The sequence below is a fragment of the Nitratiruptor tergarcus DSM 16512 genome (assembly GCF_027946175.1).
In the GTDB taxonomy this organism is placed as follows: Bacteria; Campylobacterota; Campylobacteria; order Campylobacterales; family Nitratiruptoraceae; genus Nitratiruptor; species Nitratiruptor tergarcus.
Map to the genome: position 1 here is coordinate 1,784,788 of NZ_AP026671.1, position 57,671 is coordinate 1,842,458.

At 37.3% G+C, this 57,671-nt stretch carries 54 protein-coding genes (2 of these 54 only partly in view); 36 read left to right on the top strand and 18 right to left on the bottom strand.

All coding sequences use genetic code 11. The features are described 5' to 3' along the window. The 7 genes from dxr to NITER_RS09470 all read left to right on the top strand — a co-directional run. A protein-coding gene (dxr, locus tag NITER_RS09440; RefSeq protein ID WP_084276549.1) for a 1-deoxy-D-xylulose-5-phosphate reductoisomerase crosses the window boundary here: on the top strand, positions 1 to 346 show its end. It extends 713 nt beyond the left edge of the window; only the last 346 of its 1,059 coding nucleotides appear in the window; its start codon lies beyond the left edge, outside the window; the stop codon is at positions 344 to 346. Continuing rightward, complete coding sequence (locus tag NITER_RS09445; protein ID WP_084274798.1) at positions 330 to 1,046, top strand: hypothetical protein; 717 nt, start codon at positions 330 to 332, stop codon at positions 1,044 to 1,046. The genes dxr and NITER_RS09445 overlap by 17 nt, the downstream gene beginning before the upstream one ends. After that, entirely contained in the window at positions 1,039 to 1,596 is a 558-nt protein-coding gene (locus NITER_RS09450; RefSeq protein ID WP_084274797.1) for an RBBP9/YdeN family alpha/beta hydrolase, read from the top strand. The genes NITER_RS09445 and NITER_RS09450 overlap by 8 nt, the downstream gene beginning before the upstream one ends. Then, positions 1,593 to 2,582 carry a tRNA (adenosine(37)-N6)-threonylcarbamoyltransferase complex transferase subunit TsaD gene (tsaD, locus tag NITER_RS09455; RefSeq protein WP_084274796.1) on the top strand — a complete coding sequence of 330 codons (990 nt, stop codon included), beginning with the start codon at positions 1,593 to 1,595 and terminating at the stop codon, positions 2,580 to 2,582. The genes NITER_RS09450 and tsaD overlap by 4 nt, the downstream gene beginning before the upstream one ends. Positions 2,583 to 2,706: 124 nt before the next feature. Then, positions 2,707 to 3,222 carry a thiol peroxidase gene (tpx, locus tag NITER_RS09460; RefSeq protein ID WP_084274795.1) on the top strand — a complete coding sequence of 172 codons (516 nt, stop codon included), beginning with the start codon at positions 2,707 to 2,709 and terminating at the stop codon, positions 3,220 to 3,222. A 129-nt stretch (positions 3,223 to 3,351) separates the two neighbouring features. Further along, positions 3,352 to 4,383, top strand: a complete 1,032-nt coding sequence (locus tag NITER_RS09465; protein WP_084274794.1) for an alcohol dehydrogenase catalytic domain-containing protein — start codon at positions 3,352 to 3,354, stop codon at positions 4,381 to 4,383. Then, positions 4,384 to 6,186, top strand: a complete 1,803-nt coding sequence (locus tag NITER_RS09470) for an EAL domain-containing protein (protein ID WP_084274793.1) — start codon at positions 4,384 to 4,386, stop codon at positions 6,184 to 6,186. Here NITER_RS09470 and NITER_RS09475 read toward each other — a convergent pair. Continuing rightward, positions 6,173 to 6,946, bottom strand: a complete 774-nt coding sequence (locus NITER_RS09475) for a UDP-N-acetylmuramate dehydrogenase (protein WP_084274792.1) — start codon at positions 6,944 to 6,946, stop codon at positions 6,173 to 6,175. The two genes, NITER_RS09470 and NITER_RS09475, sit on opposite strands and share 14 nt — an antisense overlap. Then, positions 6,946 to 7,809, bottom strand: coding sequence for a menaquinone biosynthesis family protein (locus tag NITER_RS09480; protein WP_084274791.1), 864 nt, complete (start codon positions 7,807 to 7,809; stop codon positions 6,946 to 6,948). The genes NITER_RS09475 and NITER_RS09480 overlap by 1 nt, the downstream gene beginning before the upstream one ends. A 110-nt stretch (positions 7,810 to 7,919) precedes the next feature. Between NITER_RS09480 and NITER_RS09485 the strand changes: the two genes are divergently transcribed. Next, positions 7,920 to 8,975, top strand: a complete 1,056-nt coding sequence (locus NITER_RS09485) for an acyltransferase family protein (protein ID WP_159445288.1) — start codon at positions 7,920 to 7,922, stop codon at positions 8,973 to 8,975. A 41-nt stretch (positions 8,976 to 9,016) separates the two neighbouring features. On the opposite strand, the gene NITER_RS09490 is transcribed toward NITER_RS09485, so the two are convergent. Beyond that, positions 9,017 to 9,484: a DUF2231 domain-containing protein gene (locus NITER_RS09490; protein WP_084274789.1), complete on the bottom strand. Its 468-nt coding sequence runs from the start codon at positions 9,482 to 9,484 to the stop codon at positions 9,017 to 9,019. Positions 9,485 to 9,717: 233 nt separating this feature from the next. Here NITER_RS09490 and recA point away from each other — a divergent pair, with 233 nt between their 5' ends. Genes recA through NITER_RS09510 form a run of 4 tightly spaced genes read left to right on the top strand, consistent with a single transcriptional unit; the run spans position 9,718 to position 12,898 of the window. After that, the gene (gene recA / locus NITER_RS09495) at positions 9,718 to 10,752 is read left to right on the top strand and encodes a recombinase RecA (protein ID WP_084274788.1); all 1,035 of its coding nucleotides are present in this window, start codon (positions 9,718 to 9,720) and stop codon (positions 10,750 to 10,752) included. Between the two features lie 12 nt (positions 10,753 to 10,764). Further along, a complete protein-coding gene (gene eno, locus NITER_RS09500) occupies positions 10,765 to 12,036 on the top strand; it encodes a phosphopyruvate hydratase (protein ID WP_084274787.1) in 1,272 nt (423 codons plus the stop codon). After that, positions 12,036 to 12,305, top strand: coding sequence for a hypothetical protein (locus tag NITER_RS09505; protein ID WP_084274786.1), 270 nt, complete (start codon positions 12,036 to 12,038; stop codon positions 12,303 to 12,305). The genes eno and NITER_RS09505 overlap by 1 nt, the downstream gene beginning before the upstream one ends. Next, positions 12,302 to 12,898: an AMIN domain-containing protein gene (locus NITER_RS09510; RefSeq protein WP_084274785.1), complete on the top strand. Its 597-nt coding sequence runs from the start codon at positions 12,302 to 12,304 to the stop codon at positions 12,896 to 12,898. The genes NITER_RS09505 and NITER_RS09510 overlap by 4 nt, the downstream gene beginning before the upstream one ends. Here the strand turns inward: NITER_RS09510 and NITER_RS09515 are convergent. Genes NITER_RS09515 through topA form a run of 4 tightly spaced genes read right to left on the bottom strand, consistent with a single transcriptional unit; the run spans position 12,876 to position 17,555 of the window. Continuing rightward, positions 12,876 to 14,030, bottom strand: a complete 1,155-nt coding sequence (locus NITER_RS09515) for a cation:proton antiporter (RefSeq protein WP_084274784.1) — start codon at positions 14,028 to 14,030, stop codon at positions 12,876 to 12,878. The genes NITER_RS09510 and NITER_RS09515 overlap by 23 nt on opposite strands. Then, complete coding sequence (locus NITER_RS09520; RefSeq protein ID WP_231988919.1) at positions 14,023 to 14,862, bottom strand: biotin synthase; 840 nt, start codon at positions 14,860 to 14,862, stop codon at positions 14,023 to 14,025. Before NITER_RS09520 ends, NITER_RS09515 begins: the two co-directional genes overlap by 8 nt. Beyond that, complete coding sequence (locus tag NITER_RS09525; RefSeq protein WP_084274782.1) at positions 14,859 to 15,353, bottom strand: metallophosphoesterase family protein; 495 nt, start codon at positions 15,351 to 15,353, stop codon at positions 14,859 to 14,861. The genes NITER_RS09520 and NITER_RS09525 overlap by 4 nt, the downstream gene beginning before the upstream one ends. Positions 15,354 to 15,356: 3 nt before the next feature. Continuing rightward, positions 15,357 to 17,555, bottom strand: a complete 2,199-nt coding sequence (gene topA / locus NITER_RS09530) for a type I DNA topoisomerase (RefSeq protein WP_084274781.1) — start codon at positions 17,553 to 17,555, stop codon at positions 15,357 to 15,359. A 73-nt stretch (positions 17,556 to 17,628) separates the two neighbouring features. On the opposite strand from topA, the gene NITER_RS09535 reads away from it, so the two are divergent. From NITER_RS09535 to asnB, 4 genes are read left to right on the top strand one after another with little or no spacing between them, the layout of a single operon-like run. Beyond that, positions 17,629 to 18,423 (top strand): DegT/DnrJ/EryC1/StrS family aminotransferase, encoded by a 795-nt coding sequence (locus NITER_RS09535; RefSeq protein ID WP_084274780.1) that lies wholly within the window; start codon positions 17,629 to 17,631, stop codon positions 18,421 to 18,423. Positions 18,424 to 18,432: 9 nt separating this feature from the next. Beyond that, complete coding sequence (locus NITER_RS09540) at positions 18,433 to 19,368, top strand: magnesium transporter CorA family protein (protein ID WP_084274779.1); 936 nt, start codon at positions 18,433 to 18,435, stop codon at positions 19,366 to 19,368. Continuing rightward, positions 19,359 to 19,580: a hypothetical protein gene (locus tag NITER_RS09545; protein ID WP_084274778.1), complete on the top strand. Its 222-nt coding sequence runs from the start codon at positions 19,359 to 19,361 to the stop codon at positions 19,578 to 19,580. Before NITER_RS09540 ends, NITER_RS09545 begins: the two co-directional genes overlap by 10 nt. Then, positions 19,580 to 21,292, top strand: a complete 1,713-nt coding sequence (asnB, locus tag NITER_RS09550) for an asparagine synthase (glutamine-hydrolyzing) (protein ID WP_084274777.1) — start codon at positions 19,580 to 19,582, stop codon at positions 21,290 to 21,292. Before NITER_RS09545 ends, asnB begins: the two co-directional genes overlap by 1 nt. Here asnB and dcd read toward each other — a convergent pair whose 3' ends face one another. Continuing rightward, on the bottom strand, positions 21,293 to 21,850 hold the full coding sequence (dcd, locus tag NITER_RS09555; protein ID WP_084274776.1) for a dCTP deaminase: 558 nt from the start codon (positions 21,848 to 21,850) through the stop codon (positions 21,293 to 21,295). It abuts the gene before it with no gap. Between the two features lie 87 nt (positions 21,851 to 21,937). On the opposite strand from dcd, the gene accB reads away from it, so the two are divergent. Genes accB through NITER_RS09570 form a run of 3 tightly spaced genes read left to right on the top strand, consistent with a single transcriptional unit; the run spans position 21,938 to position 24,389 of the window. Next, entirely contained in the window at positions 21,938 to 22,402 is a 465-nt protein-coding gene (accB, locus tag NITER_RS09560) for an acetyl-CoA carboxylase biotin carboxyl carrier protein (RefSeq protein WP_084274775.1), read from the top strand. After that, positions 22,403 to 23,746, top strand: a complete 1,344-nt coding sequence (locus NITER_RS09565) for an acetyl-CoA carboxylase biotin carboxylase subunit (protein WP_084274774.1) — start codon at positions 22,403 to 22,405, stop codon at positions 23,744 to 23,746. Continuing rightward, positions 23,727 to 24,389, top strand: coding sequence for a hypothetical protein (locus tag NITER_RS09570; protein ID WP_084274773.1), 663 nt, complete (start codon positions 23,727 to 23,729; stop codon positions 24,387 to 24,389). The genes NITER_RS09565 and NITER_RS09570 overlap by 20 nt, the downstream gene beginning before the upstream one ends. A gap of 31 nt (positions 24,390 to 24,420) precedes the next feature. Here the strand turns inward: NITER_RS09570 and NITER_RS09575 are convergent, their stop codons facing one another. From NITER_RS09575 to NITER_RS10270, 3 genes are read right to left on the bottom strand one after another with little or no spacing between them, the layout of a single operon-like run. Continuing rightward, positions 24,421 to 25,596 (bottom strand): tetrahydrodipicolinate N-succinyltransferase N-terminal domain-containing protein, encoded by a 1,176-nt coding sequence (locus NITER_RS09575; RefSeq protein WP_084274772.1) that lies wholly within the window; start codon positions 25,594 to 25,596, stop codon positions 24,421 to 24,423. A gap of 9 nt (positions 25,597 to 25,605) precedes the next feature. After that, the gene (locus NITER_RS09580; protein WP_414858999.1) at positions 25,606 to 26,394 is read right to left on the bottom strand and encodes a peptidyl-prolyl cis-trans isomerase; all 789 of its coding nucleotides are present in this window, start codon (positions 26,392 to 26,394) and stop codon (positions 25,606 to 25,608) included. Next, positions 26,360 to 26,488, bottom strand: coding sequence for a hypothetical protein (locus NITER_RS10270; RefSeq protein ID WP_084276548.1), 129 nt, complete (start codon positions 26,486 to 26,488; stop codon positions 26,360 to 26,362). Before NITER_RS10270 ends, NITER_RS09580 begins: the two co-directional genes overlap by 35 nt. 48 nt (positions 26,489 to 26,536) lie before the next feature. On the opposite strand from NITER_RS10270, the gene gltX reads away from it, so the two are divergent. Both gltX and NITER_RS09590 read left to right on the top strand, forming a co-directional pair. Then, on the top strand, positions 26,537 to 27,919 hold the full coding sequence (gltX, locus tag NITER_RS09585; RefSeq protein ID WP_084274770.1) for a glutamate--tRNA ligase: 1,383 nt from the start codon (positions 26,537 to 26,539) through the stop codon (positions 27,917 to 27,919). Beyond that, a complete protein-coding gene (locus NITER_RS09590) occupies positions 27,916 to 29,166 on the top strand; it encodes a malic enzyme-like NAD(P)-binding protein (protein WP_084274769.1) in 1,251 nt (416 codons plus the stop codon). Before gltX ends, NITER_RS09590 begins: the two co-directional genes overlap by 4 nt. Here the strand turns inward: NITER_RS09590 and NITER_RS09595 are convergent. From NITER_RS09595 to NITER_RS09605, 3 genes are read right to left on the bottom strand one after another with little or no spacing between them, the layout of a single operon-like run. After that, positions 29,163 to 31,217: an EAL domain-containing protein gene (locus tag NITER_RS09595; protein ID WP_084274768.1), complete on the bottom strand. Its 2,055-nt coding sequence runs from the start codon at positions 31,215 to 31,217 to the stop codon at positions 29,163 to 29,165. The two genes, NITER_RS09590 and NITER_RS09595, sit on opposite strands and share 4 nt — an antisense overlap. Further along, positions 31,204 to 32,127: a cytochrome-c peroxidase gene (locus NITER_RS09600; RefSeq protein ID WP_084274767.1), complete on the bottom strand. Its 924-nt coding sequence runs from the start codon at positions 32,125 to 32,127 to the stop codon at positions 31,204 to 31,206. Before NITER_RS09600 ends, NITER_RS09595 begins: the two co-directional genes overlap by 14 nt. 57 nt (positions 32,128 to 32,184) lie before the next feature. Next, positions 32,185 to 32,817, bottom strand: a complete 633-nt coding sequence (locus tag NITER_RS09605) for an MqnA/MqnD/SBP family protein (RefSeq protein WP_084276547.1) — start codon at positions 32,815 to 32,817, stop codon at positions 32,185 to 32,187. A gap of 61 nt (positions 32,818 to 32,878) precedes the next feature. Between NITER_RS09605 and NITER_RS09610 the strand changes: the two genes are divergently transcribed. Next, entirely contained in the window at positions 32,879 to 33,100 is a 222-nt protein-coding gene (locus NITER_RS09610; protein ID WP_084274766.1) for a MoaD/ThiS family protein, read from the top strand. 2 nt (positions 33,101 to 33,102) lie between these two features. After that, entirely contained in the window at positions 33,103 to 33,546 is a 444-nt protein-coding gene (locus NITER_RS09615) for a molybdopterin synthase catalytic subunit (RefSeq protein WP_084274765.1), read from the top strand. Here the strand turns inward: NITER_RS09615 and NITER_RS09620 are convergent. Next, complete coding sequence (locus NITER_RS09620; RefSeq protein ID WP_084274764.1) at positions 33,532 to 36,555, bottom strand: NAD-glutamate dehydrogenase domain-containing protein; 3,024 nt, start codon at positions 36,553 to 36,555, stop codon at positions 33,532 to 33,534. The two genes, NITER_RS09615 and NITER_RS09620, sit on opposite strands and share 15 nt — an antisense overlap. 66 nt (positions 36,556 to 36,621) lie before the next feature. Here NITER_RS09620 and NITER_RS09625 point away from each other — a divergent pair, with 66 nt between their 5' ends. Next, on the top strand, positions 36,622 to 37,827 hold the full coding sequence (locus NITER_RS09625; RefSeq protein WP_084274763.1) for a molybdopterin molybdotransferase MoeA: 1,206 nt from the start codon (positions 36,622 to 36,624) through the stop codon (positions 37,825 to 37,827). Between the two features lie 36 nt (positions 37,828 to 37,863). Beyond that, complete coding sequence (locus tag NITER_RS09630; RefSeq protein ID WP_084274762.1) at positions 37,864 to 38,442, top strand: TlpA family protein disulfide reductase; 579 nt, start codon at positions 37,864 to 37,866, stop codon at positions 38,440 to 38,442. 26 nt (positions 38,443 to 38,468) lie between these two features. Here NITER_RS09630 and NITER_RS09635 read toward each other — a convergent pair whose 3' ends face one another. Beyond that, complete coding sequence (locus NITER_RS09635) at positions 38,469 to 39,794, bottom strand: MFS transporter (protein ID WP_425596376.1); 1,326 nt, start codon at positions 39,792 to 39,794, stop codon at positions 38,469 to 38,471. Between the two features lie 78 nt (positions 39,795 to 39,872). On the opposite strand from NITER_RS09635, the gene rdgB reads away from it, so the two are divergent. The 7 genes from rdgB (at position 39,873) to NITER_RS09670 (ending at position 48,965) form a co-directional block, all read left to right on the top strand. Further along, positions 39,873 to 40,454 carry an RdgB/HAM1 family non-canonical purine NTP pyrophosphatase gene (gene rdgB / locus NITER_RS09640; protein ID WP_084274760.1) on the top strand — a complete coding sequence of 194 codons (582 nt, stop codon included), beginning with the start codon at positions 39,873 to 39,875 and terminating at the stop codon, positions 40,452 to 40,454. Continuing rightward, on the top strand, positions 40,451 to 42,298 hold the full coding sequence (gene ciaB / locus NITER_RS09645; RefSeq protein WP_143779612.1) for an invasion protein CiaB: 1,848 nt from the start codon (positions 40,451 to 40,453) through the stop codon (positions 42,296 to 42,298). The genes rdgB and ciaB overlap by 4 nt, the downstream gene beginning before the upstream one ends. Before the next feature lie 89 nt (positions 42,299 to 42,387). Further along, positions 42,388 to 43,764, top strand: coding sequence for an LVIVD repeat-containing protein (locus NITER_RS09650; protein WP_084274759.1), 1,377 nt, complete (start codon positions 42,388 to 42,390; stop codon positions 43,762 to 43,764). A 200-nt stretch (positions 43,765 to 43,964) separates the two neighbouring features. Beyond that, positions 43,965 to 44,402 (top strand): Hsp20/alpha crystallin family protein, encoded by a 438-nt coding sequence (locus NITER_RS09655; protein WP_084274758.1) that lies wholly within the window; start codon positions 43,965 to 43,967, stop codon positions 44,400 to 44,402. Between the two features lie 396 nt (positions 44,403 to 44,798). Beyond that, on the top strand, positions 44,799 to 46,352 hold the full coding sequence (locus NITER_RS09660; protein ID WP_197685267.1) for a BspA family leucine-rich repeat surface protein: 1,554 nt from the start codon (positions 44,799 to 44,801) through the stop codon (positions 46,350 to 46,352). A 53-nt stretch (positions 46,353 to 46,405) separates the two neighbouring features. After that, positions 46,406 to 47,734 carry a BspA family leucine-rich repeat surface protein gene (locus tag NITER_RS09665; RefSeq protein ID WP_084274757.1) on the top strand — a complete coding sequence of 443 codons (1,329 nt, stop codon included), beginning with the start codon at positions 46,406 to 46,408 and terminating at the stop codon, positions 47,732 to 47,734. A gap of 52 nt (positions 47,735 to 47,786) precedes the next feature. Then, the gene (locus NITER_RS09670; protein WP_084274756.1) at positions 47,787 to 48,965 is read left to right on the top strand and encodes a BspA family leucine-rich repeat surface protein; all 1,179 of its coding nucleotides are present in this window, start codon (positions 47,787 to 47,789) and stop codon (positions 48,963 to 48,965) included. Between the two features lie 38 nt (positions 48,966 to 49,003). On the opposite strand, the gene NITER_RS09675 is transcribed toward NITER_RS09670, so the two are convergent. Further along, the gene (locus tag NITER_RS09675; protein ID WP_159445287.1) at positions 49,004 to 52,102 is read right to left on the bottom strand and encodes a chitobiase/beta-hexosaminidase C-terminal domain-containing protein; all 3,099 of its coding nucleotides are present in this window, start codon (positions 52,100 to 52,102) and stop codon (positions 49,004 to 49,006) included. A 25-nt stretch (positions 52,103 to 52,127) separates the two neighbouring features. Between NITER_RS09675 and NITER_RS09680 the strand changes: the two genes are divergently transcribed. Then, on the top strand, positions 52,128 to 52,277 hold the full coding sequence (locus NITER_RS09680; RefSeq protein WP_159445286.1) for a hypothetical protein: 150 nt from the start codon (positions 52,128 to 52,130) through the stop codon (positions 52,275 to 52,277). A gap of 28 nt (positions 52,278 to 52,305) precedes the next feature. Here NITER_RS09680 and NITER_RS09685 read toward each other — a convergent pair whose 3' ends face one another. Then, the gene (locus tag NITER_RS09685; RefSeq protein ID WP_159445285.1) at positions 52,306 to 53,433 is read right to left on the bottom strand and encodes a CAP domain-containing protein; all 1,128 of its coding nucleotides are present in this window, start codon (positions 53,431 to 53,433) and stop codon (positions 52,306 to 52,308) included. Between the two features lie 105 nt (positions 53,434 to 53,538). Between NITER_RS09685 and NITER_RS09690 the strand changes: the two genes are divergently transcribed. The 3 genes in view from NITER_RS09690 to NITER_RS09700 are tightly spaced (at most 53 nt apart) and all read left to right on the top strand, a layout consistent with a single transcriptional unit that may run on beyond the window. Further along, a complete protein-coding gene (locus NITER_RS09690) occupies positions 53,539 to 55,137 on the top strand; it encodes an outer membrane protein assembly factor BamB family protein (protein ID WP_084274753.1) in 1,599 nt (532 codons plus the stop codon). A 42-nt stretch (positions 55,138 to 55,179) separates the two neighbouring features. After that, on the top strand, positions 55,180 to 56,583 hold the full coding sequence (locus NITER_RS09695) for a BspA family leucine-rich repeat surface protein (RefSeq protein ID WP_197685266.1): 1,404 nt from the start codon (positions 55,180 to 55,182) through the stop codon (positions 56,581 to 56,583). Positions 56,584 to 56,636: 53 nt separating this feature from the next. Further along, on the top strand, positions 56,637 to 57,671 hold the 5' portion of the coding sequence (locus NITER_RS09700; RefSeq protein ID WP_281847726.1) for a BspA family leucine-rich repeat surface protein. 144 nt of this gene lie beyond the right edge of the window; 1,035 of the gene's 1,179 nt are visible here — the first part of the coding sequence; it begins with the start codon at positions 56,637 to 56,639; its stop codon lies beyond the right edge, outside the window.

The following is a 57,671-nucleotide window of genomic DNA, read 5'->3' on the forward strand; positions in this document are numbered from 1 at the left end:
AGACATGAAGCTACCTATCGCTTATGCTCTTGGGATTATGGATGAGCCGATTTTGAGCAATGTAGATCTTTTAGCAATGAATATAGCTTTTAGGGCTATTGATAGTGAGCGCTATCCTGTATGGCAGATAAAAGATGCACTTTTACAACATCCAGATTGTGGAGTTGTTGTGAACGCAGCAAATGAAGCAGCAATTGAGAGATTTTTAAAAGGAAGTTTTACTTTTGGTGATATAGCACAAGCTATTTTACAAGCTTTTGAGCGCTTTGAGGGCAGAGTGGTAAACGATATTGAAGAGATATTTGCTATTGATGAAGAGGTACGTAATTATGTTAAAACTCTTTAATCTGCTTGTTGTTATCATACTTTTTAGTGGTTGTATGGAGAGTACGCAAAAGCTCGATAGAAAAAAGGATGAGCTATTAGAGAGGAAAGCGAGAATTGAAGCGAGATTGCAAAAGGCTAGAGAAGAGGCTGATAAGCAAAAAGAGCTTGCTCTAACGAAGATGCAGCAGCAAATCGAAAAATTAGCTCTAGAGCGCAGCAAAAATGAGGCGCAAAAAGAGATTGCACTCGCTAAAATTAAGGCCAAACAAGCCCTGGAGCTGCAAAAAATAGAGCAAGCTTACAAGCTCAAAGAGCTAGAGCTTAAAAAGCAAAAAGAGCTTTTAGAGCTTGAAAATCAAAAGATAGTTGCGCAAAAAGAGATTGAGCTCAAAAAGCAGTTTCTCTATCTCTCTTTGGCTGCACTAGTATTCATTATCGTAGTTGTATTGATAATTCTCTATTTTTACAAAAAGCGAAAAGACAAACTCATTGCTTACCATGACAATTTAGAAAAATATTTCCGCCTCAAAGAGAACGAAGCAAAGGTTGCTATAGCAAATAAGATAATAGACACTATTGCTGAAGGCAAACTCACTCCTGAGCAGGAGCAAAGACTCCTTGGAGTGTTAAAAGGTGAAACAAAAGAGCTGCCAAAAGAGATAGAGCATAAAGATGAGGAGCCAATAGAGGCTGAGGTGGAGGAGAAAAGGGATGGATAGGTTTTTGCTTTTGCATGGTTGGGGAGGAAGTGACTATCCCCATTGGCAAAGTTGGTTAGCAGGAGAGCTAGCTAAAGAGTATGGGACGGTGAGTTTCCCACTCATTCATCATCCTCATCATCCAAACAAAAAAAAGTGGATGAATCAGTTCAAAAAGCATCTTAAAACATTTCGACCGACTACTGTCATTTGCCACTCTCTTGCTTGTACCGTTTGGTTGGCTTTGTGTGAAGAGGGGGAGATTGATGAAGTAGAGAGGCTTTTGCTTGTAGCACCTCCGAGTCAAAATACAGATATTGAGCTACTCAAGCAGTTTTTCCCTCACTCTCTTCCTCAAAGACTCTATGCAGATGAAGTGCAGCTAGTCGTTTCAACGAATGATCCATACTTGAAGATTGAAGAGGCTCATGATTTACAGCGCCATTTTGATTGTGAGATGCTGATACTAGAAAATGCAGGGCACATAAATGATAAAAGTGGCTATGGCCAGTGGCCATGGGTGCTTGCGTGGGCAAAGAGAGATCCAAGTTTACTATCGGAGCCGTTATGATTTTGAGCATTGAGAGTAGTTGTGATGATAGCTCTATTGCAGTGACACGCATTAGTGATTATAAACTTCTCTTTCACAAAAAAATCTCCCAAGAGCTAGCACATAGTGAATATGGTGGTGTTGTACCAGAGCTTGCAAGCAGGCTGCATGCTGAAGCTTTGCCAAAGATTTTAGAAGAGGCAAAGGAGTTTTTGCCTCATATCAAAGCAGTAGCAGTGACAAATGAGCCAGGGCTCTCTGTGACGCTTATGGAGGGCGTTATGATGGCAAAGGCTTTGCATCTAGCTCTAGGTGTTCCCCTCATTGGTGTTAATCATCTAGTAGGACATATCTACTCCCTCTTTATAGAGCAAGAATCTAGGCTGCCAAAGATGGTATTGCTTGTAAGTGGTGGGCATACAATGATTTTGGATGTAAAGGGTTACAACGATCTCAAAGTCTTAGCTACTACGCTTGATGATAGTTTTGGTGAGAGCTTTGATAAGGTTGCAAAGATGATGGGACTAGGATATCCTGGAGGACCAATTATCGAAAAACTAGCTCGCCAGGGGGATCCAAACCGTTTTTCTTTTCCTATTCCACTCAAAAGCAGCTCCAAGCTTGCTTTTAGTTACTCTGGACTCAAAAATGCAGTGCGCTTGGCTTTGGAAGAAATTGAAAATCTCAGTCGCCAAGATATGGCAGATATTGCAGCCTCTTTTCAAAAAGCTGCAATTACACACCTTTTGCAAAAAACCAAAAAAGCGTGTGAAATCTATACACCTAGTGATTTTGCAATAGTTGGCGGGGCGAGTGCGAATCTTGCCTTGCGTGAAATTTTTGAGAAGGAGTGCGCAAAACGGGGTATCCCTATAGAGTTTGCAAAGCTAGAGTTTTGCAGTGATAATGCAGCAATGATTGGACGGGCTGCTATTGAAGCATATAAAAGGGGTGATTTTATTGCGATGGAGGATCTCAAAGTTTTGCCACGCAGCTGTTTTGTGTAGAAAAGTAACATAGTTTATTATAATTACAGCCCTCATATTAAATAAGATAAAAATTGTCTTATTTAAGCTATAATTTCTTCATGAGCATCTGCTCCAAAATAAAAATATGAAAAAGGAGGTTGCAATGGCAACTGTTACACTAAAAGGAAATCCAGTAAATTTGGAAGGAAATGAAGTAAATGTTGGAGATAAAGCTCCTGAGGCTACTGTAGTAACTACTGATTTGGCAGAGAAAAAAGTAGGTGGTGCACAAGATAAAGTACAAATGATTGTTGTTGTTCCTTCACTTGATACACCAGTGTGTGCAACTGAAACAAGAAAATTTAACGAAGAAGCTTCTAATATTGAAGGTGTAGATGTTACTGTTGTTTCTATGGACCTTCCATTTGCAAGTAAGAGATTTTGCTCTACTGAAGGTGTAGAAAACCTAACAGTTGCAAGTGACTATAGAAACAGAGATTTTGGTGAAAAATATGGTGTTGTAATCGCTGAAGGTCCTCTTAAAGGGATCCTTGCAAGAGCGATTTTTATCATCGATAAAAACGGAAACGTTGTTTATAAGCAACTCGTTCCTGAAATCACAGAAGAGCCTAACTATCAAGAAGCTCTCGAAGCTGCGAAAAAAGCGGCAGCTGCATAAAAACTTCTCAGGGGCTTTGCCCCTTACACTCTTTTTTCTGCTTCCCTACAAATTTTTCAATAGTTTTTAAGTTAATATTTGTAAAATTTTGTATATTACTTAAAAAATTTAATAATATAAAGAATAATTATGCTTGCATTAAGATTCTACGATAGGCGAGATATTAAACTAGAAGAGATTCCAAAGCCGAACCCCAAAAAAGGTGAAGTTCTTATAAAAGTAACTGATGCAGGAATAAGTCAGACACAGATCAATGAGTTTGTAGAAGGCCCCTTTATCATCAATAAGACTCCCCATCCCCTCACGCATAAAGCTACGCCACTTATTCCTTGTCAAGAGTATGGTGGGATTATTGAAGAGGTTGGAGAAGGTGTAGATCAAAGCCTCATAGGCGAGCAAGTAGCTGTTGCACCACTGCTATCATGTGGCGAATGTGAATATTGTAAAATGGGGAAAGAGAACCTTTGTGAAAAAGTGGGATACCTTGGCCTATTAGGGGCAGATGGAGGGTTTTGCGAATATAGTGTTGTCTCTGTAGAAAATATCATTCCGATATCCCAAAAGGAGCTTCTTACATTTATTGAGCCAATTTTGGTGGGGCTCCATGCTGCAAAAACGATTGAGAGTTTTTTAAATTTACAAAATAAAAAGGTTCTCATTTTAGGGGCTGGAGCAGTTGGCATAAGTGTTGCAGCTGTTTTTCGAGACTATTTTGGTGCTAATGTTTTCATAAACGATATATTAGAAGCAAGGTTGAAAAGAGCACAAAAAGGCGGTTTTCTGACGGTAACAAAAGAAGAACTGGCAAAAGAGTATGATTTAGTTATAGATGCAGCAGGAATGGATACACTTGTTGACAAACCGGCAATCGTGGAGGGAGTTTCTTATCTTAAAAAGAGTGCACCACTTCTTAATATTGGAACATATTTTCATCCAGTCTCTTATATCCCTTCTACACTACTATTGGGTGAGCATCCTTTACTTGCTTCTCTTATGTACACTAAGAGAGATTTAATGTTACTGCCAGAAGTTTTAAAGAAGTTATCTGTAGATTTCTCCTCTTTCATCACATCAATCGACTTAGAACATATTATTGAGGATGGCTATTATAAAGCAGAAGTCGATAAAGAGAGTTTTACAAGAATTGTGGTAAGGCCATAGATGATAGCTTTACTCTCACAAATGCTTAGTGAAACGTTAGAAGATGAGGTAGAGATAGTTTCCAAAAAAGAGTTTGCCTATCCAAAAGAGAGAAAGTTTTTTGCAATAGATAGTGAATATGTATTTATCTATAATAAACACCTCATGCCAAAAAAACTGCATATTATCAAAACACTCCTTGCTCAATTTATTCGTTTGTATCAACAAAACGAGGATGAATTAAAAAAATTAAAAATTATCCATAAAGAGGTAGATAATATTCTTCATTCTAATGAACTTTTTTTTGAAAAAAAGGGTGATATTGCCTCTTTTTTCTCTTTTTTGCATAAAGAGGATATTCAATTTGTTTTAATTGAAAACGGTAAGGTGCTATTTAATAATGGGATTGATACATTTACTATTGAAACGACTCTTAAAAAGCTAAAAAAAGCAGCTATTGTCTCTTTGCCTATAGGAGAAGGAGCACTTTTTGCTACGAATAAAGGATTTTATACTATTATATTATTAAAAAAGAGAGGAAGTATTGATCCATTTATTAAAAAGCTTATGAATTCGCGTCTTTTGTGGATAAATGCTCTTTATGAAGCAAGAGTATCTTATGAGGTTGATAGACTTACAGGCCTTTATACACGGAGCAAGTTTCTTACAGATCTTCCAATGCACAAAAAGAGATCATTTATCTTCATCAACATTAAAAATTTCAAAGTTATTAATCAGCTATATAATGATGCTATTGGTGATAGAGTTTTACAAGAGCTTGCAGAGAGATTCCGTCAAGGTTTTGGGCATGAGCATATATATAGGATCTATGGAGATAGATTTGCAATAATTTGTGAAGAAAAAGAACTGCAAAATTTTATAGATATATTGTGGGGTATAGAAACTAAAGCATTTTTAATATATAACGATGAAACAAAAGAGTATATTGAACCACAGCTTAAATTTGGGGTATTTGTTTCTCGAGAATATCACGATGAAATGTTGGAATTAGCCAATATTGCTTTTAAGCAGTGTCAAAAAGCTCTTTGTTACTATAAAGACGATATAAAACCAATGCTACAAGAAGAGATAGAGTATACATATCTTTTAACACGGGCATTGGATGAGGATGGTATTGAGCCATATTTTCAAAAAGTTATTGATAAAAAAAATGGTACAGTTCACTATTATGAAGTTCTCATGCGCATTGTTATAGATGAAAAAGTGTACCCGCCTGTAAAATTTTTGGATATTGCAAAGAAAAAGGGGCTTTATAAAAAACTTAGTACTGTAATGATAGAAAAAGCGATTGCAGCTGCTAAAAAACTTCAACAGAGAGTTTCGATAAACATAGATATTTTTGATATTTTGGAAAAAGATTTTATGGCAAATATTCAAAAACTTTTGCAAAAATATCAAATAGCTTCGCATATGCTACAATTTGAAATTTTAGAAACAGAAGATATATATCAATATAGCAGTGAAGTTAAAGCTTTTATTAGTACTATGCGGTCCCTTGGTATAGGTGTGGCTTTAGATGATTTTGGAAAAGGCTATTCCAATTTCGCGATTATTAAAGATTTTGATCTTGATTTACTCAAAATAGATATGAGTATTGTTCGCCATATTGGGAAGAGTGAAGAGTCTTTTTTGATTCTCAAATCAATTGCAGAGTTTGCCTCTTTGTTACATATTGAGACTACTGCAGAAGGTGTAGGGAGCGAAGAGATCTATCAAAAGGTATTACAGACTCCTATTAACTATCTGCAAGGTTTCTTTATCGATAAGCCAAAACCTCTTGAAGAGATCCTTATACAACAATAATCTCTTCTTCTAAAGGGATTCCATATTTGGCAAAAACTTGCGCTTTTGCTTCATTGATAAGTGTCATTGCTTCTTCAAAAGTGCCTCCGCCAAGATTAACCAAAAAGTTTGCATGGATATGGCTAAAAGCCATATTGCCTACTCTTTTTCCTTTGAGACCTACAGCCTCTATGAGTCTTCCTGCATAATCTCCCGGAGGATTTTTAAATACACTCCCAGCACTTGGTTCTTTTGGCTGATTGGAACGAAGTTGCAGGAGTTTTTGGCGTAGCTCTTCGCTGAATCCAGGCACAATTTTAAAGCCAGCTTCATAGATAATATTTTTGATAGCGCTTTTGCGATACTCTAAGCCAACTTTGTGAGCTGGAATTTTGCCTTGATGAGTGCGAATCCAAAGGAGGCGATCTTTGATCTCATACTCTTTGACACCTGCATTCATTTTCACTGCCCCACCGATGGTTCCAGGGAGTTTGTTCAAAAACTCAAACCCTGCAATATCATGTTTTTTACAAAATGAGACCACTTTGCCTGTTGCAGTTTTTGCACCGATGATAAGTTCATCCCCTTCTATGCGGATAAAATCAAAGTTTTTGCCCAAAATTGCTAGGGGAGGTGGTGAAGGACTTACCAGCAGATTGTTGGCTCCACCGATGAGAAAAAATGCTTCATTTGTAGCTTCAATGCTCTCTATTACTTCTACTTCGATTTTTGGACCTATTTTGATAGAGCTGTAGCGACTAAAATCTATTACTCTCTTCACTACATCTCCCGTAAACACTTATATTCATGGGGAATGAGAAAATCTTTTGCTCTTATAGGACAGTCATAAAAATCATACTCAAAGCCAATTGCAAAGAGTCTGTTGAGAGCTTCGTATTGTAATTCATTCATAGTAATGGAGTGTTCATTTGCATAGAGATCAAGATATCTTTGCAATTGCTCATCCTCTATGCGTACAAGATTACGCTCTAAGAGCATCTTTGAAAGGAGTGTTTTATGGTTGTGTGCAACTGCTACTGTTTTTGTGAGCATCTCTTCTGCTTCGATCGCTTTATTAAGTGGAATCGATCTGCGCAAAGCCATTCCGCCAAGAGGGAGTGGGAGATCACTGCCAGCAAGATCCACCCAGATATCCCACAGTTCTCGTTCTACTTCTAAATTTTCATCAAAATCGAGAATCGATTCATGGATAAGTACGCCCGCATCTACTGTGCCTTCAAGTACTGCCTTTTCAATATCTAAAAAATTCATATAGACTGGTCTTGCATGAGGATAGGCGATGCGAAAGAGGAGGGCGTTTGTCGTGTAGCGCCCACTCAGAGCAGCTTTAAAGTTTGGTTTGAGCTTTTTCCCTCTTTTTTTTATGAGTTTTGGACCATACCCTTCACCAAAGCTCACAGCTGTACGCAAAAGTGCATACTCATTGCGAATTTTTGGATAGAGTGCAAAGCTAATAGCTGTAATATCGTAAAAATTTTCTAAGGCTTTTTCATTGAGAGTTTCAATATCAAGAGCAGTATTGGTAAAGTGAAGATCTTTTGCACTCACCCAGCCAAATTTGATAGCGTAAAACATAAAAATATCATCTGCATCGGGAGAGTGGGCGACTGAATAGGTTGACATTATAAGCCTTTATATGCGATTTTATGAAAGAAATTATATCTTATAGTTGTTATAATTGCAGATCCTAAATTGAAAGAAAGTACAAGAATATATGGAGAGATTTTATTTTATTGATTTTTTTCAGAGGATGTGCTGTTATATTTGTTTCATGGCTGCATATAGCAGAAAATTATAAAAGAATTGCATCTGATGGGTTAGAGTTTTATCAGTTATTTAAAGTATTTGATTTTGGTAGATTTGGTGTTATTCTCTTTTTTATCATAAGTGGTTTTCTACTTATTGGTACTTTAAGAGATGAAAGGCATATTGCTGTAAAAAAGTACTTAATTAAACGATTTTTCAGGCTCTATCCCGCTTTTTTTCTCTCTGTCTTTATAGCATATCCAGTTATGAAAATCTGGGGTTGTCACTTTTCAGTAAAAGATTTACTTATCAATTTAACTATGGTGCCCCAGTTTTTTAATGCTCCTTTGATTCAATGGCTCTATTGGACTTTGGAGGTGCAGTGGATATTTTATCTTTTATTAGCAGTTTTGTATTATCTAGGATATTTAAATAATAAAAAAGTTTTATTTTCCATTTTTTTACTATGTGTGGCTATTTTTACTCTTTCACGACTATTACATTTTCATAGCTCTCATGTTGGATTGGAAGAGTTGCCACATTTTCTTGCGATAATGTTTTGGGCGATTATAGTGCGACGTTTTCATGATAATAGCAATGAGTATCAGCGAGTTTTTTATATTGCAACAATTATTTTGTTCACTATCCAAATTGCTGCAGTGATAAAATATTATATGACGCATAAAATGCAATTTATTCCACTCATGCTTTCGTTTATTGGTGCAGAAGTTTTCTTTTTAATTATTTTCTTTTTTTATCATCAAAATATTCAAGTGAAATTTCCAGTAATAATTCATCATTTCATTCGATTTATAAGAAAGGTAGGAAAGATTAGCTACAGTATGTATCTTTTTCATGCAATTGTTTTACATGGTATGTATTTACTTATTATTCACCATTTTCAAGATTTTAAGAATCTCCATTTAGGCCTGTATGTTGTAGTGAATCTGTCTCTTACAATAGTTGTAGGTTGGATAATGTATCATTTGGTTGAAAAACCGTTTAATACTTTAGGGCATAAATTGGCAAGTAGGGTGAAATAGAGTACAAATTGGCGAAAAACTATTTTTTTGGATGGAATATATTACTTTAGTTTTTCGCATCTCTCTTTTATAATGTGATTGTCAATACCCCCTGAGTATTTATAAACAATTGAGCCACCCATATTGCCTTCATATAAGACTGTTAAAATAGTAAAGATGATGAAAAGGAGTGATAGCTTTTCTAATGTAAACGATTTTTTCATCGTTGCAATCCATTTTATTAATGTAGTGATAAATAAGATTAATAGTGTTAAAAATCCTAAAATTTTATGTTTGGCAATCACAGCTTTACCATATTCTAAAATATAGTTATTATTTAATATAGTATTAGCATCATGTAATCCCCCATAAACAGCAAAGAATGAGATAAGAAGCGAGAGTGCCAAGATTCTTGTAGATGCTTTTGCGTATGTTATATCTTTTGTGCCAAGATACGTAAGTTGTGAAAAGAGTGCAGCTAATGGAAGAGCTACGACAAAATGGACGAATGGAGGATGTATTACATTCATTATGACTCCTTTGTGGAAATGGCACCTTTATCCTGTATGCTTCTAATAATAACATAATTTTTTGTAATATCAAAAAATTGTAAAAATAGGATGGAGAATCAAAAGTGCTGGAAATTTGAAAAAGGATAAGATTTTATAGCAGAGTTCAAGGTGTAAACTGTATTCATTTAATGTTTTATGGATATTTCACTTAAAAAAAGCTAAAATATTAAAAAATTTATGAGAGGGTATTTATGGATCCAAATAAAGAAAAAGCACTTGAACTTGCCATAAAGCAGATTGACAAAGCTTTTGGGAAAGGGGCTTTGGTCAAACTTGGCGAAAAAGAGATTGAACCAATTGCTTCTATTTCAACAGGTTCTCTTGGTTTGGATATGGCTCTTGGCATTGGTGGTGTGCCAAAAGGGCGAATTATTGAGATATATGGACCAGAGAGTTCAGGAAAAACCACACTAGCTCTCCAAATAATTGCTGAAGCGCAAAAGCAAGGAGGTATTGCTGCATTTATTGATGCTGAGCATGCACTCGATGTATTTTATGCAAAAAATTTGGGTGTAGATGTAGAAAATCTCCTCGTCTCCCAGCCAGATTTTGGTGAGCAGGCTCTTGATATTGTAGAGACCATCGCAAGGAGTGGGGCAGTTGATGTTATAGTAATAGACTCAGTCGCTGCTCTTACTCCAAAAGCAGAGATCGAAGGTGAAATGGGTGATGCACATGTTGGATTACAAGCAAGGCTTATGAGTCAAGCCCTGCGTAAACTCACAGGTGTGCTGCATAAGATGAATACTACAGTTATTTTTATCAACCAGATCCGTATGAAGATTGGGGCTATGGGATATGGCACACCAGAGACAACAACAGGAGGAAATGCACTTAAATTCTATGCATCTGTACGTATAGATGTACGACGCATTGCCACACTCAAGCAAGGCGATAGTAATATCGGAAACCGGGTACGTGCAAAAGTAGTGAAAAATAAAGTGGCTCCTCCATTTCGTCAAGCAGAATTTGATATTATGTTTGGTGAAGGAATTAGTAAAGAGGGTGAGCTTATCGATTATGGTGTGAAGCTGGATGTTATCGATAAAAGTGGTAGTTGGTTTAGTTATAAAGATATTAAGTTGGGGCAGGGTAGAGAGAATGCAAAAGCGTATCTCAAAGAGCATCCTGACGTTGCTGCCCAAATTGAAGATGAGATCCGCCAAGCTCTTGGTATGAATGATAGTGTAATGATAGTTCCTGAAAATGAAATGGTAGAAGATTAAGAAGGAGAAAAGATGGTATATATTGACAATATTGTAGCCCAAGAAGTTTTGGATAGCCGTGGTAATCCTACTGTCAAAGCGACTGTAATTTTAAGTGATGGCACAGTTGCTAGTGCAATAGTTCCAAGTGGTGCAAGTACTGGTAAGCGAGAAGCTTTGGAACTAAGAGATGGTGATGAGAGATTTGGTGGCAAAGGCGTTTTGAAAGCATGCGAAAATGTAGAAGTTGCTATTGCAGATGAGCTTGTGGGTTTAAGTCCATATAATCAAGCAGAGATTGATGCAATTATGAAAGAGCTTGACGGGACTCAGAACTACTCAAAGCTGGGTGCAAATGCGGTACTTGGAGTCTCTATGGCTGTGGCAAGAGCTGCTGCAAAGAGTTTGCATTTACCACTCTATCGCTACCTTGGAGGATCTAATGGAGTAATTGTACCAACACCGATGCTCAACATCATCAATGGTGGTGCGCATGCTGATAATGATGTGGACTTGCAAGAGTATATGATCATGCCGACAGGATTTGATAGTTTCAAAGAGGCTCTTCGTGCTAGTAGTGAAATCTATCACACGCTCAAAAAACTGTTGGCTGAAGATGGTCATCCAACAGCTCTTGGAGATGAGGGTGGGTTTGCACCAAACTTTAAAAACAATGAAGAGCCTATTGAATATATTTTAAAAGCTATTGAAAAAGCTGGGTATAAGCCAGGCGATGAGGTAAGTATTGCACTTGATGCAGCAAGTAGCGAGTTTTATAAAGATGGAAAATATGAGCTCAAAGGTGATGGAAAAGTATTAAGCGCTGAAGAGCTAGCTGATTTTTATGCCAACTTAGTTGCAAAGTATCCTATTGTCTCTCTTGAAGATGGTATGGCTGAAGATGATTGGGAAGGATGGAAGATCCTTACTGAAAAACTTGGAGATAAGATTCAACTAGTGGGTGATGATCTCTTTGTAACAAATAAAGAGATTTTAGCAGAAGGTATAGAAAAAGGAGTAGCAAACGCAATCCTTATCAAGCCAAACCAGATAGGAAGTGTGAGTGAGACTATGGAAACTGTGCGTTTAGCACAAAGAAATGGATATAATTGTGTTATGAGCCATAGAAGTGGAGAGAGTGAAGATGCTTTTATAGCTGATTTTGCAGTAGCACTCAATACTGCACAAATCAAAACAGGAGCGCCTGCGCGAGGTGAGAGGACAGCAAAATATAATCGTCTCTTAGAGATTGAGCGAGATCTTTTGTATCCTGAATATATAGGTAAAGAGCTTTTTAGACGTTAATGGATAAGAGGCCACAAGAGCTTGCTGACTCCTTAAAAAAAAGGAGTTGGCTAGCTGAAGCTTTCCGCTATAGTATGATGGCTTTAGTTGTTATACTTATGGCTATCTATATTGGGGCGTTACTTTTTGGTACCAATTCGGTAGAAGTTCTCTATCAGCTCAATGTAGTAGAAAAAAACCTCAAAAGAAGTATTAATTTTCTCAAAAAAGAGAATGCAAGATTGCAAAAAGAGTATTTTGAATTAAAAGAGCTGGAGCCCAAAGAATGAGAATAATTTTTTTTCACATTGCCACTGTAACTTTTTTATTGGCACGTATTAATCCTTTCTATTTTCCAGGAGAGGTGCCAAATTTACAACATAGCTCTGCCCACATAAAGCAGAGTATCTCCTCACAGGCAGATGAGGAGAATTTGTCTACTTCAGCGCACAGTATCAGCGCAAATGCATCATCTGTTATAAAAGATAATAATACCTCTTCGATTTCTTCACATACTTTACAGACCTCTTCGCATGCAGCTGTAAGTCAATCTTCACAACAAAATAGACCATCTTTAGAGACTCCTTTTACTACGTTACAACTCGGATTTGCTACTATTGCTTTTTATAAAGATAAAATAAGGATCCGTACGCAAGATAGATTAAAAAAAGAGTTTTTACTCGATTCTCCTCCAAAGATTGTTATCGATTTTGCAGCAAAGAGGAAATTTCAAAGCAAAAAGCAGCAACTAAAAACTCCACTTTTTAAAGATATTGCAATTGGTGCTCATAAAAACTTCTATCGTATAGCAATTAGTCTGGGTGGAGAGTGCCGTAATCGCATAAAAAAAGAAACTGACACTATCTGGATATATTGCCACTAAAACGTATTATCAATCGTATTGTTATCATTGTAAAAAGTACTTCAATGATACTTGCAAGGATAAAAGCCATATATTCACTCTCATCAATAAATTTCGTATGCAAAGCGATTGTGGCAATTGCTACAAGGAGTGTTAGAGGCATGGAGTGAGAAAGTGCAAAGAGAATTTGCTCTTTGAGTTTCATAATATCATAAAAAACAAATGCTGCGATAATGCGTATACAGATCATAATTGCAGCAATGAGTAAGGCGCTATAAGATATATCACTTACAAGGAGCGATGCAATCTTAAAGCTGCTTCCTGTATAGATGAAAAATATAGGTACTAAAAATCCAAACCCAAAAGAGGAGAGCTTATGGGGCAGGCTTCTTTTGTGTTCAAAAAATGTTGCAATAAAAATACCGGCAATGAAAGCACCAAAGGCTACCTCAAGATGCAAGTAGAGCATGAGAGAGATAAAGAGAAAAAAGAGTGCCATTGAGAGACGAATATCTTGCTCTTCATTATCAATCTTTGGCATAAGGGTAGTTTTGATTTCTGGATACCACCAAAAAAGAACCTGTAAAAGCTTAAAAGCTCCAAGCACCAAAAGAAGAAAAAGTGATAAAATAAAGATCTTTTTGTAAAACTCTGTACCAAAACCAAACTCAAGACCTGTGCTAATTATTGTGAGAATTGCAATGGAGACAACTTCTCCAAGACTTCCAATTGCAATTGAGAGATTGAGCCAAGTATAGTTTTTACCATACTCTTTGCGCAGAGCCGCTATCAATCCTACGGATATGAGAGGAAAAATAGCGATAAATATATTTTCAAATCCAAGATTTTTTACCAATAAGAATGAGAGGAGATATAAAGCTCCAATGTATAAAAAGCCTTTTTTGAGTGTCTTTTTATCAATGGCAAGGATTTTTTTGAGATCAACTTCAAGACCTGCTAAAAACATAAGATATAAAAATCCAAATTCTGCTACCAGCTCAAAGAGAGGTACATGGTGCAAAAATCCCCAAGTACCAAAGAGGGTACCGAGGGCGATCTCTATGACAGATGTGGGAAGTTTAGTAAATTTTGCCAAAAATGGCGATGAAAAGATTATTAAAGAGATAGTGGTAATAATCGCTATTTCATTCATGGCAACTTGTTGCTATTTCATATCCAAGATTTTGAAGTGTTAGAAGATCTCTATCTGGTTTTTCGCCTTTGGTAGTGAGATAGTCTCCTATAACAATGGCGTTTGCCCCAGCTTCTAAAATTGCTGGCCATCTTTTGCCAAAAACAAGCTCTCTACCACCTGCAACCATAATCAATGCTTTGGGGAGTTTTTTTCGTGTTTGACGAATAAGAGCAAGTGCGGTGCTCGGATCTACAGTTTTTTGTTCGAGAGGTAAAGCTGGATTTGGATGAAAAAAATTAAGCGGTACACTCATCGGCTCAAGTGAGGCGATTTGCTCTATGAGCTCATCTTGCTGTGCTTTACTCTCTCCAAGACCAAAAATCCCTCCAGTGCACAGATTTAGTCCTGCTTCTTTTGCATTGAGACATGTTTGGTAGCGCTCTTCCCATGAATGAGTTGAGCAGATTTGCGGATAGAAGCTTTTTGCGCTTTCCAAATTGTGGTTGTAGTTATCGATTCCAGCATGTTTGAGCTCTTTTAACTGTTCTAGCGTTGCAGTACCATTGCAGCCAATAAGTGAAATATCTGGGACCTCTTTTTTTACTGCATATGCTGCTTTGGTGACAAAATCGAGAATTTTATCATCAATTCCGCGCCCAGCTGTTACTAAACAAAATCCAATTGCTTTAGCTGCTTTTGCTTTTTTTGCCTCTTGCACAATTGTCTCAATCGGTTTATATTTATAACGTGGAATATCTGCGTGATATTTGGTACTTTGGGTGCAAAACTTGCAATCTTCAGCGCATACTCCGCTGCTGATATTGCTAATAGCGCAGAGATAGACCTTCATATACAGCTCCTCATTTCTTGCCATCTGTTTGTATCTACATCTTTGTATATATAGCAAACCTCTTTTGTGGGTATCTCTAATAAAGTTCCTTCAATGCGGGGCTTTTTCCTTGCACATACCTCTCCAGGATTGAGGTAGAGAGCCTCTTTTTTTTCACAGCTAAACGTGTGAAGATGACCAAAAATAACAATATCGCTATCGGGCGAGAGATAGTAGGGCTGATGCATGAGTTTGAAGTTTGTATCACCAATACGAAAGTAGTAGGGAGGCTTTTGCAAAATGACTTGAGAAGAACTATTGTGCAGTCCTGTATCTGTGTTTCCATACACAGCAATGGTTTTTATAGGTAGGGTAGCAAGATAGTCTAAAACCTTTTGTCCAATGTCTCCTGCATGGATGAGGTAGGCTATATCGTGTTGTAAAAGTTTTGTGACTATCTCTTCTGTATTGGCAAGATGGTTGTGTGTATCAGATATGACACCTATTTGCATGGACTACTCTCTTGGCTCTTTGTGTTTACACTTAATGCATTCGTAAATATCTTTATTTCTATAGGTTCTTTGCGCCATCATGTAGCCACACTCACTACACTTTTTATCTACAGGCTCAAATTTAGAAATAAAGGTGCATTTTGGATAGTTGGAGCATCCATAAAATTTTCCTCTTTTACTAAACCGCTCTAAGATATCTCCGCCGCACTCAGGGCACTTTACATCGAGCTTTTTGGGCTCACTTTTAGCAAGAGGTTTTGTGTTTTTACACTCTGGATAAGCGCTACAAGCAAGAAACTCTCCCCTTGGCCCTCGCTTAACAACCATAGGGCTGCCGCATTTTTCACACTTTTCATCACTTACTTGCTCTTGGGTTTTTTGTGTTTCAATCTGCTCAGTATATTTGCACTTTGGAAAGGCACTACAGGCAATAAACTCACCATACCTGCCTTTTCTTTTGACAAGCTCTGCGCCGCACTCTGGGCAGCTTCTGCCAATAGGCTCTGCGATTTTTTGGCTTTTTATCTCTTTTTTGCCCTTTTCTATGAGACTGATAAAAGGATCATAAAACTCTTTGAGTACCTTTTGCCAATCTTTTTTTGCATTGGCTATCTCATCGAGCTCCTCTTCCATTTTGGCTGTAAATGAGCTATCGACAATTTCAGGAAAGTGCTTTTCTAATACCTCAATAACGGTAAATGCGGTATCTGTGGGTACGAGCTGCTTTTTTTGCAGCTGCACATAGTCTCTTGCTTGCAAGAGAGCTATTGTTGGTGCGTAGGTTGATGGTCTGCCAATGCCTAGCTGCTCTAATGTTTTAATGAGGCTAGCTTCAGAGTAGCGGCTAGGAGGCTCGGTGAAGTGTTGCTGTGCCTCAATTTTTGTGAGTTCTACTTTTTCATTCTCTTTGAGTTCAGGAAGGATTTTATCTTTATCTTGGTTGCCAAGTACCTTATAAAATCCATCGAAAAGCAGTCTTCTGCCAGAGGCTTTAAATGTGGTGCTAGGGCTTTTGAAGTAGAGGGTTTGGGTCTCAAAAATTGCATCTTCCATCTGTGAAGCCAAGAAACGGTTATAGATGAGTGTATAGAGTTTGAGCTCATCAGCACTGAGGTACTCCTTTGCAACTTGTGGGGTAAAATCAAGCATTGTAGGACGTATTGCTTCATGAGCCTCTTGGGCACCTTTTGCTTTGCTTGCATAGACTTTAGGGGTTTTTGGAAGATACTCTTGGCCAAACTTTTGTGCGATAAGCTCGCGTGCAGCCTCTTGCGCCTCTTTGGCGATATTGAGACTATCGGTACGCATATACGTAATTACTCCCGTTACTCCATGAGGAGTTTGGACGCCTTCATAGAGTTTTTGTGCGATCATCATCGTCTTTTTTGGACTAAATCCTAGTTGGCTTGAGGCAGCTTGCTGGAGTGTTGATGTCATAAAAGGTGCTGGAGATTTTGTTATGCGCTTTTTCTTCTCAATCTTTGCAATGACAAACTCTTCGTTTTGAGCCTTTTGGACAATTTCTTGGGCTTGCTCTTTTGTTTTGATATCGAGTTTATCTAGTTTTTTCCCCAGATATTCATATATAGTTGCTGGTATTGTCTTGTTAAAAACAGCCTCTATACTCCAATACTCTTGCGGTTGAAAAGCTTTAATTTCTCGCTCGCGATCGACTACCAGTTTGAGTGCAGCACTTTGTACCCTCCCGGCACTAAGACCTCGCTGAATTTTGGAAGCAAGAAGGGGGCTGAGCTTATATCCCACGATTCTATCAAGAAGGCGTCTTGCTTGTTGGGCATTGACGCGGTTCATATCGATTGTGCGAGGATTTTCAAGCGCTTTTTTAATGGCGTTTTTTGTTATCTCGTGAAAGACTATGCGGGGAAGCTCTTCAGGATTTTTCCCAATAGCGTGCGCAATGTGGTATCCGATCGCTTCACCCTCTCTATCTTCATCTGTTGCTATGTAGACAGTTTGCGCTTTTTTTGCAAGCTCTTTGAGTTTTTTCGTAATCTCGCTATGATCTTTATCTACACGGTATTGGGGAATAAACTTATCCTCTTCAATCTTTATTCCGAAACTACTTTTTGGAAGATCCCTAATATGTCCTTTCGAAGCGATTACCTCATACTCTTTACCAAGAAAATTTTTAATAGTTCTCGCTTTTGCCGGAGATTCAACGATTATTAGATTCTTACCCATTCTTCACCTATAGAGTTTTTTGTGCTATTCTAACATAAAAGTTTCCCCCTTTTTAATTCATGGAGTTTGTGATATGCAATTGTATGTTTCCAATATTCAGATTTTATATATGGCTATTTTACACGCTTTGGGGCGTAAAGAGGTGCGTCTCAATCCTATTTCTCCTACTTTTTTTGCAAATGTAGCAAAAATGTTGGGAATAGATATTATCTATACTGATGGAAAACTCGATTTTAGTAGTGATGCAGATATCGTACATAATTTCTATGAGAGTTTTACGCCGCAAGCTCTCGTTGTGTTTCAAAACCATGGAGAAAATATAGGGAGTGCGAAAGTTTTTGTGAAAAAAAATGGTCCTTGTGTTGTGGCAGAATTTTTTGACGAAGAGCTTTATGTAAAATGTAAGCTTTTTTTAGAAGGGGGCATTAAAAGAGGGAGACTATGGAATTATGATGTTATTGCTCTTGGTATCAAAGAGCATGCTCAGCCATGCAAGATAGAAGAGCTTGAAGGGAAGATCCAAAAGTCTAATGAAACGCTAGCGTACCTTCACAAAAGTTTTGCTGGTAATCCCTACTTTGATATGGTGCCAATGGGTAGTAAAACACTCAAAGAGGAGTTTCCTATTCTTCTCAAACCCTCTTTATATTGTCCCAAAGAGGATATTTATCAGGAGTTGCAAGAAAGAGGAGTAGAAGTAAAGGTGCGCTTTAAACCTCTCTATCGCCTTACTCTTTTCAAAAGCGAGCCACTTGCAGTAAGTGAAGAGATTTATAAAGCATTGCTTACTTTACCTTTGCGTACAAATATAGCAAAACCTTTAATGGAGGTACTGGAGAAATATCGTTATAGAGGGTGCAGTTTTTAGGAGTATATAATGTATATTGTAAGTGATGAGATTCAAAAAAGTGAAGAGATAGAGATTCACGAAGATGTTAAAGAGATTATTTTTAGCTCTCCATATAAAGAGGAGATTATAGCTTGGCTTTTAAAGCATGGCTTTCATGAAAGTTTTATAGAAGATATTCAAAACGAAGAGCAAAGTATTGTATATGAAGAGAGTGAAAGTTTTAAATTGCTGGTTTTTAAATATTTCAAACGCAGCAGCGAGCACCCTTTATACTTTATTGATACAAATATCATCATGATAATTACTGAAAAGAAACTCTTTTTCCTCTGTGAAGAAAAAGATGTTATACAGCGTATTGTTGCACGTTTTCGTAGACGCTATAAAAAAGGAGACTCTATTCCTTATGTAACGTATACGCTTATAGATATTTTAATAGATGCAACGATGGGTATGGTGGATCTTGTGGATGACAAATTAGAAATTATCGAAGATACGATTTTTGCTGAGGAGTTTGATGAAGAGGAGACCCAAAAGAGTCTCTACTTTGCTAGGCGCTCACTCAATAGAATTTCAAAAGTGAGTGTGCAAGAAAATGATGTGATAAATAAACTCTATAATCACTACCCCTCAACAGTACGTAAAAAACTCAAATTTGAATTTATTGACCTCAAAGAGCACCTCTCGTTTTTGATTAATGAGTCAAAAGCATATTTAGAGCGTACAGGATATTTGCAAAATCTCATTATGGGATATATGTCTAATCGGATGAATCAGACGATGCAGCGTCTTACAGGTATTACTCTTATATTTTTACCTCTTAGTTTCATTGTAGGCAATTATGGTATGAATTTTAAGTATATGCCAGAGTTGGAGTGGAAGTATGGCTATTTTGCTGTGTGGATACTCAATATTATTATTGCTCTAGGTCTCTATCTTTGGTTGAGGAAAAAGCGATGGATCTAGCAAAGATTAATGCATTGCATCAAAAATGTAAAGAGCGAGGCTGCGATCTCTACAGTTTTTTAGAAGAGGAGTTTCCAGATATTGCTATTGAAGATCGCCTCAAAATCATGGCTACAATTCTCAATGATTATCTCGAAGAGTATACCTATAATCAAACAGACAAAATCAAAAGAGAAGATTACTCTATTACGAAGTTTTTCCCTAAACGCTAATGTGTGCAATTTTTGGTGTTATTGGAAAAATAGATAGAGAAAAAGCACTCAACGCTTTTTCTTTACTCTCTCACAGGGGCGAAGATGAGAGTGGAGTGTATGAAAGAGAGGGCGTTTTCTTAGCTCATCACAGGCTCTATATCCTCAATAAAGATGCAAAACAGCCATTTGTGCAAAATAGCAAAGTACTTCTTTTTAATGGAGAGATTTACAACTATGAAGATTTCCATACAAGTGAAGCAGCAGCGATTTTAGAAGTTGCCCCCGATTTTTCAAAGCTTGATGGTATGTTTGCGTTAGCACTTCTTGATAAAGAAAAACTCTATCTTGCTCGGGATCTTTTTGGGAAAAAACCTCTTTATTATGCTTTTTGGCAAGATAGTTTCATTTTTGCTTCCGAAATCAAAGCTATTCTTGCTTATACAAATGAGCAAAAGATTAATGCAAGGGCACTGAGCAGTTATCTCTCTTTTGGAGCAGTTGTTGGGAGAGAGACCTTCTATGAGGGAATTTATAAGTTAGATGGTGGGGAGATTTTAGAACTTGATATAAAGAGGCTTTATTATGCGTGTAAGAGATTTACGACGCTACTACAAAAAAGATCTGGGGATCTCAAGAGGCTATTAGTTGCAGCAGTGAAGAAGCGTTTGCAAGGAGATTTTCCTGCTGTTGCACTTTTGAGTGGTGGCGTTGATAGCTCATTTGTCAGTGCAATAGCCAAGAGGCTGCAAGGCTCATTAGCGACGTATAGTATCGGCTATGAAGAGGGAAGATATAGTGAGCTGCCCTACGCACAGGAAGTAGCACAATATATCGGCAGTGATCATCATGAGATAATATTTACAAAAGATGATTTTTTTGCAACACTTGAGAGAGCGAGCATTTTTTTTGATGAGCCTATTGGTGATAGTGCTTCATTGCCACTTTTTTATTTGATGGAGCGTATCAAAAAGGATGGCGCAAAAGTGGTGCTTAGTGGGGAAGGGGGTGATGAGATCTTTTTGGGCTATAGGCAATATTTTGAGTTTTTCGATCTCTACAAAGCCAGAGATCTCAAATATAAAAACTGGCTCAAAAACTACTTTCGATCCAATTTTAGCCCCAATAAGGAGTGGGAGTGGTATAAGCGAGTATTTAGTGATGAGGTAATTTTTCGATCAAGCTGTGAAGTCTTTACCGATTTGCAAAAAAATCTTTTCCTGCGTCAAAATGTAAAAGATAATGAGTCTTTGCAGGTTCTCCAACCCTATCTAGAGGAGTGGGAAAGAAGCGGATGGAAAGATGGGGCAGCTTTTTTTACTTATATTGATATTAAGGTGCGTTTGCAGTCTTTGTATCTTGCAAAACTTGATACCACCTCTATGGCATATACTATTGAAGCAAGAACACCACTTTTAGATAGCAGTGTACTCTATAGCGCATTTGCTGATCCTCAGCGCTCCAAAGCACCAAAATATCTTCTCAAAAAGATTGCATCAAAGTATATTCCTCAATCAATAATTGAGAGAAAAAAGAGAGGATTTTCCTATCCAGCGCTAGAGTGGCTCCAAAGTAGTGGGAGCGATCAAAAATTAAGAGAGGCTAATAAGAGATTTCATCTGTTTAAGCAAGAACAGTTGGAGTTTCTCATCGAAAATGCAAAAAGAAACAGATTTACACGCCATTATTGGCTAGTTTACGCTCTTTTGGACTGGATGGAGAGAAAGTTTTAATTAGAGAATTTTTGGAAGAGTGATACCTCTTTGTTTTTGATATTTACCCTTTTTGTCTTTATAGCTTACCATACAATCTTCATCTCCTTCAAAAAAGAGTACCTGCGCAATCCCTTCATTAGCATAGATCTTTGCTGGAAGAGGTGTAGTATTAGAGATCTCTATTGTTATATGCCCTTCAAACTCTGGCTCAAAAGGGGTGACATTGACAATAATACCACATCGTGCGTAAGTACTTTTACCCAGACAGATGGCAAGTACATTGCGGGGTATGCGAAAATACTCTACAGTGCGTGCAAGAGCAAAGGAGTTTGGTGGTACAATGCATACATCTCCTTTGAAATCGACCACATTGCGCTCATCAAACTGCTTAGGATCTACTACTTCTGCATTGACATTGGTAAAAATTTTAAACTCATCGCTCACACGAATATCGTATCCATAGCTGCTTAGCCCGTAACTTACTACCCCTTTGCCTACTTGCTCTTCACAAAAAGGTTCAATCATTTTCTCTTTTATAGCTTTTTCTCTTATCCAGCAATCAGCTTTTAAGCCCATGCAAAACCTTTATGAAAATAAAAAAATATTTACGAAATTTATGATATTATAGCAAATAATTACAATCCCAAAAAAAGGTTACTCCAGATGGATTTTAAAGAGATAAAAGAGCTTATAAAGATTTTTGATAAAAGTGGTTTAAGTAGATTTAAACTTAAAAAAGCAGATTTTGAAATATCTTTGCAAAAAGGATTTGAAGGAGCTTCAATGCAGAGTGCTCCAGCTCCTGCATCGCAGCCAGCACCTTCGCAGCAGCCAATACCTACAACTACAGAAGAGAAGAGTGCAGATCTTGAAGCTGCCAAGAAAAAGGGTGAATATATTACCTCTCCTATGGTAGGAACTTTCTATCGTGCTCCAAGTCCTGATAGTCCCCCTTTTGTCAAAGTTGGTGATACGGTAACGAAAGGACAGACAATAGGTATTATTGAAGCGATGAAGATATTCAATGAGATAGAGGCTGAGTTTGATTGTAAAATTTTAGAAATCTTAGTAGAAGATGGGCAGCCTGTTGAGTATGATATGCCCCTGTTTTTGGTAGAAAGGCTCTAAATGGCAAAACTTGAGAGAATCCTCATAGCCAACAGAGGCGAGATTGCCCTGCGTGCGATTCGTACTATCAAAGAGATGGGTAAAAAAGCGATAGCTGTCTACTCAACTGCAGATAAAGATGCACACTACTTACAGCTTGCGGATGCAGCTATTTGCATTGGTGGAGAAAAGGGGAGTGAGAGCTATCTCAATATCCCAGCAATAATTAGTGCTGCTGAAATTGCAGAGGCTGATGCAATCTTTCCAGGATACGGTTTTTTGAGTGAAAATCAGCAGTTTGTAGAGATCTGCAATCTCCACGGTATAAAATTCATTGGCCCTTCACTTGAAGTAATGCAGCTTATGAGTGATAAGAGCAAAGCAAAAGAGGTGATGAAAAATGCAGGTGTACCTGTAGTGCCAGGAAGTGAAGGGGCCATAAAAAATGTAGAAGAGGCCAAAAGAGTTGCAAAAGAGATTGGCTATCCTGTGATCTTAAAAGCTGCAAGTGGTGGTGGTGGAAAAGGAATGCGTGTTGTAGAGGATGAGAGTTACATAGAAAACGCATTTTTAGCAGCAGAGAGCGAAGCAATAAGTGCTTTTGGCGATGGAACTATTTATATGGAAAAATTTATAAAAAATCCTCGCCATATTGAGGTGCAGTTGCTAGGTGACAGCCACGGTAATGTAGTGCATATTGGTGAGAGAGACTGCTCGTTGCAGCGTCGTCACCAAAAGATGGTGGAAGAGTCTCCAGCTGTGATTTTAGATGAAGTTACAAGAACAAAGCTCCATGAAGCAGCTGTAAAAGCTGCAAAAGCCATAGGGTATGAAAACGCTGGCACAATTGAGTTTTTGGTAGATGCAGACAAAAACTTCTACTTTATGGAGATGAATACAAGACTCCAAGTTGAGCATCCTGTGAGTGAAATGGTGAGTGGAATAGATATTGTTGAGTGGATGATACGTATAGCAGAGGGCGAAAAGCTTTTTAGTCAAGATGAAGTGAAGCTACAAGGGCATGCGATTGAGTGCCGTATAAATGCAGAAGATCCAGTAAAGTTTATCCCAAGCCCTGGAAAAATCAAAAGCTGGATTCAGCCAGGTGGCAAAGATGTGCGTATGGATACCCATGTATATTGTGGTTATATTGTACCTCCTTATTATGATTCGATGATAGCAAAGCTTATAGTGTGGGGTGAAGATAGGGCAAAAGCTATTGCAAAGATGAAAAGAGCTCTAGAAGAGTTTGAAGTAAGTGGCATAAAGACCACGATCGATTTTCATAAAAAGATGATGGAAAACCCAGACTTTCTTTCAAATAATTTTGATACAAAATATATAGATGAAAAGTATCTCAAATAGTTTACACAAATTTTTCTCTATCTTTTTGCTTCTTCTCCTATCACTGATAGGGGGAGGATGCAGCACAAAAGAGTGTGGGATAGATAAAGAGATATTTCAAACTTTTTCTCCTACTAAACAAGAGGCTATTTGTGAGAAGTATCTGCAGCAGCGTACATTGCTGCGCCAACTAGCAGAAAAACGCAGACTCATTGAAGCAAAAAATCGCCAAAAAGAGCTCGAAATAGAAAAACTTCGCTTACAGATCCTCTACAAAAATCTCCAGACATATCCTGCAAATCTCTTGGAGCTTGAAGTATACGGATTTATTGGAAGAAAAAAGAGAACGTATAGGATATATCCTAGATTTGTAGATATTGTGCGAGGGGAAGCCAAAAGAGTATGCCTCAAAAGTGAAAAAATTGGAGGATGTTTTTGGATGGCTTACATTGGTAATAGGATCTTAATACATCCACGTATTCCTCGACGCTGTAAACTTTTGGGACGCTGTGTTTTACCAGAGAGTGAGAATTTACAAGGTAGTAACACTCTAAGCATCCCTCTTGATGAGCTCGATTTTACACCTGTGAGTTTTATGCATAATGGAAAATATTACTCGTTACGTATAAAGCGAAGCAGATTCAGAAGAAACTGTAATAAGTGATAAGTAAAGGGATAAGGCCCCATAAAGGGACTTAGTGGAGCTCTTCGTTGAGCTTCACCTCTTTGTTTGAGCGAAATACCTTCATCTGCCCTGTGGTGCTGTCTTGCCTAAAGTGAAGTCCATTGAGCCCAGCAAGTTCTCGCCCTTTGAAGATCTCTTTGTATGAGGCTTGCCACTCGGGGTTTGCCTCTTTGATTTTGCCAAAATCTTCTTGTGTGACGAAAAATTTGGTTCCCTCTAATACCGCTATACCAGCATCGACAATACAGCCGTCTCCAAGAGGAATACCAGTAACAGAGTTTGCTCCGAGTAAGCAGTTTTCCCCAATGCTTATAGGATTACCACTTGTACCACTAAGAACGCCAAGGATACTAGCCCCTCCACCGATATCGCTTCCTTTGCCGACAACAGCGCTCGAGCTAATGCGCCCCTCTACCATGACTGGTCCAAGAGTTCCAGCATTAAAGTTGATGTAACTTGCTCCTGGCATAACAGTAGTGCCTGCGGCAAGTTGTGCCCCCATGCGTACTTTGCTTGCATCCAAAATGCGCGTGTTATCTGCTGGGATAATGTGCTGCAAAAATCTTGGAAACTTATCAACCACATCGATAACAGGATATTGCCCTGTCATTTTGAGTTCAAGCTCATTTTCTCGAAGCCAATCAAGCTCAATAGGAGTATTACCACTCCAAGCTACGTTTGGAAGAACACCAAAAGCACCATTAAGATTTACGCTGCGTAGTGGTGCCTTGCCAGTAGAGAGGGCATAAAGCTTGAGATAGACGCTCTCTACACTCTTTGGTGCTGCATCTTCAAAGAGGAAAACAACTCTAAAATCTGCAAGCTCCTCCTCATCGAGTTTGGAGAGAAATTTAATCATCTGTACATTTTTGTGAGCTTCTCCTACTGCCTCTTCAAGCCATGGACTGCACATAGCTATGGCGCTGTCTACAAATGCTCTTGTAACTTCATAAACTGCTTCACTCTCTTGTGAAATAGTCTGGCCAGCTTCTGCGAGTGCTTTTTGAAAAATAGCTGCACTGCCAAAATTCTCTTGCCAATTTATGAAAGCGTATGTAGCTTGTAAAATTTTGTCTGGGTCTTTTTGACCTCTATCTATTTTTGCAATTGCAAATGCCAAAGGCTCTCGATAGTAGTCGCTTGATTGAATCTGATTTACAAGTGTGAAAAAATCCTCTTTAGTCATAGAACTCCTTTATTGTGGTAATCTTAAGATTTTTATATTTGCTGAAGCCTTGAGTCTATCAAAATACTCTTTAACGCTTTTGGTACCTTTTTGATTAGCAAGTTTGTTTAATATAAAGTTTCTTGCCTCTTCAAAAGGTATATACTCTTTCCCCTCTTTTTGTTTGACGTAGAGAAGCAAAAACTTATCTCCTACCGGGAGAATTTGACTAAACTCACCCTCATTGAGTGAATTGATCATAGCTGCAAATTGAGGATTGACTTTATCAAGCTCTATAAGCTCCTCTCCTTTACTCAACAGTATCGGATTTTGAGGCTCATAGAGTGGATTTTGCCGAATTCGCTCGAGAATCTCTTTGGATGGTGATATATATTTTCTTACAAGTGCCTTTTTGGCTACACTAAACTCCTCTTTATGTGTATTATAATACTCTTTGAGTTTGCTCTCACTAATATTTTTTGCATGCATTTGGGATATTTTTTGGTAGAGTTTTTTGCGAAGGAGTTGCTCTTTGAAGCGCTTTTTATACTCTTCCCAATTGATACCTTTTGACTCAATTGCTTGACGCAAAGAGAAAATATCCATACCTTGCTTGCGTGCAAAATTATCAAGTGCATCTTCTACTTCAAAATCACTTACTTCAATTCCTAACTCTTTGATTTGGGCATCTTCTAGTTTTTTTCTAATGAGAATATCGATAGCTTGTCTTGGAGTAAGGCCAAGTTTTTGGGCAGTTGACTCGATTTCATAGAGCGTAATAGGCTCATTGTTGACAAGAATTGCAATACCATCGATCATCTTTGCTAGCAAGAAAGAACCCAAAAGAGTTACGACAAGCAGTTTTTTCATTACAAACCTTTGCAGCTATAGTCTTAATAAGAGATTTTACCAGCTTTTAACTAATATTGAAGTAAAATCATTATTAAAAAAAAGGGATACAATGGTTGTAACGAGATTCGCTCCTAGCCCTACAGGATATCTCCATATTGGAGGACTGCGTACTGCACTTTTTAACTGGCTTTGGGCGCGTCACAATAATGGAAAATTTATCTTGCGTATAGAAGATACAGATTTAGCACGCAATAGCGAAGAGGCTACCAAAGCGATTTTAGAAGCATTTGATTGGGTAGGTCTTGATTATGATGGTGAGGTTGCTTACCAATCCAAGCGTTTTGATATCTACAAACGCTACATCCAAAAGCTCCTTGATGAAGGCAAGGCATACTACTGCTATATGACAAAAGAGGAGCTTGATAAACTCAGAGAAGAGCAGATGCAGCGTGGTGAGCGCCCTCGTTATGATAGACGCTATCGTGATTTTACTGGTACACTGCCAGAAGGCGTGCAGCCGGTAGTGCGTATCAAAGCGCCTTTAGAGGGTGATATTATATTTGAAGATGGAATCAAAGGTACAATTACTATTAAATCCGAAGAGTTGGATGATTTTATTATTGCTCGCAGTGATGGTACACCTACATACAATTTTGTTGTAGCAATAGATGATGCTTTGATGGGGGTGACAGATGTGATTCGTGGAGATGATCACCTCTACAATACTCCTAAGCAAATCATTGTTTATGAAGCTTTGGGGCTAAAAATTCCAAAGTTCTATCATGTGCCTATGATTTTGAATGAGCAGGGGAAAAAGCTCAGTAAGCGTGATGGGGCAATGGATGTGATGGAGTATAAGAGAATGGGATATTTGCCTGAAGCGCTTCTTAATTTCCTCGTGCGCCTTGGATGGAGCCATGGGGATCAAGAGATTTTTAGCTTAGAAGAGATGATAGAGCTTTTTGATCCAAAAGATATTAATAAGTCTGCTTCGGCTTATAATCTTTCTAAACTGCAGTGGCTCAATGCTCACTATATAAAAAACACTCCTAATGAAAAGCTTGTAACACTTCTGGAAGATTTTGGAATCTTTTTAGCAGATCATGACAAAAAAGAGATACTTCTTGATGCGCTCAAAGAGAGAGCAAAAACGCTGCAAGAGCTAGCAGACATGGCAAAGGAGATCCTTGAAGAGCCTGAAGAGTACGATGCTAAAGGCATGAAAAAAGCTCTCAGAGGAGAGTGGCGAGAGATCTTAGAGCTTTTTGTACAAAAGCTCGAGCAAAAAGATGTCCACTTACCTGTTGATTTTCATACTATTATTGAAGAGGTTGTAAAGGAAAAAGAGATAGGTTTTGGTAAAATCGGCCAACCTCTTCGTCTTGCGCTTCTTGGAAAAATGGCAGGACCAGATTTAGCAGATGTTATGGCGATAATAGGTAAAGACCAGACAATAAAAAGAGTAAAAAAATTATTAGAAAGCTATAAATGAAAATAACAAAAGAGGAAGTACTCTCTTATCACAAAGAAGATAAACCGGGGAAAAAAGAGATTGCGATTACAAAATCTTTTGAGACACAAAAAGATCTCTCAATAGCATATACTCCTGGTGTTGCATATGTGTGTGAAGAGATTGCAAAAAATCCAGAAGCAGCTTATGACTATACTACAAAAGGTAATTTTGTAGCTGTTGTCACAAACGGGACTGCCGTTTTGGGATTAGGCGACATAGGGCCATTGGCTGCAAAGCCTGTGATGGAAGGCAAAGCGATACTCTTTAAAAAATTTGCCGGCATTAATGCAGTAGGGATCTTGGTAGACGAAAAGGATCCTGAAAAGTTTATAGAGATCGTACGAGCAATATCTCCTACATTTGGTGGAATTAATCTTGAAGATATAAAAGCACCAGAATGCTTTTATATCGAAGAAAAACTCAAAAAAATCACTGATATTCCTGTTATGCATGATGATCAGCATGGAACTGCAATTGTGACCACTGCAGCGATGATTAATGCATGTAAGCTAACAAATAGAGATATAGCTTCTTTAAAAGTTGTGATAGTAGGAAGTGGTGCTGCAGCAATTGCAAGTGCAAGGATGTATAGGCATCTTGGAGTAAAAGAGATAATTCTCATAGATTCAAAAGGTGTAGTACATGCTGGACGCACAGATCGCAACCCTTACAAAAAAGAGTTTGCTCTTCCTCATTCTATGAGACGAGAAGAGGCATTTAATGATGCAGACATGGTACTTGGACTCTCTATTCCAGGTGCAGTGCAAGAGGAAGATATTGCGAGGATGAAAGATGAGCCTTTTGTTTTTGTCTGCTCCAATCCTACTCCAGAAATTATGCCAGATGTAGTGCGCTCCATCAAACCGCAGGCAATTATTGCAACGGGAAGAAGCGATTTTCCCAATCAAGTAAATAATGTCTTAGGATTTCCATTTCTTTTCCGTGGAGCACTTGATACAAGAAGTAGTGCTATCAATTACGAGATGATGTTAGCTGCTGCAAATGCTTTAGCTGCATTGGCACGAAAAGATGTTCCCGAAGAGGTAAAAAAGATATATAATAAAGATCTCTTCTTCTCAAAAGAGTATATTATCCCTACTCCTTTTGATAAAAGACTACTAGTAGAGGTTTCTGCAGCAGTTGCCAAGGCTGCAATGGAAAGTGGCGTAGCAAGAAAAGTTATCAACATTGAAGAGTACAAACAGAGGGTGGCAACGTTTATCTAAAATGTAGATGAAGGTTCAGCAATGTAATAACCTTGAGAGTAGTCTATTCCCAATTTTTTTACTGCTTCGAAAATCTCTTTTGAATGAACAAACTCTGCAATAGTAGCTATCTTGGCCTTTTTGGCCAAAAAAACGATTGCTGCTACTATCTGTCTAGCGCTTTCGTCTTTATCAAGGTTTTGGATAAGGGAACCATCTATTTTGATGTAATCGATTTCGAGGTTAAATATGTGGGAGAAGTTGGAGTAACCACTCCCAAAATCATCAATTGCTACTTGCGATCCTTGTGAACGAATGATTGAAAAGAAGTTTTTGACTGCTTCATAATCTTTAAGTGTTTCACTCTCAAGGATCTCAAATGTTATATACTTAGCAATATCTGGATATTTTGCAAACATTTTTCCAAAAAACTTGAGCATATCTGGATTTTCAATATCTTTCATAGAGATATTTACTGATATGGATTTGTGTTGTTTGGCAGCTTCTGCAAAACTTTTTTCTATAATTGAGTGGGTAATATATTCATAAAGTTTTGCTTCTTTAGCAATTTCAAGATAGGGAAAAATGGACTCATAAAATCCTTTATCGTTTTTAAGTCTGGCGAGTGCTTCATATTTGACGATTTTTCCTGTTTTATTGTCAATGATTGGTTGAAAAAAAGGAATAATGAGGTCTTTGTCGATCGCTTCTTTGAGAATTTTACTCTTTTTGAGATTCTCTTTGATGCGTTGGAAAAAGCCAAGACTATCATCGTATATGCAGTAGTGTAATGAGCTATGCTGCTTTACATATTTAAGGGCCATATCTGCAGTCTCAATAAGAGGCCTTTTGCGTGTGATACCGATACTGACAGCAAGATAAATTTCTACACTTTTAAAAGTAATTTTGTGTTTATCAAAATACTCAATTATCGTTTTAGCTAAATTGGCATCATCTATAGGAATCTTTTCATCTATCAAGATTCCAAAGTCGTCTCCTCCAATGCGATAAAATTTTGCATTGTAGTGGTGAGGGGTGATCTTTTTGAGGATTTTAGCTACTTCACGTAAAATGTGATCTCCTGTGGCATTGCCATAAAAGTCGTTGTAGTGTTTAAAACTGTTTATATTCACTAGTGCGAAAAAAGGTTGTTTTATTTTTCTTACATCCTTTTTAAAAGCTTTTCTGTTGTAGAGTTTTGTTAAATCATCGTGGAGTGTCTGGTCTTCAAGACTTTTTTGCAGCTGTTTGAGAGCTCTATTGTCTTTTTCTAATTTATATAGCAGTAGTAAAATAAAAATTAATGCGATAATGTAAAAGGCGATAATTGCGAAAAATATAGAGTTGAGTTTTTGTGCTTCATTGAAATACTTTTCCTCTAGATGGTTTTTGATTTTTTCTAATGTTTTTTGAGGAGTATTATCAAGGATTTCTAGTAAGATATGTTTATATTTTGAAAAATTTTGCAAAAATATTTTTATATGAGCATGAAAAACAGTGAAAAATTTAGTTTTTGCAACTTGCTGTGCTTGCAGTTTTTCTAGTTTTTCAGCAATTCCATGTAAAAAATCTTCATCTAAAGAGTTTTTTATAAGGAATATATCTGCTATGATGGAGATAATAGTATTGCGATTGTGAGAAGATATCTTTGCTGGTATCTTTTGTAGGAGTGTTGCAAGGTACATCGTAGAGTTTTTTATTGCTGCATTGAGTGTTTTAAATCTCTCTATAAGATCATTTTTATGCTCAATTTGGAGTTTATAGGTTTGTAAAAGATCTGCAATATCTTCATCCTCTTTTTGTAACATTGTTTGAAACTTTTTAAGGATATTATCCATCTCTTTTTGCAATTTTGCAATTTCGTCATAATCTTCATAGAGGAAAAAGGAAGCTTTCAAAATATTGTAATTGAGTTGGAGTTCTTTGTCGCGCAGTTCATTGTAGTAGAAGAAAGCGCGATTTTTTTTATCAAAGAAATTATATGTGTAGTTTTGAAAGAAGATGAGAAAAGAGATAGCTACTATACTGAAGAGTAAAAAGATAGATATTTTGATTTTACTATTTTTCGTCATTACTCAAAATCTTTGGTTTTTTTCCTGTAAGTGTTTTGAGGAAAGCTACGATCTTGTTTTGCTCGTCTTGTGTAAGTGAAAAGCCAAGATTGTGGTATGCCATTTTATTCACAGCTTGTTGTAGTGTTTGCACACTACCATCGTGGAAGTAGGGAGCGGTAAGGGCGATATTGCGCAGTGTGGGAACTTTATAGACATATCTATCTTCTTGCTTTTTTGTCAGTTCATAGCGATCGTCAACCGGAGCTTTTGGATAGGCGATAACTGTACCAAGTTTTTGAAAAGAGTTGCCTCCTATATTGATGCCATTATGGCAGGTAATACAGCCAATTCTTTTAAAAAGCAAATAACCCTCTTTCTCTTCGGGAAGAAGTTGTACTTCCCCTCGCAAATATCTGTCAAATTTGGCATCAGGTGTAATAAGAGCCTTTTCAAACTCAACAATTGCTTCTTTTACCATAGCATACTCTATTTTGTCTGTTTTGTAAACTTTTTTGAAAAGCTTTCTATAAAAAGGAGAGCTATTAAGGCGTTTTTCAATCTCTTGATTACTCATATCCATTTCTACTGGGTTATGTAAAGGTCCATCGATCTGTTCGTAGAGATCTTGTGCTCTTCCATTCCAAAACTGCATCATATTAAAAATGGAGTTATACACTGTAGGGGAGTTGACTTGCCCTTTTCTCCCTTTTACTCCAATTGAGACAGGGCGAGGGTCTGCTCCTCCATGATCAAAATCGTGGCAACTGACGCAGGCTACAGTTTTGTCTTTTGAAAGAATCGGATCGAAAAAAAGAAGTTTACCCAAATGTGCTTTTTGAAGATCGTATGGAATGTTATGCGGAATAGGGGTTATTGGCTCTTTTGCGTAGAGCAGTAGTGAGAGGAAAAAAATAGTTGCTTTTCTCATATTTTGCCTCAAGTAAAAGATATATATTTGTATTATTATCGGTAAATGAGAGTGAAATTATCGCTGCAATTGGAAAAATTTTTTCAAAGATTGCTTCTCTTTTCTACCAATTTTGTAATCGATAAGTTGCAGATAGTTTTTGATCTCTTTATGAGAAAGTCCACTGCGCTTTGTGTAGCGGGAAAGAATGTAGTGGGGGATTTTTGTATGTGAATGGAGAAACTTTTTTGCAAGAGCTTTATAGGCTTTTGGATTTTTTTTGTAACAAAACCGAGCAAAAACAAAAGGGAGTCTATATCGCTCATACCACTTTTGTGCTAAGTCGATGCATCCATCGGTTTTAAGAAGTGCTTTATCTCCAATAATAACTTCGCCTTTGATGCCAAGTACTTTTGCTAAAACGTTGGATGTATTAGACTCTTCATCCTCTTTATTTTCTCCTGGGCAGACAATGACGCTTTTGACTCTTTTATGTGCAACGATGCCAAAATCGGTGCAAGCATATTTTTTACTTACCACACTTGATATCATTGCTGCTTCTACTCTCCCTTTTATAAAAAGGCGATTGATGTGGCTAGGAACTCCCTTATAATAGGTAAGTGCAGCTTTGTCCGCACTATGCTTGAGCTCTTTTTTTAAAAATATATAGAATGGTAAAAGATTGATATAGTCTATTTTTCCAATTATCATGGCGTAATTATATTGAAATTTTTTGATAAAATTAGCAAAATCCATCAAGAGGATAGAAAATATGGTTACAGTTGAGTTTTTGGGGCCTATTGCTAAAGAGCCCCTGCAGGTAGAAGCGAAAAATTTGCGTGAAGTTGCACAAATTTTGCAAAAAGATAGTGAAATAAAGAAGTGGCTGGGTGAATGTGCAGTTGCGGTGAATGATAAGATTGTCAAAACCCTTGATATCGAGCTTAAAGATGGGGACAAGGTTTCATTGCTACCCCCAGTTTGTGGAGGATAAATATGCTTGAACTCTATCCCGGTGAGTTAAATGTTGATAAAATCTTCAGTAAATGGCGCAGGTGGGGCGAAGATAAAAACTATGGTGCTTTTATCACTTTCGTAGGGACTGTAAGAGAAGAAAATGGCATTGAGGCTTTGAGCTTTGATGTATATAAGCCGATATTGCAGCGTTGGTTTGAAGCGTGGCAGCAAAGAGCACAGCAAAGAGGCGCTTATCTTAAAATGGCCCACTCCATTGGTAATGTCCCTATCCATACATCCAGTTATATGGCTGCGGTTTTTAGTCCCAAAAGGCGTGTTGCATTAGAGCTTATAGAAGAGTTTGTAGAAGATTTCAAAGCTAATGCTCCTATTTGGAAATATGATGTAAAAAACGGTGAGAGAATCTATGCGCGAGACCGCAGCCACAAAATTGAAGGAAGCGGTCTTTTAGATAGCCTCTAGAAGGAGCTTGTGTACTACATTGGAGATCTTCATCAGATCTTGTGGTGTTTGTGCAAGCTCTTGGATCTTTTGAGCAAAGAAGCTAGTATCTATCATCTTTTCTTGAATATAATTCATGAGTCCATCATGGAGTGATTCTTTACTTCTTGTATAAAAGACTACATCTTTTGCGGTAGCTACTACAAAGTACTCCACTAGCTCCATGAGTTGCATTTTAAGCTCTTTGCCAATATTATCTTTTGGAGAGAAGTTATAGATAATTTGCAAGAGAGCATCGATATTGAAAAGAGAGAGTATTTCACTAAGTAAAGAGAGTACTTCATTGAGTGGATACTCTTTGAGCTCTTTAATATAGATTGCAGGCATTACAAACTTAATAAGATCGATATAGCGAAAAAAGTCACTATGTATACTCTCTTTAAAGTCAAGAAATTGTGCGATTTCATTTTTATAGTTGAGGATATGAAACGGTTCACTATTAAACTCTTGATAGTTGCGTACTATCCATTTGACACTAAATTCTACAGCATCTTCGATCTCTAGTAGTTGCATATAAATTGAAGTTTTATTAGCACTCTCTTTTTTATAAAGCTCTTTTTTGGCCTTTGCAATCCAAAGAAGAGCATAGAGCAAGAGATATGATTTTATTTTTATAAGAAATTTTTCACTGCCAAGTTCATCAAAATCAGCAATAAAGCGAATACCGGCATTATCGATGATGATATTTGCTGCAACCGTTGCGATAATCTCTCGTGCGAGGGGGTGTGTAAGTACCTCTTTTTCAAAAAGAGGATAGAGAGATTTTGGAAAGTATTTATAAAGATAGTGCTCAAAAAAGGGCTCTTGTGTTAAATTGCTTTGGAGTATGAAGCGTTTGAGAAAGATTTTTGAAAATGAGAGTACAATACCAAGCACAGGCCTCACTATAGCTCCATCGGCATCTATAACAGTATCGAACTCTTTTATTTTTGGTATATCAAAATCTTTTTTATTGAAAAACTCCAACTCTCTCTCAAGAAGTTCAATAGCTTTAATGAAATCCTCCTTATCATTACGTGAACGTAAGGCATCGAGGGTAATTGCAAGAGGTTGCATGAAGTTTTCTTGAAAAACCTTTTCAAGAACCTCTTGTGTGAGCTCTTTGAGAATTGAATGTTTTTGATTTTCATCTATCTTTTGCTCTTTTAACGCTTTATTAAGAACAATTTTGAGATTGACTTCATAATCGCTTGTATTGACACCTGCTGAGTTATCTATACTATCAAGATTGATTCTTCCGCCATTTTTAGCATATTCGATACGAGCCTTTTGTGTAAGTCCAAGATTGCCTCCTTCACATACTGCAAAAGCTTGCAGTGCAGAGGCATCTACTCGCACAGGCTCATTATACTTATCTGCAATGTAGATATTAAACTCTTCACTCGATTTCACGTACGTACCGATACCTCCAATATAGAGCATATCTACTTGTGCACACAGCAGATATTTTGCAAGCTCTTCAGCACTGAGAATATCCTCTTTGATGTTAAGTACCTTTTTTATTTGAGGAGAGAGTTTAATCTCTTTTTGTGTGCGCAAAAATACTCCTCCACCTTTGCTAATGAGAGTTTGGTTGTAATCACTCCAGCTCTTTTGCTCTTCAAAGAGTCGTTTGCGCTCTTTAAAAGCTATTGCAGGATCGGGATTGGGATCAATGAAGATCTCATGCGAACTTATGGCACCTATGAGTTTGATTTGGGGATTAATGAGCATGCCGTTGCCAAATACATCTCCTCGCATAGAGCCGGTTCCAACTACAGTAATAGGATCTTTAAAAATATCGATTTTTCTGTCGATAAAATGCCTCGCAGCACAGATCCATGCACCATGAGCAGTCACACCCAGTTTTTTATGATTGTACCCATGGCTTCCGCCACTTGCAAAAGCATCTTTGAGCCAATATCCTCTTTTTATAGCGATTGCATTGGCCACGTCACTCATATCAGCAGTACCTTTGTCTGCTGCTACAACAAAATAGAAGTCTCCTCTCTCTTTTGGCTCTTTATCGATGAGATCTAGCATTGCATCGATGTAGAGCTCATAGTAGTGGCGAAACTCCTTTTTTGTTATAGGTTTTTCTATGTAGAGACCTCCCTTTCCTCCAGAAGGGATAATGATGGCATTTTTTGCCTCTTGTGTAATCATAAGATCGCGAATCTCTTGGCGAAAATCTTCTCGATCACTCCAGCGGATTCCTCCGCGACTTACAGGACTGATACGCAGATGTACACCTAAAAAATCCTTATGATAGACGAAGATCTCAATATTTGGTTGGAGTGAAGGAAGAAGTTTTTTAAATTTAGTTAAATCAAATTTATAAGACTTGCACTCTTTGCCTGCAAAAAAATTGGTTTTTTTGATACTACAAATTGCATAGTAGCAGATACGTAGCAGTTTATCCTCTTCATAATTTTGCACTGTTTTAAAAGAGGAGTGAATTTTCTCTTCAATCTTTTCTCTTTCCATAAAATCTTGTTTGAAAAAGTATTTGATGAAATAGTTAATGAGATGAGGATAGTTCAAAAATATTTTTATGATGGATTGCTCTTTTTTTTCTGGAAGGAGTTGAACGAGATATTTGACAAGTGAGCGCAAGAATATTACTTGTTCTAAAGAGATATTTTTTTCTAATACAAAACGATAGAGTGCGCATCGTTCTAATGTTTCTCCTCGAAGAGCCTGCTCAATAATTGTTGCGACTTTTTCTTTTGCTTGTTGTAAGGCTGTAATATTTGTATCTATAAAAATTTGGCTAATTTGCACGTCATTCAGGGAGTAGAAAATCTCTTTTTTTGCTGTGATACCAAAATCTTTGAGCAAAAGAACAATTTGTGAAAGAGAAACAGGCTTTTTTGCATAAATTTTAATAGAAGGCTCATGTGCAAGATCAATAATAACTTTGTAGTCATCAAGGTTTTTGACTATTTCTCTATCTTCTTGTGTTATAGCCTCTTTGCAAGGATTTGTCATACTTTTTCCTTCACAGTTTACTCACTTTTATATTGTATAATAGCACAAACATTCAAAAGGGCTGCAATGATAAGTTTTGAAGAGTCGATGCGACTTTTACACTCTTTAGATGTGACTCCTTGTGGAGTGGAAAAGCTCTTTTTAACACAAACTCTTGGAAGGTTTTTGGCGCAAGACATTATCGCAACCACCAACAGTCCGGAACTTCCTACTGCAGCTATGGATGGGTATGCAGTACGTTATGAGGATATGGATAAAAAGAGGCTCAAAGTCCTTGCAGATAATCCTGCTGGAAATGAAGTTACAATGCCAGTTGAACCAGGATTTGCTATCAAAACCTTTACAGGCTCTTTGATGCCAGAGGGTGCAGATACACTTATCCCTATTGAAAATGTGAATCTCATAGGAGAAGAGATTGAGATAGTGGAACTGGTAAAAAAAGGCTTTAGCGTGCGCCCAGTAGGGGAGAATTATAAGCAGGGCGAAACACTTATAGCAAAAGGTTCTCGCATAGGCTTTGCCGAAATTGGCGTCATGGGAAGCCTCAATATTGTGATGCCAAAAGTGTATCAAAAGCCAAAAGTTGCAGTATTAGCTACAGGGAGTGAGGTGTTAGAGATTGGAGAGCAGCAAACAAATGCTGCACAAATTCGCAGCTCCAATAACTATACTCTTGAAGCCCTTATCAAGCAACATGGGGGAGAGTGTGTGCAGCTAGGGGCTGTGAAGGATGATAAGGCAACTATTACACAAAATATGCATGAAGCGCTGCATAGTGCAGACATAGTTGTGAGCACTGGTGGGGTGAGTGTAGGTGATTACGATTTTGTTAAAGATGTGGTGCGTAATGAGCTAGGCGCTGAGGTGGTTTTCAAAGGTGTTGTGATAAAACCTGGTCAACATGTGATGATTGCGCAAAAGGGGCAAAAATTTATTGTAGCACTTCCAGGGTTCGCATACTCAAGTACTGTAACCTTTATGCTCTATGTCCTTCCACTCATTTACCGCATGCAAGGAAGTGAGTATAAGCCTACAATGGTATATGCAACTCTTAAAGAGCCATTTGTTAAAAAGAGCAAGAAAACAGAGTTTACTCCATGCCGTATTCTTATAGAGGATGGGGAGTTTTTTGTCGATTTTGCAGGTAATCGAGAGGGAAGCAGCGCTATTTTGACAAATATGTTGGGTCCCAACAGAGCTTTAGCTGTAACAACGCCGCAAGAAGGCAACAAAGAAGCAGGCGAGCGTATACTTGTGTGGCTGCTTTCATAAGATTGTTTATACTGTGATAATTAAAAAGGAGAAGTAATGTTAAAAAAACTGTTGTTTGTAATGATGTTTGTAGGTGTGCTTTTTGGAGCACAAAGAGAAGTGGATAAAGGCTTTGTCCTTACTACTGTGGATAATCAAAAGATTCATATTCATATCAAAAAAAATGGTATTGAGGTCAAAGAGTATCCTGGTAAAGTGATTATTCTTGATTTTTTTGGTAAACGTTGTCCTCCATGTAGAATGGAGATGCCAATACTTGGCGATTTACAAACAAAACTCAAAGATAAAATGCAAATTATAGGACTCCATGTCCAAGAGCCTTTAAGTAAAAGAGATCTCCAAGAGCTCTATAAAAGAGGAATCAACTATCCAATAGTTGACTATCTTCCAAACAAGGAGAATCAAGCTTTTGTAGGATTCATTGGACAGCTGACAGGATGGAGTGGAAGTATTCCTTATATGCTCTTTTTTGATCCAAAAGGCACGTATCAAGGCTATCATATTGGTATGGCAAACGAAGAATCACTAAAAAAATTTATTGAAAAACTCTACAACACTTCTAAAAAATCTACTCCAAAAACAGAGAGTAATACTACTAAAAAAGCTTCTAAGTAATATTTCTCCCCGAAAAGGGGAGAAAATCAAGACTCTTTACGTAAAAAATCTTTGATTGTGTCTTCATCAAGTTTTTCAGAGTCGTATTTGACAACAATAATCTCTTCTGTTTCATTGACATAAAAGTCTGTAACACCTTCCATTACCTTAAGGCCGGGGAGTTTCTCTTTATCATATAGATCAAAATCTAAAAAGAGATTTGCCCGTACTCCAGGATTGCGCATTCCCACAATCCAGTAGATCCACACAACACAGACAAGCAGTACAAATATGGCTACGGCTTTTTCGTGTCCATACTGGTAGAGTAGACCACCAATCGCACCACCAAGGAAGATGCCAATATAAGCAAAAGTGTTTGCCACGCCAAGTGCTGCACCTTTTTGGTGTACTTTTGCAAATTTGGATACGAAGCTTTGCAAGAGTGGCTCAAACATATTAAAGCCAATAAAGAAAAAGACTGCTCCTACACTAAAGAGCAAAAAGGAGTTGCTAAAGCCCATGAGTGCGAAAGAAGCTGCAATAAATAGGATAGAAACTATAAAGACCTCTTTTCCTCTATGGTATTTTTCGCCAAAAACTGCAGCTGGCCCCATAGAGAGAATTCCAAAAATAACAGCTGGCAAATAGACCTTCCAGTAGTGCTCTGGTCCCATATTAAATTTTTGTTTCATGAGAATGGGAATTAAAAAGAAAGCTATAGCCATGGTTGAAGAGTGAAAGAGAAATGTAATATACATACGCACAAGATCTTTATCTTTGAAAACATGCTTTATCTTTGCTTCCTCTTCGCTGTAGTGATGGACGATTTTTGGAGGCTCTGGGACCGCGGTAAAGAGAATGCCAAGAGCAAGAAGAGCGAGAATTGCTGTAAGCCAAAAGAGTGCCTTGACACTGTAAAGACCTCCAATAATTGGTCCAATAATCATTGCAGCTGCAAAACTAAGAGCTATGACCATACCCATAACTGCCATAGCATGAGCGCGCTCATCCTCTCTTACATAGTCTGCAATCATTGCTGTAACAACGCTGCCAATAGCTCCAGCACCCTGTAAAAATCTTCCAAGGAGCAATACATAGATATTATCAGCTACTGCACAGATAACGGAACCTGCTGCAAAGACGAGGAGGCCGATGAGGATCGTTTTTTTGCGTCCAATCTTATCACTGAGTACCCCATAAGGTACTTGGAGCACGGCTTGTGTAAAAGCGTATCCACCGACAGCCACACCAGCTAAAAATGCAGTTCCTCCAGGAAGTTGCAGTGCGTACTGACTTAGTACCGCCAAAACGATAAATAGCCCAAAGAAGCGTAGGGCGACAATGAGACTTAAAGGCAGAACCTTTTTGACAATCTCTTTCAATAGGTATCCTTTATGATAAAATTTTGTCAACCTTATTGTAAAACTACTTTGTAAATAAAAGGTAGAAAAATGAAAATTATTTTAGCTTCTTCAAATAGAGGCAAGATAAAAGAGATCCAAGAGTTGCTTCAAGCTGAAGTGGTTCCCTATAAAGATATTTTGGGTGATATAACGATTATAGAAAATGGAAAGAGTTTTCAAGAAAATGCCATGATAAAAGCCAAGGCTATTTTTGAGAGAGTACCACAGAGTATTGTGCTAGCAGATGATAGTGGAATTAGCGTTCCAGCACTTGGTGGAGAGCCAGGAATCTATAGTGCGCGTTATGCAGGAGAGGGCGCTACAGATAAAGAGAATCTGCAAAAACTCATTTCCAAATTGCAAGAAAAAAATATCAAAAAGACTCCAGCATTCTATACAGCTGCAATTGCAATTGCTTCACCAAAAGGGATCTTTACTACACATGGCTGGATGTGGGGAGAAGTAATTGATGAAGCTAGAGGTGATAGAGGCTTTGGATACGATCCCATGTTTATACCTGAGGGCTATGAGAAGACTCTTGGGGAGTTGGATGAAGAGGTAAAAAAACGTATCAGCCATAGGGCAAAAGCGCTGCGTTTAGCAAAAATTGTTTTAGAAAGAATGGTATGAGAGAGAAATTTTTTGAGGATTTAAGAAAAATCTATACACTCCTTGAAGCTGAGCAGAAGGAGCTGCAGCGTTTTTATGAAATTTTACAACCACATAGAAGTTTAGTAGATGTAAAGGTTGCAGAGTATGAGGATCTGATATATGATTTTTTGCAGTTTATAGGTTTAGAGGTATCGAGCGAGACAAAACTTGCAGCAATTAACCGTATCGTAAATCTGCGTGAAGATATGCTCTTACAAGTGATAAGTGACAAAGAAGAAGAGGAGCAAATTAAAGTAAAAGAGAGAGCTTTTGTTTGGGTGAGCCAGTTTTATCTCGCGCGCTTTGAACAGCTTTTGCAAACAATTGAAGCACAGGAACTTCTTTCTCCCTTTTATCGCACACTTGTGCGCCATGCACATCTTATTGGTGAGGCTTTTAGCTCCTGGCAAAGTAGTTGGATGGCAGCCATTATTTATGGCATCAATAAAGAATTATTTCGCATATTCAATGGAGACGAAGAGAAAATTTTTGAGATGCTCAATGCCAAAAAGCTGCTTGATAGAGGGCATGGTGGTGAAGTAGGAGATAGGAGCTACTCTGTATTGGTTATGGAAGAAGATGGGAGTTTCAAAAGAGTTGCGTATGCTGAGGCTTTTAGCAAAGAGGTAGAGCAGGTGTGTAAAAGAATCGATAATGCACTCCAAGCGCTAGCAAAATATGAAGATGAGGTTTTTCATAAAAAAGAGGAGTGGCTTGTATATTTTGTAAAAATCAAAGAGGCACTTTTAGAAAAGGATCCAGATAGACTCATACCTGCTTGGGCTGATGTGGATAGAGCTTGGATGCGCATTGATACACCTTTACAGTTAGGGCATCCTCTTGAATACTATGAAGATCGCTACCGCAAGGCAGTAGCACTAGAGTGGGATGTAAGGATAGTAGATCCCAACTACAAAGCGGGTGAGCGAGTTAAAAAGATAGAGCTTGCTTTTCGTAAACTCTATGATGAAATTGGCATAGAGAAGCCTTCAATTTATCGTCAAACTTTGCAGAGTTTGCAAAAAGTACAACTCTATGTGGGCAGACCTCTTCTTTTTTATGGGAGTGAGTTTAATGGGCTTTTTAGTGCACAAGTAGTACCAAACGATGAGGTTGTGAGTAAAGAGATGGGTAAAAAGATTTTTGCATATCCCGATATGATACTCCAAACCAAAAAGGCTAAGCCAAAGATGCGTCTAACGTATGAAATATATGGAAAAGAGGGAGCACAAAAAATTTATAGCCTTTTGGAAAATGAAGAGGCTTGGTATGCGGTGTATGATATCACTACTATTGGTCATGAGTATGGGCATATTTTGTGGATGGATGAAGAGAGCGAAGCGGTGATGAATAGAAGTGGAATGTTTAAGCTTGCTGAAGAGTTTAAAGCAACCACCGGTGGACTTGTGGCATATTTTATGTTTGAAGAGGAACGCTACTGGGAAGAGTTGCTACTTGATCATATCCAGCGAAGTGTCTCACTAATTGGCTGGATGGAGGTAGAAGAGGTACTTCCTTATTATGTAGAGGGCCTTTTGCATCTGCATGGACTTTTTGAAACTGGTGTTTTAACGTTTGATACAAAATTGCAGATGCATATTACAAAGCAAAATTTTGCCAAGCTCAAAAGATGGTATCTTCAAGTTTATAAAGATTTGGCAAAAGTTTATCTGCTTAAAGAAAATGTAAAGAATTTTTTAGATAAATTTATAGTAAAGGGGAAAAATGTATATTTGCCTCTTGATGAAAAAGTTGGTTCTTTTGTCCAATTTTATTATGAGCTTTATACAAAGATTGGCCGAGAAATAGTAACATCAGAGTAGATGCAATATCCCTATGAACATGAGGCGGTGTAATCTTTATAATAGATTATAAGTGTGGTGCATACAGGATAGTGAGGAAAGGGGCAAAGATGAAAAGAGTAGTAGCGATAATGGCACTGCTGCAAATAGTTGTTTTTGGAGCAGATTATGTGAAAGAACTTAAAGCCTACTTGACTGCAAAGGATTTTGGTGTTGATGGCATTATGTATACCTACGATTTCAATCATGATGGATATATAGGATACAATGAATGGATATATGTAAGTACCAGAACTAATAATAAATACAGACTGCTAGGTACAGAACCTACTCCAAATAATGCTTTCGGTTTCAAAAAAGTCAATATTCAACTGCAAAATGCTTCACCAATGGGCTATTTTATTTTTATAGATTTTCCACTTGACAGTGATAAAAGATTTTCTTGGATCTATCTCTCTGCTACAAGTGGAAAAATATTTAAACTTATAGGTGCAACATCTGATCATAGGTTTGAATATCTTTATAATAACATGTACCAATCTCCTCTGTCGGATTTAGAATATGTATTGGAAGATAACCAAGTGAGTTTTGTTTATAAAAGTATGGAAGATTTTCCATACATTGTAAGTGCATATGATACAAGAGGATTTAGTTGGAAAGTAGTTCCAAGGGATCAGAGGGTATATATTGCAGATGGGAGTAATGGTCTGGTAGTGCTTGATATGAGCTATATAAATTTCTACAATCCGCAACTCAGTATAAAAAAGATTTATGGACAGACTTATGATATAGCGGAAGATTTTCAACATCATAAAATATATATTGCTTTAGGCAAAAAGGGCATTAAAATGCTTGATAGTGAGAATCTTGATGAAATTACATCAGTTAAAGTTCCTAAAAAAAGGGTGAGTTTTGAAAATATTTGGCTCTCACCTGATAAAAAAGCACTTTATGCACTTGATGGTAAAGGAGTGTTTGCTATTTATGGAGATCTTGAAAAAAACTCCATGAACTATTGTGATACCATAGCTGGTGATTTTGCTGATATAGTTATTAGTGGTGACTATCTTTATTTAATAGATCGTAGTGAAGGTGTGAAGAGATACTCTTTGGCTACGCCTACCGCTCCAAGATTTGAAGTAGCTATAAGTGTTAAGGGGCTTGAAGATGGCGTAGTGATGGATGGCTATGTTTACGGTGTCTACGACCAAAAGACAAAAATGGTGGTTATTACACCAGAGTGCAAAATAGCAAAAAATTTAGATACTCCTCATACAATATTTAAGCTTGTTGCAGATCCAGAGCATAAAAAACTATATGCTCTCAACAACGTTGCATCTATTGATGTATTTGATGTAAGTAATCCGTTAGATCCACAATTTGAAAAAACGATATATTTGCCGTATCCTGCTATGGATCTAAAAATCAAAGGAAATTTTGGATATATTGCAAATGGTGGAAATGGCCTCATAGTTATACAATTATAATCTCTCACTTTATATATGCCGGGATATCCCGGCATTTTGAAATCTCTCTTATATTCCTCCTGTATTTAATAAAACAATTATTGTGTATCAAAAATCAAGTTTAATATGTTTTTATATTTTATTTGATATATTCAAGTAATATAACTTGACATAGAATGACTAAGATGATATAATTACGAAAAACTAAAAGGAGGTGAGTGATGATTCCTGTGGTTATCGATCCATTTAAAGAGTTAAGAGATATTGAAAGAAAAATCTCTTCTATGCTCGAATTTGAAAATAAGATGGCACCAAGTACACAAGTAGAAAATATCTGGATGCCAGCGGTGAATGAAAAAGAGGATGAAAAAGCTTACTATGTAGAAGTTGATCTACCTGGAGTGAAAAAAGAGGATATCAACCTTGAAGTGAAAGATAATGTTCTCACTATTAGTGGTGAGAGAAAATTCAAAAAAGAGGAAGAGGATAAGGGGTATAAAAGAGTTGAAAGCTTCTTTGGTAAGTTTGAACGCAGCTTTACTCTTCCAGCTGACGCAGATGCAGAAAAAATTGAAGCAAAAGCTGAAGATGGCGTACTTCATATCACTATTCCAAAAGTAGAGCAAAAAGAGAATATCAAAAAAATCGAAGTCAAATAAACAACCCTCTCCAAGCTCCTTGGGCTGATTGCAAAGTCCAAGGGGCTTTTCTTCTCAACCATGTTCAAGCTACGAGCATATTTTTTCTTACTTACCTTATTATGAATATGCTTCTATAGGCTACATCCAAAAATAGCTGCTAATAAAATTAAAAATACCATTGAATATAAAATTCCAAGTAGTTATATTTAATAATAATTTAAGTAGACAAAAGTGATAATAGTTATAAGAATATATTAAATGAATTAGAAGAAAGTACGGTTTCCTCCTTGCTTTCCACGCTCTTTGGTGTTATAAGTGGAATATAGGAGTTGAGCTGTATTCCAAAAAGCATGAAATAGAGAGTATGTAAAGAGTATGTAAAATTAATACTCAACACCACAAAAAGGATATACCATGAAACGCCTTGCACTTTCCTCCCTCCTCCTGGCTTCCATTCTCTTCGGTGCTTCCAGTGAAGATGTAGTGGGTCAAGTAGGTAAAAAAGCTAACTATCCAATAGATGGCTACTTCGTTCACTATGGCTCGGGAGCATATGACTGGATATATAATCCAAGAGGGACTAATGGCCTCTATAAATTAGAAGGGCTCGATGAAAACGGTTACTTTAGGTGGACAAACCTCTCTACAACTTTTAAAGCATCTGTAAGTGATCATACACTTCATCTAAGCTCTACCCAGCCACAAACTATATTAGTGATAACTACTCCAAATCAAGAGGTAAATGTCAATCTTGCAACTATAAAGACAATTAAATGTAATTCCCTCTCTCCAGGAGATACATTTAAAATCAATGGCGTCACATATAAAGTAGTAGATAATACAATGCTTGAAAATATGGATCCCAAGAGTGATGATTATGAGCATATCTGCACATCCAAAGTAACAAATATGAGTGATCTTTTTCGTGATGCTGTAAATTTCAATCAACCAATAGGCAAATGGGACACGTCCAGTGTGACAAATATGAGTAATATGTTTTGGAATGCTGTGAACTTTAATCAGCCAATAGGAAATTGGGATACATCCAATGTGATGAGAATGCGTCAAATGTTTTATTTTGCTGTGAAATTTAATCAGCCAATTGGAGACTGGGATACATCCAAAGTTACAGATATGTATGGTATGTTTGAATATGCTACAAGCTTCAATCAGCCCATAGGCAAATGGGATACATCGAAAGTAACGAGTATGGGTTATATGTTCTTTTATGCAATTCGGTTCAATCAAAATATTCAAAATTGGGATACATCGAGTGTAGTAAATATGAGTAATATGTTTGAATATGCTAAAAACTTTAATCAGCCAATCGGGGATTGGGATATATCCAAAGTTACAGATACGTCTCATATGTTTCGCCATGCCGAAAGCTTTAACCAATTCATAGGTAACTGGGATACATCGAAAGTGACGAATATGAATAGTATGTTTGAAGATGCGTATAGTTTTAATCAGCCAATCGGCAACTGGGATACATCCAAAGTGACAAGTATGGGTAGTATGTTTTGGGGTGCTGCAAGCTTTAATCAGCCAATAGGAAACTGGGATACGTCCAATGTGACAAGTATGAATAGTATGTTTGCATATGCCAAGAGCTTCAATCAGCCAATAGGGAACTGGGATACATCGAAAGTGACAAATATGGGTAAAATGTTTAAATATGCTACAAGCTTCAATCAGCCGATTGGCAATTGGAATACATCAAAAGTGACAAATATGTATGGTATGTTTTGGGGTGCCACAAGCTTCAATCAGCCAATTGGCAACTGGAATACATCCAATGTTACGAATATGAATTATATGTTTTACAATGCTACAAGCTTCAACCAAAATATCCATAACTGGTGCGTGAGTAAAATCCCTCAAAAACCAACCCTGTTCGATACCGGCGCAGCATTTGAAGGCAGAGATGATCTGCAACCAGTATGGGGTACATGCCCCAGCCAGTGAGCCTTTTGGCTTGCTGGGCTTTTTGATTATTTTTCACCCAAAAAGGATACACCATGAAACGCCTTGCACTTTCTTCTCTCCTCCTGGCTTCCATTCTCTTCGGTGCTCCAAGTGAAGATATAATAAACCAAGTAGGTAAAAAAGCTAACTATCCAATAGATGGTTACTTCGTTCACTATGGCTCGGGAGCATATGACTGGATATATAATCCAAGAGGGACTAATGGCCTCTATAAATTAGAAGGGCTCGATCAAAACGGTTACTTTAGATGGACAAACCTCTCTTCATCTTTTAAAGCATCTGTAAGTGATCATACACTTCATCTAAGCTCTACCCAGCCACAAACTATATTAGTGATAACTACTCCAAATCAAGAGGTAAATGTCAATCTTGCAACTATAAAGACAATTAAATGTACTCAACTCTCTCCAGGAGATACATTTAAAATCAATGGCGTCACATATAAAGTAGTAGATAATACAATGCTTTACAACATGGATCCCAAGAGTGATGATTATGAGCATATCTGCACATCCAAAGTAACGAATATGAACAATCTTTTCTCTAATGCTGTGGATTTTAACCAGCCAATTGGTAAATGGGATACATCGAATGTGACACGTATGCACTCTATGTTTAATGGTGCTGTGAATTTCAACCAGCCAATAGGAGACTGGGATACATCCAAAGTGACTAATATGTATGGCATGTTTTCTTATGCCACAAGCTTCAATCAGCCAATAGGCAATTGGGATACATCCAAAGTGACAGATATGGGTTATATGTTTTACAATGCTGTGAAATTCAATCAGCCAATTGGCAAATGGGATACATCCAATGTGATGAGTATGGATCAAATGTTTTATTATGCTATAAGTTTCAACCAGCCAATAGGAGATTGGGATACATCCAATGTGAAGTATATGGGTTCTATGTTTTACCATGCCACAAGCTTCAACCAGCCAATCGGAGACTGGAATACATCGAAAGTAATGTATATGTATGGGATGTTTAGAAATGCCACAAGCTTCAACCAGCCAATAGGAGATTGGAATACATCCAATGTTACGAGTATGAGTGAGATGTTTAGGCAAGCCACAAGCTTCAACCAGCCAATCGGCAATTGGGATACATCCAATGTTACGAGTATGAAGTATATGTTTTGGAATGCCACAAGCTTCAATCAGCCAATTGGCAACTGGGATACATCCAATGTTAAGTATATGAATAGTATGTTTTACTATGCCAAAAGCTTCAACCAAAATATCCATAACTGGTGCGTAAGCAAAATCCCTCAAAAACCTGCTGGTTTCGATACCGGCGCAGCATTTGAAGGCAGAGATGATCTGCAACCAGTATGGGGTACATGCCCCAGCCAGTGAGCCTCTGGCTTGCTGGGCTTTTTGATTATTTTTCACACAAAAAGGATACACCATGAAACGCCTTGCACTTTCCTCTCTTCTCCTGGCTTCTACACTTTTTGGCGCTCCAAGTGAAGATATAATAAACCAAGTAGGTAAAAAAGCTAACTATCCAATAGATGGCTACTTCGTTCACTATGGCTCGGGAGCATATGACTGGATATATAATCCAAGAGGGACTAATGGCCTCTATAAATTAGAAGGGCTCGATCAAAACGGTTACTTTAGATGGACAAACCTCTCTGCATCTTTTAAAGCATCTGTAAGTGATCATACACTTCATCTAAGCTCTACCCAGCCACAAACTATCTTGGAGATAACTACTCCAAATCAAGAGGTAAATGTTAATCTTGCAACTATTAAGACAATTAAATGTAATTCCCTCTCTCCAGGAGATACATTTAAAATCAATGGCGTTAGATATAAAGTAGTAGATAATACAATGCTAAAAAACATGGATCCCAAGAGTGATGATTATGAGCATATCTGTACATCCAAAGTAACGAATATGAGCAATCTTTTTCGTGATGCAGTCAATTTCAATCAACCAATAGGCAACTGGGATACATCCAATGTGACGGATATGAGTAGTATGTTTTGGAGTGCTGTGAAATTCAACCAGCCAATTGGAGATTGGAATACATCCAATGTTACATATATGGGTTCTATGTTTCATAATGCTGTGAAATTCAATCAGCCAATTGGCGACTGGGATACATCGAATGTTAGAGGTATGGGCTATATGTTTGATCATGCCACAAGTTTCAATCAGCCAATTGGCAATTGGGATACATCAAATGTGAGATATATGGCTGGTATGTTTGAAGATGCCACAAGCTTCAATCAGCCAATAGGAGATTGGAATACATCCAATGTGACGAATATGAGTTGGATGTTTTACAATGCTACAAGTTTCAATCAGCCAATTGGAAAATGGGATACATCAAATGTGAGATATATGGCTGGTATGTTTGAAGATGCCACAAGCTTCAATCAGCCAATAGGCAAATGGAATACATCCAATGTAACGAATATGGATTATATGTTTTATCAAGCCACAAGCTTCAACCAAAATATCCGTAATTGGTGCGTAAGCAAAATTGCACAAAAACCTACGTATTTCGATACTGGTGCAGCATTTGAAGGCAGAGATGATCTCCAGCCGGTATGGGGCACATGCCCTGGCCAGTGAGCCTTTTGGCTTGCTGAAATTTCATTAGAAAAAGAACTTTAGAATCCAGGAGTGCAAATTTCGTGAAGTTGTCCACTCCAAAAACTACAACTAAGTATAGATCCATCCTCATTAAAATAAATTTCGTATCCTTGTCTATTTCCTTCATAATAGCTTGTATATACGCTTATTTTTCCTGAAGGACAAAATTTTTGTATTGTTATTCCATGTTGTATAAATTTATTATCTTGAAAAAGATAATCTGCTTTCCATTCATATTCTGGAAATTGTTCTTCACAGTATAGTACTTCTACCATTTTCTCATCAAAATAATGTTGGGATATTTGAACTATATATTCTTCTCCACACTTATGCTTAAACCATTTCCAATATCCAATAGGTTTTCCATTTTTCCTCAATTGCTCTGAATAGAGTTTATATGCCGAACAAGGTTGTTCATTTCCGTGCTGATCGTAAGGCGGATTATATTGACAAGTAATATCCACTCCATCTTCTCTATGTTGTACTTTTGTGCACAAAGAGCTTCTATTTTCACCAAAGTCACAATCGTCTGGAGCATGCAAAGAGCAGTACTCTGGTGCAGGGAATCCTTCCCAACGAGTCACCTCTTCTCCCAATGGGAGGCATTGGCCATTAAATGGGAGACATTGAGTGTTTCCACTCGCTTTTTCGTACTGCTGTATCACAGTTTTCGATTTATAATATGTACCCTCTTTGTAGAGTAGTGCATAGGCATACACTTTTGAAGACTCATGCAGCGTAAAAGGACCTGTATATCGGATAAAATCTCCGCTTTCTCCTATTCTGTAATAGATTGTTGCTCCCTGTGATTGCGTGAGAGTGATGGTGATGGAGTCTTCAAAAGTGGTAGATGCAGGAGAAAATTGCGGTTTTTCCACATCGAAAAGGAAAAAAACTTGTTGCATAGATACAGAGCTTCCCCATGTCCACTTGCCCGAAGAGATATCTGCATTGCGAAGAAAAGCTCGTACTTTCAAAGCAGTATTTTTTGGCAAATAGAGGGGGCTATCACCTCTTTTCCAAACCTGTGGGCAGTTTTGGATATCTTCAATAGAGATATCCTCCGTCTCCTCTACCGAAGAGCCTGTATTGTAACAGTATTTTATGTAATCTTGAAGATCGGTATTTTTGTTAAAAAACTCCACTGCATATTGTGTATTGTTTTGCCCCTTTGTTCTGAGTTGAGGAGGAAGCAAAAGTTTGCTATGCCAATCAAGAAGGGAATACTTTGTGGTTTTGTAGATATTTATATAATCTGTCTCATAGATATCATTGATCTTTTTGCCTTTTATATCGGTTTCAAGATCCAATTTACCTCTCACTAGACCGTAAATATTGCTCGTAAGCTGAGCTTCAGTGGCAAAAGCATTTTCATCATCCAATGGTTGGGCGATAAATTCTTTACTGATTTTTCCCACCATTACATTATCAAGCGTAATACCGCTTTGCAATATGCCAATTTTCAGCCTAGCAATATCACTCACCAACTTCACATAGGGAATAAAAGAGACATTTGGAAAGAGATAGGCTTTGCCTGTTGCACTTAAGGAGACATTGAGATTTGATTGCGTAACCTCTTGAGACCTTTCACTACAATTTCCATCTATATTTATCCCATTGAAGCTGTCATAACGAAGCTTTGCATATCCTTCTCTTCCAAAATCGTACTTATATACAATTTGCCCATCGATTTTGCCTTCGATTCCTACTGTAATCGTAGGTACTACTCCTATCTCTAACCGTGCAAGTTTTCCACCTCCAGCTTGATCTAAAGGGATAGGGATACGAAACTCCCCCAATGAGATATCTTTTTCAAAATGCAAATCATCACCCAATGCGATTTTTGTGAGATCTCCTTTTATACTAAATTCCAAATGTGCATCAAAATACATATCCTGTGTATATTCAATATAGCGCAAACCACTCCATCCAAGATCGCCCTGTGTAAAAAAAGCCAAACCTATATCTATAAAACTTCCTTGTGTAGAAAATTCAAGATATACCTGGCGCTCATCCGGAAAAGATATGAAAAAATCGAGAGGAACTTTCGCCTCTTTTTCACCTGAGAGGGAGATATTTCTTCTTGTCAATTCACACCGGCTCACATCGAAATGACACTCTATATCCTTTAAAGAAAGTGGTATTTTGTATCCTTTTGGAATCTCGATACGCATCACCGGTCGAGATACACCTCCATCTCTTGTCACTCCTCCCTTGTAATATATGGTATATCTAAGGGGATCTTTGTTGTATGCATCATATTTGCTTTTGAGTATTCCTGAACGAAGAGTTCTTTGAAAATTTGTTTCTCTACTTTTTACTTTAAATGAAAGTTCTTTGATAACATCTTCCAATTTTTGAGGATCCTTAAGGGTTGCTATGCAATATGCTCCTCTCTCATCTATAGATTCGATCATGCCTATGAAATTTTCCCCCACAAAAAGAGGCTTATTTATGGCACTATTATCGAGTGAAGCAAAAATTTTGTAGTGAGTATCGTCTATTTTTTCTGATTTATCGAGAGCCAATTCTATACTACCATCTGCCTTTTGCAGTGAAAAACTTTCTATTTCATGTTCTACATTTAGAGTTGTACTTGGAGGATTGTTTATAAAATCATCTATATTCACTCCAGGCAGGAGAGATTCTATATTCATGCTTCCTGACATACATGCAGGATAGCTACCATCACAATAGATGATGAGATTCTTCCCCTCTTTTTTGACTCTTATACCCAAAAGTTCGTCAGGAATATTGTTACCATCTATATCTAAATAGTAAAATGTATTTTGTGAAGTCGCTCCCATCAGCTTATAGACAGCGCCATCTTTTGTAACATATATCCATGAAAATCTTTGATCGCTATCCTCGTTAAATGCTATGTAGGAGAAATATCCTTGCAGATCCCGGTTTTTATCCAAATCCGCAGGGATATGAGATAATTTTTGCCAGCCGAATGCATTGTTTTCGGAAGGCTTCACACCCAAAAGTCGATAATAATCACTGGCCGATGCTTCAAATATCCAGTCGCTTTTATCAATAGTGCCATCATGGTTGAAATCATATATATAAAATTTCCCATAAATTTTAAATTTTTTGGATACAAGATATTGCAAAAGCTTATTTAGATATGGATTAGCTGTGCTGCTTGAAGAGCCGCTTGGTACACTGCTACTGGATATACTTGAAAAACTGCTTAATGAACTGTATGAGGAACTACTACTTGACATGAGTGAAGAACTACTTGAAGAACTTGATAAAGAGGAAGCTTGCTGTCTTAGATGCAAATAGACAACTTTACCATTGCCAAATTGCAACTTCACATACACCCGGATGTTCCACGCATCTTAAACCATATAGTATTCCTATCCAAAAATCCAGCTTCAATATTTTCAACTCCATATCGATTCCAATACACACTTTTTAATTTATCCTTGCAATCTTTTGGTTCCACATAGAGTGCGTATATTTCATCAGATGTGATGTTGTAAATATGCTTATTGTCCTCATTTTTATAGACTATAAACATAGGATAAGGGGGATCTTCCGTATAAAAATTCCAAGATTTTGTAAAAGTGCTGTCACCAACACTATATTCCACTTCTACCCTATATCTTCTATTCCATAAAAGTCTATTTATCGGAATAAAAGCATATTTGTAATCAGAAACTTTGCATTTTTGCAAAGTAACAGGTTCTCCTGCCTGATTTTTCAATGAAAAGGAGAGAATAGTAGGGATTTCATCTATTTTATATTGATTGAACTCCATTGTAATGGGATATCCCGCAAAGTAACAATCCATTCTTCCCTCTAGATCAAAAAGAGCAGGATAGACTTTTTTGGATTCTGTAGGCCATACCACAATAGCAGGATTGCCCAAAGCGACTCGCTTTTTTTCATTGAGATATAGATCGTGATCAATTTTTTTATCTGTGTCCGCACAAACATTGTAATAATAACGTCCGCTAGAATAGGTATCACTCCTTCTACATAAGCTATCCAGATAGCTATTGCCAATATCAAAGGTATAATAATTATATTCGCTTCTTTTTGCTTCTCCTATACCTACTATATTCATGTAAGGATTGAGAAAAATGAATCTGTTATCTACTTCTGCCATGAGTTCATCGATAGCTTGTTTTATATCTTTTTTTGTCTTTTTGACATTTTCTATAACCCATCTGCTCTGAAATCCGGCATCTATAGCCCTATCTTTTGCTCTATATCCTGTATATCCTGTTTTCGAACTATCCTCATATGTAGAAACTATCTCATGCAATGCCATATAGTCACTATGTTTTTGTGCTGCAATATCGAGATACCTGTTTTTGGTAAAACTATTGAGGGTTGCTGCACTGCGTAATGATGAGAGATAACTATATGCTTCGTTTTTATCACCCCATGCAAAAATAATCAAACAAAATAGAACAATAATGACTTTTTGCAATTTTCTATCTCCATTTAATATTTATTAAGGCAGCATACATTAAAATTTACAATAATACTTTTAATAAAAAGATTAATTGTATCACTTAATATTAAGAGGTGTAAGATGAAAAAATTGATTTTTTTATGCAGTCTAATAATTTTTGTATATGCGGAGAATGTGGGTAATATTCTTTGGAAAGTTCAACTTCCAAAAAAAGTTTACGATATTCATATAGTAGGAGCACCTACAATTGACCAAGACGGAGTCATCTACTTTGGTGCAGATGAATATCTCTTTGCATACTATCCAAATGGAATACTAAAATGGAAAGTAAAACTAGAAGAATCTAGACAAAAATATTCTCCTGTTATAGGAAAAGATGGCACTATTTATATCAATTCGCATTTTGACTATATTTATGCTATATCTAAAAAAGGCGATATTTTATGGAAATTGAAAGTGAATGAATTTCCCGATATGCAAATGTCCATGGGAATAGGAAATGATGGGACTTTATACATTGGAACAAGTAATATAATACATAATTTATATGCCATAAATCCCAATGGAACCATTAAATGGATTTTCCCTTTTGATGATGCTACTAGGCATTCTTCTCCAGCTATTGCTCAAGATGGAACTATATACATTGGATGTAATGATAAAAAGCTTTATGCCATCAATTCTGATGGAACATTAAAATGGCAATACAAAACAGCAGATAAGATTTGGTCATCTCCAGCGATTGGAAAAGATGGAACTATTTACATAGGTAGCATGGATACCTATCTCTATGCTATTAATCCCGATGGAAGTTTGAAATGGAAATACAAAACAAATGGCCCTATCTATGAAACCTCTCCAGTAATTGCGCAAGATGGAACAATTTATATTGGTTCAGAAGATGGATATCTGTATGCTATCGATATAGAAGGGAGGTTGCGCTGGAAATTTAAAACAGATAACTGGATTTTATCAACACCAGTAATTGGGAAAAATGGAATAATTTATGTTCCTTCTTGGGATAATTATCTTTATGCCATAAATCCAAATGGAAGTATGAAATGGAAAAAATTTTTAAAAGAGTTTTCGTTTTCCCACTCTTCACCAACCATTGATAAAAACAAAATACTTTATATAGGAACCGCATATGGAACATTTTATGCAATTCAAGTAGAGAGCACTTTAGCCCACACTCCATGGCCAAAGTTTAAACATGATGTCTACAATACAGGTTTTGTAAAGACTTTGGCATATTTGGATAAATTGGCAAACAGAAGCTTTCCACTGCAAGGCTATTTCATCCATTATGGCCCAGGAGCATATGACTGGCTCTATATTACTGCAAACAAGAGCCTTGTAGCAAAACTAGAAGGGCTTGATGCTCAAGGATATTTTCAATGGAGCATACTATCAAGATATATCACAAATGTAAGTGTGACACAAAGAGCAAATAATGATGTGAGAATACAGCTGCAGGTAAAAGCAGGATCTCCTGGGTATCTCCAACAGATGCATGCAAAAGAGTATAGAGTAGATGGGTTCTTTTTCAATTTTGGCTCAGGTGCATATGATTGGGTCTATCTTGCAAATAATATGCACACTTTGGTCAAACTTGAAGGGATTGATACCACAGGCTATTTCATGTGGGAAAATATTGGCGACTATTTTACCGGGTTTGATTATCACAATGCCCAGTTTCATATAAGAAGCTTGAAATAGAGTATAAAAGAATAATACTCAACACCACAAAAAGGATACATCATGAAACGCCTTACACTTTCCTCCCTCCTCCTTGCTTCCATTCTTTTTGGTGCTCCAAGTGAAGATATAATAAACCAAGTAGGTAAAAAAGCTAACTATCCAATAGATGGCTACTTCGTTCACTATGGCTCGGGAGCATATGACTGGATATATAATCCAAGAGGGACTAATGGCCTCTATAAATTAGAAGGGCTCGATCAAAACGGTTACTTTAGATGGACAAACCTCTCTTCATCTTTTAAAGCATCTGTAAGTGATCATACACTTCATCTAAGCTCTACCCAGCCACAAACTATATTAGTGATAACTACTCCAAATCAAGAGGTAAATGTCAATCTTGCAACTATAAAGACAATTAAATGTACTCAACTCTCTCCAGGAGATACATTTAAAATCAATGGCGTCACATATAAAGTAGTAGATAATACAATGCTTTACAACATGGATCCCAAGAGTGATGATTATGAGCATATCTGCACATCCAAAGTAACGAATATGAACAATCTTTTCTCTAATGCTGTGGATTTTAACCAGCCAATTGGTAAATGGGATACATCCAATGTGACGGATATGAGTGATATGTTTTATTTTGCTGTAAGCTTCAACCAGCCTATTGGTAACTGGGATACATCAAATGTGACGAGTATGTATGGTATGTTCTGGGGTGCTGCAAGCTTCAATCAGCCAATAGGAAACTGGAATACATCCAATGTGACGAATATGAGTTATATGTTTTATTATGCTACAAGCTTCAATCAGCCAATTGGAGATTGGGATACATCCAATGTTACGAATATGAATAGTATGTTTTACAATGCTTTGAAATTCAATCAGCCTATCGGAGATTGGAATACATCAAATGTGAGGAATATGAGTAATATGTTTTACAATACTTTGAAATTCAATCAGCCGATAGGAAACTGGGATACATCCAATGTGAGGAATATGAGTAGTATGTTTGAATATGCCGTGAAATTCAATCAGCCAATAGGAAACTGGAATACATCGAATGTAACGAATATGCGTAGTATGTTTCGTAATGCCACAAGCTTCAATCAGCCGATTGGAGACTGGGATACATCCAATGTGACAAATATGAATTATATGTTTTCCCATGCTGCAAGCTTCAATCAACCTATCGGCAACTGGGATACTTCGAAAGTAATAAATATGTATGCTATGTTTTCCCATGCCACGAGCTTCAATCAGCCGATTGGAGACTGGGATACATCAAATGTAACAAATATGGATTATATGTTTTTCTATGCTGAAAGTTTCAACCAAAATATCCATAACTGGTGCGCGAGTAAAATCCCTCAAAAACCAACCCTGTTCGATACCGGCGCAGCATTTGAAGGAAGAGACGATCTCCAGCCAGTATGGGGTACATGTCCAAGCCAGTGAGCCTTTTGGCTTGCTGGGCTTTTTGATCATTTTTCACACAAAAAGGATACACCATGAAACGCCTTGCACTTTCTTCTCTCCTCCTTGCTTCCATTCTCTTTGGTGCTCCCAGTGAAGATGTAGTGGGTCAAGTAGGTAAAAAAGCTAACTATCCAATAGATGGCTACTTCGTTCACTATGGCTCGGGAGCATATGACTGGATATATAATCCAAGAGGAACTAATGGCCTCTATAAATTAGAAGGGCTCGATCAAAACGGTTACTTTAGATGGACAAACCTCTCTGCATCTTTTAAAGCATCTGTAAGTGATCATACACTTCATCTAAGCTCTACCCAGCCACAAACCATCTTGGAGATAACTTCTCCAAATCAAGAGGTAAATGTTAATCTTGCAACTATTAAGACAATTAAATGTAATTCCCTCTCTCCAGGGGATACATTTAAAATCAATGGCGTCACATATAAAGTAGTAGATAATACAATGCTTTACAACATGAATCCCAATCATGATGATTATGAGCATATCTGTACATCGAAAGTAACAGATATGAGTGATCTTTTTCGTGATGCTGTAGATTTCAACCAGCCAATAGGTAACTGGGATACATCAAATGTGACGAATATGAGTGATATGTTTTGGTATGCTGTGAAATTCAATCAGCCGATTGGAAACTGGGATACATCAAATGTGAGGGATACGCATATGATGTTTTACTATGCTGTGAATTTTAACCAGCCGATAGATGACTGGAATACCTCGAAAGTGACGGATATGGGTGGTATGTTTTATTATGCTACAAACTTCAACCAGCCAATAGGAAACTGGAATACATCGAATGTTACGAAGATGAGTAATATGTTTCAATATGCTTTGAAATTCAATCAGCCAATCGGAGATTGGGATACGTCTAAAGTGACGAATATGTTTATGATGTTTGAAAATGCTGCAAGCTTCAACCAGCCAATTGGTAATTGGAATACGTCCAATGTGACGAATATGGGCGATATGTTTTATTTTGCCGTAAGCTTCAATCAGCCAATAGGAGATTGGGATACATCTAATGTGACAAATATGAATTATATGTTT

Coding starts and splice junctions, on each gene's coding strand:
- NITER_RS09690 (WP_084274753.1), top strand. CDS start 53,539: ATGAAAAAATTGATTTTTTTATGCAGTCTAATAATTTTTGTATATGCG.
- recA (WP_084274788.1), top strand. CDS start 9,718: ATGGATCCAAATAAAGAAAAAGCACTTGAACTTGCCATAAAGCAGATT.
- NITER_RS09625 (WP_084274763.1), top strand. CDS start 36,622: ATGATAAGTTTTGAAGAGTCGATGCGACTTTTACACTCTTTAGATGTG.
- NITER_RS09615 (WP_084274765.1), top strand. CDS start 33,103: ATGCTTGAACTCTATCCCGGTGAGTTAAATGTTGATAAAATCTTCAGT.
- NITER_RS09505 (WP_084274786.1), top strand. CDS start 12,036: ATGGATAAGAGGCCACAAGAGCTTGCTGACTCCTTAAAAAAAAGGAGT.
- NITER_RS09565 (WP_084274774.1), top strand. CDS start 22,403: ATGGCAAAACTTGAGAGAATCCTCATAGCCAACAGAGGCGAGATTGCC.
- NITER_RS09660 (WP_197685267.1), top strand. CDS start 44,799: ATGAAACGCCTTGCACTTTCCTCCCTCCTCCTGGCTTCCATTCTCTTC.
- NITER_RS09570 (WP_084274773.1), top strand. CDS start 23,727: ATGAAAAGTATCTCAAATAGTTTACACAAATTTTTCTCTATCTTTTTG.
- NITER_RS09520 (WP_231988919.1), bottom strand. CDS start 14,862: ATGAAGGTCTATCTCTGCGCTATTAGCAATATCAGCAGCGGAGTATGC.
- NITER_RS09470 (WP_084274793.1), top strand. CDS start 4,384: ATGATAGCTTTACTCTCACAAATGCTTAGTGAAACGTTAGAAGATGAG.
- topA (WP_084274781.1), bottom strand. CDS start 17,555: ATGGGTAAGAATCTAATAATCGTTGAATCTCCGGCAAAAGCGAGAACT.
- NITER_RS09620 (WP_084274764.1), bottom strand. CDS start 36,555: ATGACAAATCCTTGCAAAGAGGCTATAACACAAGAAGATAGAGAAATA.
- NITER_RS09525 (WP_084274782.1), bottom strand. CDS start 15,353: ATGCAAATAGGTGTCATATCTGATACACACAACCATCTTGCCAATACA.
- NITER_RS09515 (WP_084274784.1), bottom strand. CDS start 14,030: ATGAATGAAATAGCGATTATTACCACTATCTCTTTAATAATCTTTTCA.
- NITER_RS09630 (WP_084274762.1), top strand. CDS start 37,864: ATGTTAAAAAAACTGTTGTTTGTAATGATGTTTGTAGGTGTGCTTTTT.
- NITER_RS09650 (WP_084274759.1), top strand. CDS start 42,388: ATGAAAAGAGTAGTAGCGATAATGGCACTGCTGCAAATAGTTGTTTTT.
- NITER_RS09535 (WP_084274780.1), top strand. CDS start 17,629: ATGCAATTGTATGTTTCCAATATTCAGATTTTATATATGGCTATTTTA.
- NITER_RS09605 (WP_084276547.1), bottom strand. CDS start 32,817: ATGATAATTGGAAAAATAGACTATATCAATCTTTTACCATTCTATATA.
- accB (WP_084274775.1), top strand. CDS start 21,938: ATGGATTTTAAAGAGATAAAAGAGCTTATAAAGATTTTTGATAAAAGT.
- NITER_RS09595 (WP_084274768.1), bottom strand. CDS start 31,217: ATGACGAAAAATAGTAAAATCAAAATATCTATCTTTTTACTCTTCAGT.
- NITER_RS09450 (WP_084274797.1), top strand. CDS start 1,039: ATGGATAGGTTTTTGCTTTTGCATGGTTGGGGAGGAAGTGACTATCCC.
- dcd (WP_084274776.1), bottom strand. CDS start 21,850: ATGGGCTTAAAAGCTGATTGCTGGATAAGAGAAAAAGCTATAAAAGAG.
- eno (WP_084274787.1), top strand. CDS start 10,765: ATGGTATATATTGACAATATTGTAGCCCAAGAAGTTTTGGATAGCCGT.
- NITER_RS09445 (WP_084274798.1), top strand. CDS start 330: ATGTTAAAACTCTTTAATCTGCTTGTTGTTATCATACTTTTTAGTGGT.
- NITER_RS09610 (WP_084274766.1), top strand. CDS start 32,879: ATGGTTACAGTTGAGTTTTTGGGGCCTATTGCTAAAGAGCCCCTGCAG.
- asnB (WP_084274777.1), top strand. CDS start 19,580: ATGTGTGCAATTTTTGGTGTTATTGGAAAAATAGATAGAGAAAAAGCA.
- NITER_RS09655 (WP_084274758.1), top strand. CDS start 43,965: ATGATTCCTGTGGTTATCGATCCATTTAAAGAGTTAAGAGATATTGAA.
- NITER_RS09575 (WP_084274772.1), bottom strand. CDS start 25,596: ATGACTAAAGAGGATTTTTTCACACTTGTAAATCAGATTCAATCAAGC.
- NITER_RS09665 (WP_084274757.1), top strand. CDS start 46,406: ATGAAACGCCTTGCACTTTCTTCTCTCCTCCTGGCTTCCATTCTCTTC.
- NITER_RS09510 (WP_084274785.1), top strand. CDS start 12,302: ATGAGAATAATTTTTTTTCACATTGCCACTGTAACTTTTTTATTGGCA.
- tpx (WP_084274795.1), top strand. CDS start 2,707: ATGGCAACTGTTACACTAAAAGGAAATCCAGTAAATTTGGAAGGAAAT.
- NITER_RS09600 (WP_084274767.1), bottom strand. CDS start 32,127: ATGAGAAAAGCAACTATTTTTTTCCTCTCACTACTGCTCTACGCAAAA.
- rdgB (WP_084274760.1), top strand. CDS start 39,873: ATGAAAATTATTTTAGCTTCTTCAAATAGAGGCAAGATAAAAGAGATC.
- tsaD (WP_084274796.1), top strand. CDS start 1,593: ATGATTTTGAGCATTGAGAGTAGTTGTGATGATAGCTCTATTGCAGTG.
- NITER_RS09695 (WP_197685266.1), top strand. CDS start 55,180: ATGAAACGCCTTACACTTTCCTCCCTCCTCCTTGCTTCCATTCTTTTT.
- NITER_RS09545 (WP_084274778.1), top strand. CDS start 19,359: ATGGATCTAGCAAAGATTAATGCATTGCATCAAAAATGTAAAGAGCGA.
- NITER_RS09670 (WP_084274756.1), top strand. CDS start 47,787: ATGAAACGCCTTGCACTTTCCTCTCTTCTCCTGGCTTCTACACTTTTT.
- NITER_RS09465 (WP_084274794.1), top strand. CDS start 3,352: ATGCTTGCATTAAGATTCTACGATAGGCGAGATATTAAACTAGAAGAG.
- NITER_RS09590 (WP_084274769.1), top strand. CDS start 27,916: ATGAAAATAACAAAAGAGGAAGTACTCTCTTATCACAAAGAAGATAAA.
- gltX (WP_084274770.1), top strand. CDS start 26,537: ATGGTTGTAACGAGATTCGCTCCTAGCCCTACAGGATATCTCCATATT.
- NITER_RS09490 (WP_084274789.1), bottom strand. CDS start 9,484: ATGAATGTAATACATCCTCCATTCGTCCATTTTGTCGTAGCTCTTCCA.
- NITER_RS09540 (WP_084274779.1), top strand. CDS start 18,433: ATGTATATTGTAAGTGATGAGATTCAAAAAAGTGAAGAGATAGAGATT.
- NITER_RS09580 (WP_414858999.1), bottom strand. CDS start 26,394: ATGATCGATGGTATTGCAATTCTTGTCAACAATGAGCCTATTACGCTC.
- NITER_RS09480 (WP_084274791.1), bottom strand. CDS start 7,809: ATGTCAACCTATTCAGTCGCCCACTCTCCCGATGCAGATGATATTTTT.
- ciaB (WP_143779612.1), top strand. CDS start 40,451: ATGAGAGAGAAATTTTTTGAGGATTTAAGAAAAATCTATACACTCCTT.